Annotated in this window: 52 protein-coding genes and 1 other RNA gene (2 of these 53 cut by a window edge); 33 read left to right on the forward strand and 20 right to left on the reverse strand. The window is 65.6% G+C overall.

The window, feature by feature from the left end; translation table 11 throughout:
- Window positions 1-933, reverse strand: the 5' portion of a protein-coding gene (locus POF53_RS03695) for an aminotransferase (RefSeq protein WP_498966429.1). It extends 1,968 nt beyond the left edge of the window; the window shows 933 of its 2,901 coding nt (coding positions 1-933); the start codon lies at window positions 931-933; its stop codon lies beyond the left edge, outside the window.
- A gap of 187 nt (window positions 934-1,120) precedes the next feature.
- Here POF53_RS03695 and rfbB point away from each other — a divergent pair, with 187 nt between their 5' ends.
- The 7 genes from rfbB to POF53_RS03730 are packed head-to-tail and all read left to right on the forward strand — an operon-like array spanning window position 1,121 to window position 8,183.
- Entirely contained in the window at window positions 1,121-2,203 is a 1,083-nt protein-coding gene (gene rfbB, locus POF53_RS03700; protein WP_203648756.1) for a dTDP-glucose 4,6-dehydratase, read from the forward strand.
- Window positions 2,200-3,075, forward strand: coding sequence for a glucose-1-phosphate thymidylyltransferase RfbA (gene rfbA / locus POF53_RS03705; protein ID WP_203648764.1), 876 nt, complete (start codon window positions 2,200-2,202; stop codon window positions 3,073-3,075). The genes rfbB and rfbA overlap by 4 nt, the downstream gene beginning before the upstream one ends.
- Window positions 3,072-3,617, forward strand: a complete 546-nt coding sequence (rfbC, locus tag POF53_RS03710; protein ID WP_186712097.1) for a dTDP-4-dehydrorhamnose 3,5-epimerase — start codon at window positions 3,072-3,074, stop codon at window positions 3,615-3,617. Before rfbA ends, rfbC begins: the two co-directional genes overlap by 4 nt.
- Window positions 3,614-4,474, forward strand: a complete 861-nt coding sequence (rfbD, locus tag POF53_RS03715; protein ID WP_203648766.1) for a dTDP-4-dehydrorhamnose reductase — start codon at window positions 3,614-3,616, stop codon at window positions 4,472-4,474. The genes rfbC and rfbD overlap by 4 nt, the downstream gene beginning before the upstream one ends.
- Window positions 4,475-4,513: 39 nt before the next feature.
- Window positions 4,514-6,328, forward strand: coding sequence for a sensor histidine kinase (locus tag POF53_RS03720; protein ID WP_232854834.1), 1,815 nt, complete (start codon window positions 4,514-4,516; stop codon window positions 6,326-6,328).
- Window positions 6,325-7,731, forward strand: a complete 1,407-nt coding sequence (locus POF53_RS03725; protein WP_203648775.1) for a sigma-54-dependent transcriptional regulator — start codon at window positions 6,325-6,327, stop codon at window positions 7,729-7,731. The genes POF53_RS03720 and POF53_RS03725 overlap by 4 nt, the downstream gene beginning before the upstream one ends.
- Complete coding sequence (locus tag POF53_RS03730) at window positions 7,728-8,183, forward strand: thioesterase domain-containing protein (RefSeq protein WP_203648777.1); 456 nt, start codon at window positions 7,728-7,730, stop codon at window positions 8,181-8,183. Before POF53_RS03725 ends, POF53_RS03730 begins: the two co-directional genes overlap by 4 nt.
- Window positions 8,184-8,288: 105 nt before the next feature.
- Here the strand turns inward: POF53_RS03730 and cysQ are convergent, their stop codons facing one another.
- Window positions 8,289-9,122 (reverse strand): 3'(2'),5'-bisphosphate nucleotidase CysQ, encoded by an 834-nt coding sequence (gene cysQ / locus POF53_RS03735; RefSeq protein WP_498966434.1) that lies wholly within the window; start codon window positions 9,120-9,122, stop codon window positions 8,289-8,291.
- Complete coding sequence (gene nudE / locus POF53_RS03740) at window positions 9,119-9,685, reverse strand: ADP compounds hydrolase NudE (protein WP_028689194.1); 567 nt, start codon at window positions 9,683-9,685, stop codon at window positions 9,119-9,121. Before nudE ends, cysQ begins: the two co-directional genes overlap by 4 nt.
- A 64-nt stretch (window positions 9,686-9,749) precedes the next feature.
- Here nudE and yrfG point away from each other — a divergent pair, with 64 nt between their 5' ends.
- Window positions 9,750-10,412: a GMP/IMP nucleotidase gene (gene yrfG / locus POF53_RS03745; protein ID WP_498966437.1), complete on the forward strand. Its 663-nt coding sequence runs from the start codon at window positions 9,750-9,752 to the stop codon at window positions 10,410-10,412.
- Between the two features lie 112 nt (window positions 10,413-10,524).
- On the opposite strand, the gene lysM is transcribed toward yrfG, so the two are convergent.
- Entirely contained in the window at window positions 10,525-10,965 is a 441-nt protein-coding gene (lysM, locus tag POF53_RS03750; protein ID WP_028689196.1) for a peptidoglycan-binding protein LysM, read from the reverse strand.
- Between the two features lie 175 nt (window positions 10,966-11,140).
- Here lysM and fdhD point away from each other — a divergent pair, with 175 nt between their 5' ends.
- From fdhD to POF53_RS03775, 5 genes are all read left to right on the forward strand, one after another.
- Window positions 11,141-11,968 carry a formate dehydrogenase accessory sulfurtransferase FdhD gene (gene fdhD, locus POF53_RS03755; protein WP_254463901.1) on the forward strand — a complete coding sequence of 276 codons (828 nt, stop codon included), beginning with the start codon at window positions 11,141-11,143 and terminating at the stop codon, window positions 11,966-11,968.
- 8 nt (window positions 11,969-11,976) lie between these two features.
- Entirely contained in the window at window positions 11,977-14,322 is a 2,346-nt protein-coding gene (locus tag POF53_RS03760; RefSeq protein ID WP_203648800.1) for an FdhF/YdeP family oxidoreductase, read from the forward strand.
- 379 nt (window positions 14,323-14,701) lie between these two features.
- On the forward strand, window positions 14,702-15,184 hold the full coding sequence (locus POF53_RS03765) for a glycine zipper domain-containing protein (protein ID WP_234561233.1): 483 nt from the start codon (window positions 14,702-14,704) through the stop codon (window positions 15,182-15,184).
- A gap of 209 nt (window positions 15,185-15,393) precedes the next feature.
- Window positions 15,394-16,203: a CheR family methyltransferase gene (locus POF53_RS03770; protein WP_498966440.1), complete on the forward strand. Its 810-nt coding sequence runs from the start codon at window positions 15,394-15,396 to the stop codon at window positions 16,201-16,203.
- A gap of 117 nt (window positions 16,204-16,320) precedes the next feature.
- Complete coding sequence (locus tag POF53_RS03775) at window positions 16,321-16,977, forward strand: response regulator (RefSeq protein WP_232854827.1); 657 nt, start codon at window positions 16,321-16,323, stop codon at window positions 16,975-16,977.
- On the opposite strand, the gene POF53_RS03780 is transcribed toward POF53_RS03775, so the two are convergent.
- The 3 genes from POF53_RS03780 to hslO all read right to left on the reverse strand — a co-directional run bounded on the left by POF53_RS03780 (window position 16,967) and on the right by hslO (window position 20,241).
- A complete protein-coding gene (locus tag POF53_RS03780; RefSeq protein WP_186712110.1) occupies window positions 16,967-17,401 on the reverse strand; it encodes an acyl-CoA thioesterase in 435 nt (144 codons plus the stop codon). The two genes, POF53_RS03775 and POF53_RS03780, sit on opposite strands and share 11 nt — an antisense overlap.
- A 216-nt stretch (window positions 17,402-17,617) precedes the next feature.
- A complete protein-coding gene (locus POF53_RS03785; protein ID WP_498966443.1) occupies window positions 17,618-19,159 on the reverse strand; it encodes a phosphoenolpyruvate carboxykinase in 1,542 nt (513 codons plus the stop codon).
- 179 nt (window positions 19,160-19,338) lie between these two features.
- A complete protein-coding gene (gene hslO / locus POF53_RS03790; protein WP_475860339.1) occupies window positions 19,339-20,241 on the reverse strand; it encodes an Hsp33 family molecular chaperone HslO in 903 nt (300 codons plus the stop codon).
- Window positions 20,242-20,439: 198 nt separating this feature from the next.
- On the opposite strand from hslO, the gene POF53_RS03795 reads away from it, so the two are divergent.
- The gene (locus POF53_RS03795; protein WP_498966445.1) at window positions 20,440-21,150 is read left to right on the forward strand and encodes a phosphatase PAP2 family protein; all 711 of its coding nucleotides are present in this window, start codon (window positions 20,440-20,442) and stop codon (window positions 21,148-21,150) included.
- Between the two features lie 33 nt (window positions 21,151-21,183).
- On the opposite strand, the gene POF53_RS03800 is transcribed toward POF53_RS03795, so the two are convergent.
- Genes POF53_RS03800 through POF53_RS03820 form a run of 5 tightly spaced genes read right to left on the reverse strand, consistent with a single transcriptional unit; the run spans window position 21,184 to window position 25,996 of the window.
- Window positions 21,184-22,407, reverse strand: a complete 1,224-nt coding sequence (locus tag POF53_RS03800; protein ID WP_498966448.1) for a 2-octaprenyl-3-methyl-6-methoxy-1,4-benzoquinol hydroxylase — start codon at window positions 22,405-22,407, stop codon at window positions 21,184-21,186.
- A 3-nt stretch (window positions 22,408-22,410) separates the two neighbouring features.
- A complete protein-coding gene (locus tag POF53_RS03805; protein WP_203648827.1) occupies window positions 22,411-22,893 on the reverse strand; it encodes a DUF4442 domain-containing protein in 483 nt (160 codons plus the stop codon).
- Entirely contained in the window at window positions 22,890-24,089 is a 1,200-nt protein-coding gene (gene ubiH, locus POF53_RS03810) for a 2-octaprenyl-6-methoxyphenyl hydroxylase (RefSeq protein ID WP_186712116.1), read from the reverse strand. The genes POF53_RS03805 and ubiH overlap by 4 nt, the downstream gene beginning before the upstream one ends.
- Entirely contained in the window at window positions 24,086-25,420 is a 1,335-nt protein-coding gene (gene pepP, locus POF53_RS03815) for a Xaa-Pro aminopeptidase (protein ID WP_498966450.1), read from the reverse strand. Before pepP ends, ubiH begins: the two co-directional genes overlap by 4 nt.
- Before the next feature lie 21 nt (window positions 25,421-25,441).
- Window positions 25,442-25,996 (reverse strand): YecA/YgfB family protein, encoded by a 555-nt coding sequence (locus POF53_RS03820; protein ID WP_232854823.1) that lies wholly within the window; start codon window positions 25,994-25,996, stop codon window positions 25,442-25,444.
- 146 nt (window positions 25,997-26,142) lie between these two features.
- Here POF53_RS03820 and POF53_RS03825 point away from each other — a divergent pair, with 146 nt between their 5' ends.
- From POF53_RS03825 to POF53_RS03840, 4 genes are all read left to right on the forward strand, one after another.
- Window positions 26,143-26,352: a TIGR02449 family protein gene (locus tag POF53_RS03825; RefSeq protein ID WP_023631616.1), complete on the forward strand. Its 210-nt coding sequence runs from the start codon at window positions 26,143-26,145 to the stop codon at window positions 26,350-26,352.
- Complete coding sequence (locus POF53_RS03830; protein ID WP_203648834.1) at window positions 26,349-26,666, forward strand: cell division protein ZapA; 318 nt, start codon at window positions 26,349-26,351, stop codon at window positions 26,664-26,666. Before POF53_RS03825 ends, POF53_RS03830 begins: the two co-directional genes overlap by 4 nt.
- A 17-nt stretch (window positions 26,667-26,683) precedes the next feature.
- A non-coding RNA gene (ssrS, locus tag POF53_RS03835) (6S RNA) lies at window positions 26,684-26,863 on the forward strand.
- Window positions 26,864-26,924: 61 nt separating this feature from the next.
- The gene (locus POF53_RS03840; protein ID WP_232854822.1) at window positions 26,925-27,533 is read left to right on the forward strand and encodes a 5-formyltetrahydrofolate cyclo-ligase; all 609 of its coding nucleotides are present in this window, start codon (window positions 26,925-26,927) and stop codon (window positions 27,531-27,533) included.
- A gap of 7 nt (window positions 27,534-27,540) precedes the next feature.
- Here the strand turns inward: POF53_RS03840 and POF53_RS03845 are convergent, their stop codons facing one another.
- Window positions 27,541-27,696: a hypothetical protein gene (locus tag POF53_RS03845; protein WP_254463897.1), complete on the reverse strand. Its 156-nt coding sequence runs from the start codon at window positions 27,694-27,696 to the stop codon at window positions 27,541-27,543.
- Window positions 27,697-27,872: 176 nt separating this feature from the next.
- Here POF53_RS03845 and POF53_RS03850 point away from each other — a divergent pair, with 176 nt between their 5' ends.
- From POF53_RS03850 to POF53_RS03865, 4 genes are all read left to right on the forward strand, one after another.
- The gene (locus tag POF53_RS03850; protein WP_232854821.1) at window positions 27,873-28,322 is read left to right on the forward strand and encodes an EVE domain-containing protein; all 450 of its coding nucleotides are present in this window, start codon (window positions 27,873-27,875) and stop codon (window positions 28,320-28,322) included.
- Window positions 28,323-28,415: 93 nt separating this feature from the next.
- Window positions 28,416-29,375, forward strand: coding sequence for an HlyD family secretion protein (locus POF53_RS03855; RefSeq protein WP_050703321.1), 960 nt, complete (start codon window positions 28,416-28,418; stop codon window positions 29,373-29,375).
- Complete coding sequence (rbbA, locus tag POF53_RS03860; protein ID WP_498966455.1) at window positions 29,372-32,095, forward strand: ribosome-associated ATPase/putative transporter RbbA; 2,724 nt, start codon at window positions 29,372-29,374, stop codon at window positions 32,093-32,095. The genes POF53_RS03855 and rbbA overlap by 4 nt, the downstream gene beginning before the upstream one ends.
- A gap of 1 nt (window position 32,096) precedes the next feature.
- On the forward strand, window positions 32,097-33,206 hold the full coding sequence (locus POF53_RS03865; protein WP_254463895.1) for an ABC transporter permease: 1,110 nt from the start codon (window positions 32,097-32,099) through the stop codon (window positions 33,204-33,206).
- Here the strand turns inward: POF53_RS03865 and POF53_RS03870 are convergent, their stop codons facing one another.
- A complete protein-coding gene (locus tag POF53_RS03870) occupies window positions 33,207-33,608 on the reverse strand; it encodes a flagellar basal body-associated protein FliL (protein WP_110734175.1) in 402 nt (133 codons plus the stop codon). It abuts the gene before it with no gap.
- 157 nt (window positions 33,609-33,765) lie between these two features.
- Here POF53_RS03870 and POF53_RS03875 point away from each other — a divergent pair, with 157 nt between their 5' ends.
- The 7 genes from POF53_RS03875 to POF53_RS03905 all read left to right on the forward strand — a co-directional run bounded on the left by POF53_RS03875 (window position 33,766) and on the right by POF53_RS03905 (window position 41,623).
- A complete protein-coding gene (locus tag POF53_RS03875) occupies window positions 33,766-34,746 on the forward strand; it encodes an NADPH:quinone oxidoreductase family protein (RefSeq protein ID WP_232854818.1) in 981 nt (326 codons plus the stop codon).
- 375 nt (window positions 34,747-35,121) lie between these two features.
- Window positions 35,122-36,366, forward strand: a complete 1,245-nt coding sequence (locus tag POF53_RS03880) for an SfnB family sulfur acquisition oxidoreductase (protein ID WP_203648860.1) — start codon at window positions 35,122-35,124, stop codon at window positions 36,364-36,366.
- A 71-nt stretch (window positions 36,367-36,437) separates the two neighbouring features.
- Window positions 36,438-37,694, forward strand: coding sequence for an SfnB family sulfur acquisition oxidoreductase (locus POF53_RS03885; RefSeq protein WP_498966538.1), 1,257 nt, complete (start codon window positions 36,438-36,440; stop codon window positions 37,692-37,694).
- Window positions 37,691-39,085, forward strand: a complete 1,395-nt coding sequence (locus tag POF53_RS03890) for an LLM class flavin-dependent oxidoreductase (RefSeq protein ID WP_498966539.1) — start codon at window positions 37,691-37,693, stop codon at window positions 39,083-39,085. Before POF53_RS03885 ends, POF53_RS03890 begins: the two co-directional genes overlap by 4 nt.
- Window positions 39,078-39,878 carry a MetQ/NlpA family ABC transporter substrate-binding protein gene (locus POF53_RS03895; RefSeq protein ID WP_232854817.1) on the forward strand — a complete coding sequence of 267 codons (801 nt, stop codon included), beginning with the start codon at window positions 39,078-39,080 and terminating at the stop codon, window positions 39,876-39,878. Before POF53_RS03890 ends, POF53_RS03895 begins: the two co-directional genes overlap by 8 nt.
- Before the next feature lies 1 nt (window position 39,879).
- Complete coding sequence (locus POF53_RS03900) at window positions 39,880-40,989, forward strand: methionine ABC transporter ATP-binding protein (RefSeq protein WP_498966458.1); 1,110 nt, start codon at window positions 39,880-39,882, stop codon at window positions 40,987-40,989.
- Complete coding sequence (locus tag POF53_RS03905; RefSeq protein ID WP_125466000.1) at window positions 40,979-41,623, forward strand: methionine ABC transporter permease; 645 nt, start codon at window positions 40,979-40,981, stop codon at window positions 41,621-41,623. Before POF53_RS03900 ends, POF53_RS03905 begins: the two co-directional genes overlap by 11 nt.
- 158 nt (window positions 41,624-41,781) lie before the next feature.
- Here the strand turns inward: POF53_RS03905 and dibA are convergent, their stop codons facing one another.
- On the reverse strand, window positions 41,782-43,677 hold the full coding sequence (gene dibA, locus POF53_RS03910; RefSeq protein WP_232854815.1) for a phosphodiesterase DibA: 1,896 nt from the start codon (window positions 43,675-43,677) through the stop codon (window positions 41,782-41,784).
- Between the two features lie 151 nt (window positions 43,678-43,828).
- Here dibA and desA point away from each other — a divergent pair, with 151 nt between their 5' ends.
- From desA to POF53_RS03925, 3 genes are all read left to right on the forward strand, one after another.
- Window positions 43,829-45,013, forward strand: a complete 1,185-nt coding sequence (gene desA / locus POF53_RS03915) for a delta-9 fatty acid desaturase DesA (protein WP_498966461.1) — start codon at window positions 43,829-43,831, stop codon at window positions 45,011-45,013.
- Between the two features lie 140 nt (window positions 45,014-45,153).
- Entirely contained in the window at window positions 45,154-46,143 is a 990-nt protein-coding gene (locus POF53_RS03920; protein WP_198743396.1) for a GGDEF domain-containing protein, read from the forward strand.
- 151 nt (window positions 46,144-46,294) lie between these two features.
- Entirely contained in the window at window positions 46,295-46,747 is a 453-nt protein-coding gene (locus tag POF53_RS03925) for a type II toxin-antitoxin system PemK/MazF family toxin (RefSeq protein WP_232854813.1), read from the forward strand.
- Window positions 46,748-46,859: 112 nt separating this feature from the next.
- Here the strand turns inward: POF53_RS03925 and POF53_RS03930 are convergent, their stop codons facing one another.
- The 5 genes from POF53_RS03930 to POF53_RS03950 form a co-directional block, all read right to left on the reverse strand.
- Window positions 46,860-48,185 carry an HDOD domain-containing protein gene (locus POF53_RS03930; protein WP_498966464.1) on the reverse strand — a complete coding sequence of 442 codons (1,326 nt, stop codon included), beginning with the start codon at window positions 48,183-48,185 and terminating at the stop codon, window positions 46,860-46,862.
- 137 nt (window positions 48,186-48,322) lie between these two features.
- Window positions 48,323-49,600 (reverse strand): 4-aminobutyrate--2-oxoglutarate transaminase, encoded by a 1,278-nt coding sequence (gene gabT, locus POF53_RS03935; protein WP_203648896.1) that lies wholly within the window; start codon window positions 49,598-49,600, stop codon window positions 48,323-48,325.
- Window positions 49,601-49,783: 183 nt separating this feature from the next.
- On the reverse strand, window positions 49,784-51,226 hold the full coding sequence (gabD, locus tag POF53_RS03940) for an NADP-dependent succinate-semialdehyde dehydrogenase (protein WP_498966467.1): 1,443 nt from the start codon (window positions 51,224-51,226) through the stop codon (window positions 49,784-49,786).
- A 327-nt stretch (window positions 51,227-51,553) separates the two neighbouring features.
- Window positions 51,554-53,227: an aryl-sulfate sulfotransferase gene (locus POF53_RS03945; RefSeq protein ID WP_498966469.1), complete on the reverse strand. Its 1,674-nt coding sequence runs from the start codon at window positions 53,225-53,227 to the stop codon at window positions 51,554-51,556.
- 17 nt (window positions 53,228-53,244) lie between these two features.
- Window positions 53,245-55,578 (reverse strand): TonB-dependent receptor, encoded by a 2,334-nt coding sequence (locus POF53_RS03950; protein ID WP_498966471.1) that lies wholly within the window; start codon window positions 55,576-55,578, stop codon window positions 53,245-53,247.
- Between the two features lie 192 nt (window positions 55,579-55,770).
- Between POF53_RS03950 and POF53_RS03955 the strand changes: the two genes are divergently transcribed.
- Window positions 55,771-56,660 carry the 5' portion of a LysR family transcriptional regulator gene (locus tag POF53_RS03955; RefSeq protein WP_498966473.1) on the forward strand. The gene runs 16 nt beyond the window's last position, so 890 of the gene's 906 nt are visible here — the first part of the coding sequence; it begins with the start codon at window positions 55,771-55,773; its stop codon lies off the right edge, out of view.

Genomic DNA, 56,660 nt, shown 5'->3' on the forward strand with positions numbered 1-56,660 from the left:
GTCCGGGTCGATCGCCAGCTGCTGCTCGCTACTGAGCACCAGCACCGCGGCGCGGTTCAGCACCAGCGGCCACAAGGCGCGCAGCTCAACCTCCTGCAACGGGTTCGCCGCGTGATAGGCGCTGACCGCTGGCAGGATGCGCAACGGGTCGCCCTCGGCATGATGCAACAAGGCGGCGCAGGTTACCGACAGGTCGGCGATGCGCCAGGTGCGCAGCAGGTCGCCGAAGTCGATGACGCCCTGCACCTGCCACTGCCGCTGGTCATCACGGGCCCAGACCACGTTGTCGTCGGTGATGTCCAGGTGCACGGCCTGGACCGGTAACTGCTCGACCAGCGGTTGCAGGCGAGTGGCTGCGAGCTCGGCGACCTGTGCCACCTGCTCGCGACGTCGGGCATCCTGTAACACCGGCAACAGGTACTGGATCAGCGCTTGAGCGTGCCGCGGGTCCCACTGCAGGGTGCGCTCCAGCCCTGGGTGATCGAAATCGGCCAAGGCCCTGTCGACCTTGGCACAGAGCGCCCCCATCCCGGCCATCAACCGCGGGGCCATGTGCTTGAGGCGGGTCAGCGGCTGACCGTCGATAAAATCGAGCAAACGCACGCGTAGAGCCTGGCCATCGATATCCAGCGCCAGCAGATCCTCGCCGTCGATGGCCCGTCGGACCGCAGGTACCGGCAATGCGCGTTCGCGCAAATGACCCAACGCGGCATGCTGGGCTTCCAGTTCAACCTTGGCGTAGCTGCCGTGACAGACCTTGAGCACATAACGCGCATCGCGGCCATCGACCTGGAAGTTCAGGTCCTGCTGGCTGCCCAGCGACTGCAGGTCTCCCTCCAGATCGTAATGCGCCCGCAGCAAGGCATGGGCCCGGGCCTCGCTGAGCGAAGGAGCGGGCAAGCTGGAGCGCTGGATCAGGGTGGAAAGCGGCATGGCGAAAAACCTCGTTTTTCTTGTATGACGCCACCAGGCAGGCAAATTGGCAAGCTGGCAGCGTACAATTGGCGTTTCGTCGCGCTGGACATGCAACCCGGCGCATTCAACTTGCCTCCCGCCTTGTCAGCCGACAAGCTGTGAGCCCGTTAGCCACCGTCATTATTGGAAGGAAAGGGAATCCGACATGCGTATTCTCATTACCGGGGGAGCCGGTTTCATCGGATCGGCCCTGGTACGCCACCTCATCAGCAATACCGAGCATGAAGTCCTCAATCTCGACAAGCTGACCTATGCAGGCAACCTGGAATCACTGTCGAGCATCGCCAGCAATTCGCGCTATGAGTTCGCCCAGGTCGATATCGTCGACCAGGCCGCCGTCAGTGCTGTGCTCGCCCGGTTCCAGCCACACGCCATCATGCACCTGGCGGCGGAATCGCATGTGGATCGCTCCATCGACGGTCCTTCGGACTTCATCCAGACCAACATCGTCGGCACCTACAGCCTGCTGGAGGCTGCCCGGGGTTACTGGAACACGCTGGACGACGAGGAGCGCAAGGCTTTCCGCTTCCATCACATTTCCACCGACGAGGTCTACGGTGACCTTCACGGGGTCGACGACCTGTTCACCGAAACCACGCCCTACGCCCCCAGCTCGCCCTATTCGGCGAGCAAAGCGGCCTCCGACCACCTGGTCCGCGCCTGGCACCGTACCTACGGGTTGCCGGTGCTGCTGACCAACTGCTCCAACAACTATGGGCCGTTCCACTTCCCCGAGAAGCTCATTCCACTGGTCATTCTCAACGCCCTCGAAGGCAAGCCGCTGCCGGTCTATGGCGATGGCCTGCAAGTGCGTGACTGGTTGTTCGTCGAGGATCACGCCCGCGCACTGTTCAAGGTGGTGAGCGAAGGCGAGGTCGGCGAGACCTACAACATCGGTGGCCACAACGAGCAGAAGAACATCGATGTGGTGCGTGGCATCTGTGCCCTGCTCGAGGAGCTGGCTCCGCAACACCCTGCAGGAATTGCGAACTACGCTGACCTGATCACCTTCGTCAAGGATCGCCCGGGCCACGACCAGCGCTATGCCATCGACGCCAGCAAGATCGAGCGCGAACTGGGCTGGGTTCCCGAGGAAACCTTCGAGACAGGCCTGCGCAAGACCGTCCAGTGGTACCTGGACAACCTTGAATGGTGCCGCCATGTCCAGGATGGCAGCTATCAGCGTGAACGACTGGGCAACAACGATTACAAGGATTCGATCGCATGACCAAGGGCATCATCCTCGCCGGCGGCTCCGGCACTCGCCTGCACCCGATCACACTGGCCACCTCCAAGCAGCTGCTGCCCATCTACGACAAACCGATGATCTACTATCCGGTCTCTGTCCTGATGCTGGCGGGTATCCGCGATATCCTCCTGATCTCCACGCCCGCCGACCTTCCGCAGTACCGCCAGCTGTTCGGTGACGGCAGCCAGTTCGGCATCAACCTCAGCTATGCCGAGCAACCGTCACCCGACGGCCTGGCCCAGGCCTTCCTGATTGGCGAGGAGTTCATCGGCAACGACTCGGTATGCCTGATCCTGGGCGACAACATCTTCCATGGCCAGGGCTTCAGCGAACAGCTCCAGCGCGCGGTCAAGCACCAGGCCGGCGCCACGGTGTTCGGCTACTGGGTCAAGGACCCCGAGCGCTTCGGCGTGGTCGAGTTCGACGGCAATGGCCGGGCCTTGTCGATCGAAGAAAAGCCAGCCAAGCCAAGGTCCAGCTACGCCGTTACCGGCTTGTACTTCTACGACAACGATGTGGTGAAGATTGCCAAGGGAGTCAAGCCCTCCCCACGCGGCGAACTGGAGATCACCGACATCAACAACGCCTACCTGGAACGTGGCGACCTGCGCGTGGAGCGCCTGGGGCGCGGCCTTGCATGGCTCGACACCGGCACCCACGACAGTCTCCTGGAAGCTTCCCAGTATGTGCGGACCATCGAGCACCTGCAGGGATTGAAAATCGCGTGCCTGGAAGAGATCGCCTATCAGAAAGGCTGGATCAGCCGTCAAGAATTGCAGAAGAAGGCCGAAGAACTTAAGAAGACGGGGTACGGACAGTACCTCAGTAAATTGATAGAAGAGACCCCATGAATATCATCGCCACGGCCATCCCGGATGTTCTGATCATCGAACCGAAGATTTTTGGTGATAGCCGTGGCTTCTTCTTCGAAAGCTTCAACGCACGGGATTTTGCCGACAAGGCTGGCGTTGACGTGAACTTCGTGCAGGACAACCACTCACGCTCGCAAAAGGGCGTGTTGCGCGGCCTGCACTACCAGATCGACAATCCCCAGGGGAAACTGGTGCGGGTCATGCAGGGCGAGGTCCTCGACGTCGCCGTGGACCTGCGGCAAAGCTCACCTACCTGTGGAAAGTGGGTCGCGACGCGACTGAGCGCCGTGGAGCACCGTCAATTCTGGATACCACCAGGATTCGCCCATGGCTTCCTGGTGCTGAGCGAGTCGGCCGACTTCCTCTATAAAACCACCGATTACTACACCCCGAGCGCCGAACGCTGCATCCGCTGGGATGACCCTCAGCTGGCGATCGACTGGGGCCTGCTGGAAGCACCGATCCTGTCCGCCAAGGACCAGGCCGGCAAATTGTTCAAGGATGCGGAGCTGTTCCCGTGAAAATCCTTGTCTGCGGCCACAATGGCCAGGTTGCCCAGGCGTTGCAGGGCGCCCTGGCCGGACTGGGCGAGGTGTGCCTGGTTGGCCGCGACCAGTTCGACATGGCCCGACCGGAACAGCTGCGCGAACCACTGCGCCGACAGACCCCCGACCTGATCATCAATGCGGCGGCACACACTGCGGTGGATCAGGCAGAGAACGAGCCGGAACTGGCCTTCGCCATCAATGCCGAGGCGCCAGGAATAGTGGCCGAGGAAGCCGCACGCCTTGGCGTGCCACTGATCCACTACTCCACCGACTATGTCTTCGACGGCAGCAAGGCCACGCCATACGACGAGGACGACGCGCCCAACCCCCTGGGAATCTACGGACGCAGCAAGCTGGCCGGAGAACAGGCGATCCGCGCAGCAGGCGCAGAACACCTGATCCTGCGCACCAGCTGGGTCTATTCGCTGCATGGGCGCAATTTCCTGCTGACCATGCAGCGCCTGCTTCAGGAACGCGCTCAACTGAAAGTGGTGGACGACCAGATCGGCGCCCCGACCTGGGCAGCCACAATTGCAGCCAGTACGCGTGCATTGATCGAGCGCTGGCAGAACGGCCAGGCCGGCGCCTGGGGCACCTACCACCTGACCGCCCAGGGTGAAACCTCCTGGTTCGGCTTCGCCCAGGCCATCGGCGAACAGCTCAAGATCCGTGGCCTGCCCTGCGCCGAATTGCTGCCGATCCCTTCCAGCGAATACCCGACACCGGCAAAGCGACCGCTCAACTCGCGCCTGGACTGTTCGCGCCTGGCCCGCGAATGGCAGGTCAGCCAGCCACACTGGCACGATGCACTCATCGACTGCCTCAAGTAGCGCATAATTGCGCCAGATCCTACTGGCGCCATTATCGCAATGATCCCAAGACCCACGCCTCCCCGCCGCCCCCGCTGGCGCAGCCTGGCCCTGCTGGCGCTGTGCCTGGCCCCGCTGCTGTGGCCGCTGCACCACCTGGCCGAGCGCTACTATCAGGACGAACTGGCTTCGCAGAACCGCCAGACCCTCGACCTCTACGTCGCCAACCTGCTGGGCACCCTGCACCGCTATGAAACCCTGCCGCAGATCCTCGGCGACCTGCCGGCGCTGCGCAGCGTGCTGGCCGACCCGTTGCGCCTCGAGGCGGTGACCAACGCCAACCGCCTGCTCAAGCACATCACCCAGCAGACCGGCGCCGAGGTGATGTACCTGATGGATGTCAGCGGCAACACCCTGGCCGCCTCCAACTGGGACAAGCAGGACAGCTTCGTCGGCCGCAACTTCTCGTTCCGCCCCTACTTCATCGAAGCAATGGAGGGCCGCCTGGGGCGCTTCTTCGGCCAAGGCACCACCTCGGCCAAGCGCGGCTACTTCTTCGCCGCCGCCGTGCACGACCGCGACAAGGTGATCGGCGTGCTGGTGGTCAAGGTCGATCTCGATCACACCGAAACCCTCTGGGGCCGCACTCCGGAACAACTGCTGCTGACCGACCAGAACGGCGTGGTGGTGCTCACCTCGCGCCCGGACTGGCGCTTTCGCGCCACCCGCGAGCTGACCGCGGCCGAGCGCCAGGCCATCGTCGCCATCCAGCCCTACCCGACCCAGGCGCCGCAACCGCTGACCCTCGACCAGGCCGCCTGGCTGATCCAGACCCGCGACATCAAGGAAACCGGCTGGCAGGTGAGCATCCTCGCCCCGCGCCTGCTGGTCGACCGCTCGGTGCAGACGGTCATGGCCATCGGCGGCGGCGCGCTGCTGGTGACCATGCTCCTGGCCGGCCTGGTGATGCAGCGCCGTCGCCACTACATCGACCGTATCGATTTCGAGGCCCGTGCCCGCCAGGAGCTGGAAAACCGCGTGATCGAACGCACCGCCGACCTCGAAGGCCTCAACACCCGACTCAAGAGCGCGGTGCTCGAGCGCGAAAGCGCCCAGCAAGAGCTGGTGCGCGCCCAGGACGAACTGGTCCAGGCCGGCAAGCTGTCGGTGCTCGGCACCATGTCGGCCAGCATCAGCCACGAGCTGAACCAGCCGCTGGCGGCCATCCGCAGCTACGCCGAGAACGCCGAGATCCTGCTTGATCATCAGCGCACCGAGGACGTGCGCGGCAACCTCAAGCTGATCGGCGAGCTGACCGGGCGCATGGCCTCGATCATCGCCCACCTGCGCGCCTTCGCCCGCCGCGACCAGCACGCCCCGGAAAGCGTGGCCCTGCAACCGGCCCTGGACGACGCCCTCGCGCTGCTGGCCAAGCGCCGCCGGGCCATGGCCGTGGAACTGGTGCGCGACCTGCCCGAGGCTACCCTGTGGGTGCAGGCCGGCGAGACCCGCCTGCGCCAGGTGCTGGGCAACCTGCTGGCCAACGCCCTCGATGCCCTCACCGAGAAAGCCAACCCACGCAGGCTGTGGCTGAGTGCCGAACGCCAGGATGACTGCGTCTACCTGTACATCCGCGACAATGGCCCCGGCTTCAGCCGCCAGGCCCTGGAGCACGCCAAGGAACCGTTCTTCACCACCAAGACCCGCACCCAGGGCCTGGGCCTGGGCCTGGCCATCTGTGAAAGCCTGATGCATGCGCTGGGCGGCGAGCTGCTGCTGGGCAACCACCCGGAAGGCGGTGCCCTGCTGACGCTGAAACTGCGCGTGGCCAAGCCCGGCGCCAACCTGCAATCTTCGGAGGACACCTCGGCATGACCGAGACACTGATCGACAGCCACGCCCAGGTGCTCCTGGTCGACGACGACCCGCACCTGCGCCAGGCCCTGAGCCAGACCCTGGACCTGGCCGGGCTCAAGGTCGTGGCCCTGGCCGACGCCCAGGGCCTGGCCGGGCGCATCGAGGAAGACTGGCCAGGGGTGGTGGTCAGCGATATCCGCATGCCCGGCATCGATGGCCTGCAACTGCTGGAACAACTGCATGCCCGCGACAACGAGCTGCCGGTACTGCTGATCACCGGCCACGGCGATGTGCCGCTGGCGGTGCAGGCAATGCGCGCCGGCGCCTACGACTTCCTCGAAAAGCCCTTCGCCAGCGACGCCCTGCTCGACAGCGTGCGCCGTGCCCTGGCCCTGCGCCGCCTGGTGCTGGACAACCGCAGCCTGCGCCTGGCCCTGAGCGACCGCCAGCAGCTGGCCACGCGCCTGGTCGGCCAGTCGCCGGGCATGCAGCGCCTGCGCGAGCAGATCGGCGCCCTCGCCGGGACCCGCGCCGACGTGCTGATCCTCGGTGAGACCGGCGCCGGCAAGGAGGTGGTGGCCCGTGCCCTGCACGACCTGTCGAGCCGCCGCGACGGCCCGTTCGTGGCGATCAACGCCGGCGCCCTGGCCGAGTCCGTGGTCGAGAGCGAGCTGTTCGGCCACGAGCCCGGGGCTTTCACCGGGGCGCAGAAACGCCGGATCGGCAAGTTCGAGTTCGCCAACGGCGGCACACTGTTCCTCGACGAGATCGAGAGCATGAGCCTGGATGTACAGGTCAAGCTGCTGCGCCTGCTGCAGGAACGGGTTGTCGAACGCCTGGGCGGCAACCAGCTGATCCCGCTGGATATCCGCATCATTGCCGCGACCAAGGAAGACCTGCGCCAGTCTGCCGACCAGGGCCGCTTCCGCGCCGACCTGTACTACCGCCTCAACGTCGCGCCGCTGCGTATTCCCGCGTTGCGCGAGCGCGGCGATGACATCCTCGTGCTGTTCCAGCACTTCGCCGACGCCGCCAGCGAGCGCCACGGCCTGCCGCCCCACAGCCTGCAACCGGCGCAGCGCGCCGTGCTGCTGCGCCACGATTGGCCGGGCAACGTGCGCGAACTGCAGAACGCAGCCGAACGCTTCGCCCTGGGCCTTGAGCTGGCCCTCGATGGCCAGGCGCCCGCGGCGACCCATGACATCCAGGTGCCCGTGCCAACCGGCAACCTCAGCGAGCAGGTCGAGCAGTTCGAACGCTCGCTGATCGCCGCCGAGCTGGGCCAACCGCACAACTCGATGCGCAGCCTCGCCGAAGCCCTCGGCATCCCGCGCAAGACCCTGCACGACAAGCTGCGCAAGCATGGCCTGAGCTTCGACGGCGGCGGCGGGCACGACGACCAGGAGGACAACCGTCCATGAGCACCGACAGCCAGTACCTGCAATCCGTGTTGCACAGTGATATTCCCCTGACCCGCGAGATGGGGATGGAAGTCATCGATTGGCAGCGGCACTGTCTGCGCCTGAAGCTGCCGCTGGCCCCCAACGTCAACCACAAGAGCACCATGTTCGGCGGCAGCCTGTACTGCGGCGCGGTGTTGGTGGGCTGGGGCTGGCTGCACCTGCGCCTGCGCGAGCTGGGGATCGATGACGGGCATATCGTCATCCAGGAAGGGCAGATCAGTTATCCGCTGCCGGTTACCGGTACGGCGGTGGCACAGTGCCCGGCGCCGGACGAGAAGACCTGGGAGCGGTTCCTGACGATGTACCAGCGTCGCGGGCGGGCGCGGCTGACGTTGGAGACGGTGGTGAGCAACGAGGGTAGCGACGAGCCTGCGGTGAGGTTCAGCGGGCAGTACGTGTTGCATCGCTGAAAGCTTGGAGGCCCATCGCGGCACAAGGCCGCTCCTACAGGGAAACGTGATCCCCTGTAGGAGCGGCCTTGTGCCGCGATGGGCTGCAAAGCAGCCCCGGCTATCTCAAGCCCGGATAGCGCCCGCCAGCTCAATCAACGCCTTCCGCCAACCGGCAGCCTTGGGCAACGCCAGGAAAAACGGATTGAGCAACGACTCCCGCGCCGGATACCGGAACGCCAGCCCATCCAGCCCGATCACCTCACCCCCGGCCCCTTCCAGCACGCCCTGCGCAGCCGCCGTATCCCACTGCGAGGTCGGCGCCAACCGCGGATAACAGTCGGCACTGCCTTCGGCCAGCAGGCAGAATTTCAGCGAACTGCCGATATTGGCCAGCTCCAGCTCACCCACCGCACCACTCAACCCGGCCAGCAGGGCCTCCTGCTGCGGGCTGGAATGCCGACGGCTGGCGACGACGGTAAACTTCGCCCCCTGCGGTGGCGCGTTGCGTACCTGGATCGGCTGCGCACCGCCATCACGCTCCACACGCCAGGCCCCCAGGTTGCGCCCGCCGAAATAACAGCGGCCATTGGTCGGCATCGCCACCACCCCGAACACCACCTCGCCGTTCTCGATCAGCGCGATATTGACGGTGAACTCCTCGCTCCCGGCAATGAACTCCTTGGTGCCATCCAGCGGATCGACCAGCCACCAGCGCTGCCAGCCTTGGCGGGTGGCCAGCGGAATCTCGCAATCTTCCTCGGACAGCACCGGGATCTGCGGTGCCAGCGCCTGCAACCCATCCACGATCACCCGATGGGCCGCCAGGTCGGCAGCGGTCACCGGCGAATCATCAGCCTTGCTGGTCACGGCCACATCGGCGCGCCAGAACGGCAGGATCGCCTCGCCGGCCAAGCAGGCGAGCGCCACCACGTCCTGCATCAATTGCCGATCGTTCATACGCTCAGCACCCCACGCTGGATCAGCAGGTCACGGGCCAGGTACAACGCCGCCAGCGCCCGTCCTTCGGTAAACTGCGGGTGCATGGCCAACGCCGAAAGCTCGCGCAGGTTGACCTTGTCGACCCGCATCGGCTCGGGCTCGTCACCCTCCAGGCGTTCTTCGTACAGGTCCGAGGCCAGCACCACCTGGATCTTCTGGCTCATGTAGCCGGGCGACAGCGACAGCTCGGTCAGGTGCTCCAGCTGGCGTGCGCCGAACCCGGCCTCTTCCTTTAGCTCCCGGTCGGCGGCAGCCAGCACGTCCTCGCCCGGCTCGATCAGGCCCTTGGGCAGGGACAGCTCGTATTCATCGGTCCCGCCGCAATATTCCTCGACCAGCACCGCGTGCTCGGTATCGAGCATGGCCACGATCATCACCGCGCCATAACCGTTGCCACGACCGACCAATCGCTCGTAGGTGCGCTCGGTGCCGTTGGAAAAGCGCAACTGCACGGCCTCGACCCGGAACAGGCGGCTGCTGGCGACGATCTCGCGGCTGAGGACGGTGGGTTTCTGGCGCATGGGGCGGCTCCTTGGCGTGAACGGGTTACTATACCGTGGCTTGCCGACTGATCGAGAATTTCCCATGCCCGTTCTTCCCTGGTCCGCCATCGATACCGTCCTGCTGGACATGGACGGTACCCTGCTCGACCTGCACTACGACAACCGCTTCTGGCTGGAGCACCTGCCCCAGCGCTACGCCGAGTTGCATGGCGTCAGCCGGGCCATGGCCGAGCTTGAGCTGCGCCCGCTGTTCGAACAGCATGCCGGCACACTCAACTGGTACTGCCTGGACTTCTGGAGCCGCGAGCTGCGTCTGCCGATCCGCGAGCTGAAACAGGAGATCGCCGACCTTATTGCCCTCAAGCCGGATGCCGACACCTTTCTCGCGGCCGTGCGCAAGGCGGGCAAGCGGGTGGTGATGATCACCAATGCGCATCGCGATTCACTGTCGCTGAAACTGGAGCGGGTGGAACTGGCGCCGTACTTCGAACGGCTGATCAGTTCGCATGACTATGGGTATCCGAAGGAGAGTCCGCAGTTCTGGGATGCCTTGCAGGCGGACATCGGTTTTGAGCCGGCGCGCAGCCTGTTCATCGACGACACCCTGGCGATTCTGCGCAGTGCCCGGCGATTTGGTGTTGGCCACCTGCTGGCGGTGCGCCAGCCGGATAGCCGGGCGGAACCTCGGGATACCCAGGAGTTTGCGGCGGTCGAGGATTACCGGGAGTTACTGGTTGGCCTGTGACGGCCTCTTCGCGGGTAAACCCGCTCCCACAGAATCTGCACAGTCCTTGAATGTGGTGCAGTACCTGTGGGAGCGGGTTTACCCGCGAAAGAGCCGGATCAGGCGATGAAGATTAATCCGGAATACGCAGCACCTGCCCCGGATAGATCTTGTTGGGATCCTTCAGCATCGGCTTGTTCGCCTCGAAGATCTTCTGGTACTTGTTGGCATCGCCATAGACCCGTTTGGAGATGGCGCTCAGGGTGTCGCCTTTCTCGACCTCGACGAACCGCGCCGCCTGGGCCACCGGCCCGGTGACGGTGATCTGGTCATCCACCGAAGCCACCCCCGCGATATTGCCGGCGGCCAGTATGATCTTCTCCTTCTCTTCCTGGCTGGCCACCTCGCCCTTGAGAATGACCTTGTCACCCTCTACAGTGGCCGAAATGTTCGGGTTACCCAGGCCAACGTCCTGGACGTGCTTCTTCAACTGTTCCTCGGCATTGGCATTGCCCGGCGTCAGCAGGTCGATCAACTTCTCGCCGGCTTCCTTCACGAAACTGAACAGGCTCATGTGGCGCTCCTTTGATGGTGAATCCATGGAAGCAGGAGTCTAGGCCAGGATCCCTCATCCCGCCCCACTGCGACCAATCGACGCGCTCTATCACGGCATAGACGCTAGCGATTAGACGCCACCGGCACAGGGGCCTAGGCTTGTGGGGTCAAACTGCCAGCCGGTATTCGCCCCGATGAACAGCAAGCCACCGGTCTGCGCGGCGTCCACGTCTTTTGCGCTGCCCGCCGCCAGTAACACCTACGACTACGTCCAGCTCACCGACACAGCTCGCGAAAGCACGCCGTTGGCCGAGGAAGTGGCCCTGGCCATCGTCTACAACGGCCTGAACCAGGCGGTGATGCTGGTCAGCCCGACCGACCTGGAAGACTTCGCCGTCGGTTTCAGCGTGGGCAGTGGCATCGTCGCCGGTACCGAAGAAATCTACGACGTGAAGCTCTCCGGCAGCGGCTCGGCGCTGTATGCCGACCTGGAGATCTCCAGCCGCGCCTTCTGGAACCTGAAGAACCAGCGCCGTCAGCTGGCCGGCACCAGCGGCTGCGGCCTGTGCGGCGTCGAGGCCCTGGAGCAGGCATTGCCCGAGCTGGACGTGCTGCCTGGCGCGCCGCTGCCGCCCGCGCACTGGCTGAAGGACCTGCGCCAGCGCATCGACGCCTTCCAGCCCCTCGGCCAGCACTGCGGCGCGGTGCACGCGGCGCTGTTCATGGACCGCGACGGCCAGTTGCTGCTGGGCCGCGAAGACATCGGCCGGCACAACGCCCTGGACAAGCTGATCGGCGCCCTGCTGCGCCAGCGCATCGATACCGCGGGCGGCCTGGCCATCGTCACCAGCCGCTGCAGCCTGGAGCTGATCCAGAAAGTCCTGCGCGCCGGTATCCAGACCCTGGTCAGCCTCTCCGCACCTACGGGCCTGGCCCTGCAATGGGCGCGCAAGCACAACCTCAACCTTATCCATCTGCCCAAACACAGCGCACCGCGGGTGTTCAGCCCAGCGGCGGAGTAGCAACAGCCGTGACCTCCTACGAAAAACTGCCAGACAACGCCCCCGCCTCCACCCCTCGCTACAAGCCCTACCCCGGACCCGCCGGCGGTTGGGGCGCGCTGCGCAGCGTGGCCAAGGCCTGGGTAGGCAGCGACAACGCCCTGAAGAACATCCGCGCCCTGCTCAAGACCAACCAGAACGGCGGCTTCGACTGCCCCGGCTGCGCCTGGGGCGACTCGCCCGAAAGCGGCATGGTCAAGTTCTGCGAAAACGGCGCCAAGGCGGTCAACTGGGAGGCCACCAAGCGTCGCGTCGATGCGGCGTTCTTCGCCCGCTACAGCGTCAGCGCGCTGCTCGAGCAGAGCGACTACTGGCTCGAGTACCAGGGCCGCCTGACCGAGCCGATGATCTACGACCCGGTCACTGACCGCTACCAGCCGATCGACTGGGACGCGGCCTTCGCCCTGATCGCCCGTCACCTGAACAACCTGTCCAGCCCTGATCAGGCCGAGTTCTACACCTCCGGCCGGGCCAGCAACGAGGCGGCGTACCTGTACCAGCTGTTCGTGCGCGCCTACGGCACCAACAACTTCCCCGACTGCTCGAACATGTGCCACGAGGCCAGTGGCGTGGCGCTGGGTCAAAGCGTCGGCGTGGGCAAGGGCACGGTCACCTACGACGATTTCGAGCACGCCGACACGATCTTCGTCCTGGGTCAGAACCCCGGCACCAACCACCCACGCATGCTCGACCCACTGCGTGACGCGGTGAAGCGCGGTGCCCAGGTGGTCTGCGTCAACCCGCTCAAGGAGCGTGGCCTGGAGCGTTTCCAGCACCCTCAGAACCCGCTGGAGATGCTGACCAACACCGATCGCCCGACCAACACGGCGTTCTTGCGCCCGGCCCTGGGCGGCGACATGGCGCTGCTGCGCGGCATGGCCAAGTTCCTGCTGCAGTGGGAGCGTGAAGCCCAGGCCAAGGGCGAGCCGGCGATCTTCGACCATGCCTTCATCGCCGAGCACGGCCATGGCGTGGACGAGTACCTGGCTGCGGTCGATGCCACCCCGTGGGAGCAGATCCAGGCGCAATCGGGCCTGACCCTGGCCGACATCGAACTGTCGGCGCGCATGTACTGCAAAGGCAAGCGGGTGATCATGTGCTGGGCCATGGGCATCACCCAGCACCGCCATTCGGTGCCGACCATCCAGGAAATCGTCAACCTGATGCTGCTGCGCGGCAACCTCGGCGTGCCGGGCGCCGGCCTGTGCCCGGTGCGCGGCCACAGCAACGTGCAGGGCGACCGCACCATGGGCATCAACGAACGCCCGCCAGTCTTCCTGCTCGACGCCCTCGAAAAGCGCTTCGGCTTCCCGGTGCCGCGCCACAACGGCCACAACACCGTCGAGGCGATCCACGCCATGCTCGACGGCCGGGCCAAGGTGTTCATCGGCCTGGGCGGCAACTTCGCCCAGGCCACGCCGGACACCGAGCGCACCGCGCAGGCGCTGCGCAACTGCGAGCTGACCGTGCACATCAGCACCAAGCTCAACCGCAGCCACCTGGTTCACGGTAAGCAAGCGCTGATCCTGCCGTGCCTGGGCCGCACCGATATCGACCTGCAGGGCGAAGGCCCGCAGGCGGTGACGGTGGAGGACTCGTTCAGCATGGTCCATGCCTCCAACGGCCAGCTCAAGCCGCTGTCCCGGCAGATGCGCTCGGAGCCGGCCGTGGTCGCCGGCATCGCCGCCGCCACCTTGGGCAAGCAGCCGGTGGACTGGCACTGGCTGGTGGCCGACTACGCGCGCATCCGCGACCTGATCGCCGACACCATCCCCGGCTTTGCCGACTTCAATGAACGCCTGCGCCTGCCCGGCGGCTTCTATCTGGGCAACAGCGCCGGCAGCCGCCAGTGGAAGACCGCCAGCGGCCGTGCCAACTTCAAGGCCAACCTGCTGCCCGACAGCCTGCTCGACGAGCGCGTGCGCGCCAGCGGCCAGTTGCCGGACCTGATCATGCAGTCGATGCGTTCGCACGATCAGTACAACACCACCATCTATGGCATGGACGACCGCTACCGCGGCGTGCGCGGCCAGCGCGACGTGCTGTTCGTCAACGAAGCCGACATCGTCCGCCTGGGCTTCCAGCCAGGGCAGAAGGTCGACATCGTGTCGCTGTGGGGCGATGAGCATGTGCGCCGGGTGCATGGCTTCACCCTGCTGGCGTTCGACATTCCCGCCGGCCAGGCGGCGGCCTACTACCCGGAGGTGAACCCGCTGGTGCCGCTGGAAAGCATCGGCGATGGCAGCCATACGCCGACGTCGAAGTTCATCGCCATCAAGCTGGAGCGGGCGCGGGACGACGGGCGCATCATCTGAGCAAGATTGGGCTATGCGCGATCCCTGTAGGAGCGGCCTTGCCGAGGCGTCGGACCGGCCGGAAAGGGCCGCAAAGCGGCCCCGGCGATATCTGCTTGATGCACAAATCGTGGGGGCGCTTCGCACCCCTTTCGCGGCACAAGGCCGCTCCTACAAGGGCAAGCGCAGATTCCGAGCAATTGCCCACAAAAAAGCCCTGTTCCGCAACGGTTCAGGGCTTCGTCATAAATAGCTCAGACAACCGAAAATCGAGAAAGTTTCATACATAATTCAATAACTTAGAGAATTGTGTACAACTCGTGCTACTCGTCGGATTCCGATTGCCAGGCGCCTCGGCGAGCCTCAAATTCCGCTTCGTCATCCCTCTGAGGCTCTCTTGATGAAGAAGTACTCCTCGATTCTGTTGTTGTCTTTTGGTCTGCTCAGCGGCGTTGCCATGGCAGGCGGCACCACCGAAGCCGGCATTGGCGGCGCATTGGGTGGGGTACTCGGCTCCGTGGTGGGCAACTCCATCGGCGGTAGCACCGGCGGCGCCATCGGTGCCGGCCTGGGTGGCGCGGCCGGCGGCGCCCTGGGTGCCGACAAGCGCCAGCGTGGCGAAGCGGCCATCGGTGGCGCACTGGGCGCCGCAGGCGGCAACGTGGTGGGTCGCTCCGTGGGCGGCACCACCGGCAGCTACATCGGCGCGGCCGCCGGTGGTGGCGCCGGTGGCGCACTGGGCAACTACATGGGCAACAAGGCCGATGAGGATGAGCGCCGTGATTCGCGCCGCTACCGTCGCGACTACGACGATCGCCGCTACTACGACCGCGGTCACCACTATGGCCATCGCAAGCACAAGCGCCACTGGCGCCATGACTGATCGCCAGGCTTACGCCTGAGGCCTAAGGCCCTGCCCTCATCGGCAGGGCCTTTTCGTTTGCATACCCGCCAGAGGATTAGGGGCTGCCCCGATATGGAGGCCACTAGCCACTAGTTATCATCGCTGTTTCGATCAAGCACAGGACGCAGGGAATGCGCACGATCATCACCGACCCCGTCTGTCTGCCCCGGGCCAGGAGAGGCTGAAGGATGCCCGGTCGTCGCCCGCCACTGCTCGGCGAAGCCAGCTTTGCGTCGATTCGCCAGCGGGTCTTGCAGGCCACCGGCGTGCAACTGGCCGACGATCGCCGTGCCGTGGTCGCGGCGCGCCTGCACAAGCGCCTCAAGGCCCTGGGCCTGGCGGACTTCGAGCGCTACCTCGCCCTGCTCGACAGCCCCCGGGGCGCGGAGGAGCACGAGCACCTGCTGCGCCTGCTGGTCGCCCGTGACAGCTACTTCTTTCGCGAGCATCGCCACTTCGAATGCCTGGCCCGCTGGCTGGCCGACCTCGACCACCCCGCACGCCTGTGGAGCGCCGCCTGCGCCACCGGGGAGGAAGCCTGGAGCCTGGCCATGGTCGCCGCCGAAAACGCCCGCCATCCCGGCTGGCAGGTGCTGGCCAGCGACTTCGACCCACAACTGCTGGAGACCGCCGCTGCCGGCATCTACGACATCGCCCAGGCACGCTACTTCCCCGAAGGCTGGCTGGCCCGCCACTGCCTGTGCGGCGTCGACGAGATGGCTGGCCGGCTGCGGGTCACGGCGGCCCTGCGCGAGCAGGTGCGCTTCGAGGCGCACAACCTGATCCGACCCTTGCCTGAACAGCTCGGCAGCTTCGATGTCATCCTGCTGCGCAACCTGTTGTCGAACCTGGCGCCACGGTACAAGAACGAGGTACTCCAGCGCCTGCTGGCACACCTGCGCCCCGGTGGCCTGATGATCATCGGTCACAGCGAGAGCGTCCACGCCCTGGGCCTGCCCCTGCGTCCACTACTGCCGTCGGTGTTCGAACGCCTATGATAAGAGGCACTGCCGCGCCCATCGGCAGACAAGGACTGATCGCGCAACCGCGCGCAGTGCGCTTTCGGATCGAGCAGGCCTGCCGCCCCCCTTCCCTTGCGAAACAGGCCCTTATCCATGCCCTGCCGAATCCTGCTTGCCGATCACTCGCCGCTCTTCCGCGCCGGCCTGCGTGCCCTGCTTGAACAGAAGAAAGATTTCGTCGTGGTGGGCGACACCGGCGATGCCATGACGGCCGTGAGCCTTGCGGAAAAACTCAAACCGGACATCGTGGTGCTCGACATGAGCGGCGAGCTGGACAGCCAGCAGGCCCTGCAGGAGCTGTTCATCCGTGCCCCCGCCTGCCGGGTGCTGATGTTCTCGCCACGCTCGGAGCTCGAGCATGTGATGAGCTGCCTGCAGCTGGGCGCCCATGGTTTCCTGCTCAAGAGCGCCACGGTGAGCGAACTGGAGCAGGCCCTGCAGACCCTGCGTGGTGGCGGCCAGTACCTGTCGTCGGCGGTGCTGCCGATGGTCATCGGCCAGGCCCTGAAACACAGCCGCAAGCGCGTCGTCAGTCAGGTCCAGACACCGCCGCTGACCACCCGCCAGCTGGAGATCCTGCGCCTGATCGCCCGCGGCGAGACCACTCGCTCCATCGCCGACGGCCTGGGCCTGAGCATCAAGACCGTCGAGGCTCACCGCTCGCAGATCATGCACCGCCTGCAGATCCACGACGTGCCCGGCCTGGTGCTGTTCGCCGTGCGCGAGGGGATCATTCGCCTCAACGATTGAGCGACAGTCCGGCGAGGATCAGCTGCAGCGTCTCCGGTAGCGCCACAGGACGCCCCGAGGCCCGCTCGATGAACACCTGCACCACACTCCCCGCCGCGCAGGCCTCGGCCTCGCCCGGGCGGAACAGCGCCAGGCGGAACTCCACGGTACTGCCCGCCAGGCGCGTCACGCCCAGGCCCACCTCGAGCACGTCGGGAAAGCCCGGCAAGGCGAAGAAATCCGCCGCCGAGCTGACGACGAAGCCGGCCAGCTCACCGTCGCGCAGGTCCAGCTCGGCCTGTTCGACCAGGAAGGCCTGAATGGCGGTTTCGAAGAAGGCATGCACGGTGGCGCCGGCGAGGTGACCGTTATGGTCGTTGTCCTGCGGGCGCGTAAGGATGGGGTGAAAATGAGAGAAGGCGGAGCGTTGGGGGGATTCTGTCATGAGGCATCTGCTTTCTGGTGGGTGCCCTGCAAGTGAAACAGATTCTGGCCGTGCTGTATTGATGCGGCTATCCGACAAACCTTCAGGAACGGTGTGTAAATCCTGTAGGAGCTGGCCTTCCCTGCGATAGCCTCAGTAGACACAGCACTCAAAGCGGGCTTTCAGATACGAAAAAGCCGCCCCGAAGGGCGGCTTTTCTTCCGAACCGGCAGCCGCTTAGAGCTGCGGACCAGCGGCCTTGATGGCGTCGGAAACGTCGAACTTCTTGAAGTTCTCGGTGAACAGCGTGGCCAGGCCCTTGGCGGCTTCGTCGTAGGCAGCCTTGTCAGCCCAGGTGTTGCGTGGGTTGAGCAGTTCGGTCTCGACGCCTGGAACAGCCTTCGGCACGTCCAGGTTGATGATGTTCAGGTGCTCGGTTTCGGAACCGACCAGAGCGCCACTCTGGATGGCAGCGATCACGCCACGGGTGGTCGGGATGCTGAAACGCTTGCCGACGCCGTAGCCACCACCGGTCCAGCCGGTGTTGACCAGGTAGACCTTGGAACCGAACGCCTTGATACGCTTGATCAGCAGTTCGGCGTAAACGCCGGCCGGACGTGGGAAGAACGGTGCGCCGAAGCAGGTGGAGAAGGTCGACTTGATGCCGCCACCCGAACCCATTTCGGTGGAACCGACCAGCGCGGTGTAGCCGGACAGGAAGTGGTAAGCCGCCTGCTCGTTGTTCAGGATCGATACCGGAGGCAGTACGCCGGTCAGGTCGCAGGTCAGGAAGATGACCGCGTTCGGCTCGCCGCCCAGGTTCTCTGCCGAGACCTTCTCGACGTGTGCCAGCGGGTAGGCGGCACGGCTGTTCTGGGTCAGGCTCACGTCGGCGTAATCGGCGTGCTTGTTGGCGTCGATCACGACGTTTTCCAGCACCGCGCCGTGCTTGATGGCTTTCCAGATGACCGGCTCGTTCTTCTCGGAGAGGTCGATGCACTTGGCATAGCAACCGCCTTCGATGTTGAACACCACGCCCTCACCCCAGCCGTGCTCGTCGTCACCGATCAGGTAACGGCTTTCGTCGGCCGACAGGGTGGTCTTGCCGGTGCCGGACAGGCCGAAGAACAGGGTGACGTCACCCTCTTCGCCGATGTTGGCGGCGCAGTGCATCGGCAGCACGTCGGCGGCCGGCAGCAGGAAGTTCTGCACCGAGAACATCGCCTTCTTCATTTCACCGGCGTAACGCATGCCGGCGATCAGCACCTTCTTCTGGGCGAAGTTGATGATCACGCAGCCATCGGAGTTGGTGCCGTCACGCTCAGGCACGCACTCGAAGTTGGCGACGTTGAGGATCTGCCACTCACCACGGCCAGCCGGGTTGTACTGCTCGGGGTTGATGAACAGGCAACGGCCGAACAGGTTCTGCCAGGCGGTCTGGGTGGTCATCTTGACCGGCAGGTAGTGCTCGGCCGCAGCGCCTACGTGAACGTAGGAAACGAAGTGCTCCTGGGCGTTGTTGAACGCCTCGACGCGGTCCCACAGGGCATCGAACTTGTCGGCCGGGAACTTGCGGTTGATCGGGCCCCAGCCAATCTGGTCCTGGGTGGACGGTTCTTCGACGATGAAACGGTCAGCCGGCGAACGGCCGGTGCGGTGACCGGTTTCCACCACCAGCGCGCCAGTATCGGCCAGCACGCCTTCACCGCGGGACAGCGCTTCTTTTACCAGCTCATCGACGCTCAGGTCGGTGTACACGGTGTTGTTGGCTTGCGTCATGAGATACCCCATCCGGCCCGAGGCCGAGTGCTCCAAACGTTTTGTAGTCGTCTCGAAAAAACTACTACAGCGAAAAAAGTGGCCGGATTATGCCAGAAACGCCCAAAAAAAGTAGGCCCCTCCTGTCAGAACTGCGTTTTTGCGCAATTCGACAGGAGAATTTCCTGTAGTTAACCGTTTCAGTGCTGAGTTTCTGACGGCGCCTCGGTGCCGCCACCGGCAAACAATTGCGCGACATCGCTTGCATCGAAGAGATAGCGCTCGTTGCAGAACTGGCAATCGATCTCGACCTGTCCGCCGCATTCGGCCACCAGCGCCTTGGCATCCTGCTCGCCGAGGCTGACCAGGGCGTTGGCGGAACGCTCGCGCGAGCAGCTGCAACGGAAGCGTAGCGGCTGGATATCGAACAGGCGAACCGCGTCCTCGTGGTACAGGCGGTGCAGCACGGTTTCGTTGTCCAGGCCGAGCAGTTCCTCGGTCTTCACGGTGTTGGCCAGGGCCTTGACGTGGGCCCAGCTTTCCTCGCGCTCCTCGCTGTCCTTGTGGATCTCGGCCGGCAGCTGCTGCACCAGCAGGCCGCGGGCACGCGCGCCATCGGCGGCCAGGGAGATGCAGGTGTTCACCTGCTGCGACATGACGAAGTAGTTGGTGAAGCACTCCGACAGGTCCTTGCCGTCCAGTTCGACGGTGCCCTGGTAGCGCTGGCCATTGACCGGAATGATGGTCAGCACCAGGTGACCACCCGGCATCAGGTCGGCCAGATTGGCATCCGCCTTGATCTGCTCGGCTTCATAGCGTGCCAGGCCACGGATGTCGTGCTCGCTGGTGTACTCGATGGCCAGCAGCGGCACCGGGCCCTGGGACTGCGCCTGGAGCACCAGCAGCCCGTCGAACTTCAGGGTGCCGACCAGCAGCGCGGCGGCGGCCATCAGTTCACCGAGCAGATGCTTTACCGGCTGCGGGTAGGCGTGCTTGGCCAGCACCTCGGCGTAGCTGCGTTCCAGCGCGACCATCTCGCCGCGCACGTCGCGGTCGTCGAACAGGAAGCGTTGAGTGAAATCGGTATCTGGCAAGTCGCTCATGGTTGTCTGGCTTTCTAAAAATGATTACAAAATAATTACAGGAGACCGAAAGGTCCGTCGCAGAGCGCTCACGAGGCGCTCACTTCCTGCTGGATATCGAGGTATTTTATGGACAATCGACCACTGTTCCAAGCAAGGTGGTCCTGGGGACCGTTGGCAGCCTGCACCCTGCTACCCATCGCACTACTGTGTTTCTGGTTGTGGCCCGTTGGCCAGATCCTGTGCCTGACTTTCGACGAATGGCTGTTCCACAGCCTCAATGCGCCACTGGCCGACAACCTGGTCTGGCGGTCGATCTGGGCAGTCGGCAGCCTACGCCCCTTCGACATCCTGGTCGGCCTGATCATGCTGTCGCTGCTGATCCACGGCGATTGGGTATTCAAGGCTACCCAAGTGCGCCAGGCTTTTTTCGGCTTTTTGGTGACCCTACTCCTCTTAGTGGTGATTCGCGCGCTGTTTTCCAAGTGGGTCAGCGCAATGGGCTGGCAACACAACAGCCCGTCGATGGTGTTCGACGACGCCGTGCACCTGAGCGACTTCTATCCGCACATGGAAGCGAAGTGGGAACTGAAGGACCGCTCCAGCCAGAGTTTCCCGGGTGACCACGCCTCGGTGCTGCTGATCTGGGCGCTGTTCATGAGCCTGTTCAGCCGTCGCCTGGTGCAGCACCTGGTGATCTGGGCACTGGCCTTGCTGTTCATGCTGCCGCGCCTGGTGGCCGGCGCCCATTGGGGGCAGGACGACTACATCGGCGGCCTGTTGATGGCGGTGCTGGCACTGGGCTGGAGCTGCCACACGCCCCTGGCGGCCAAGGCCAGCGAGGCGTTGGTGCGCTGGACGGTGCCGCTGTTCGGCCTGCTCGGCAAGCTGCCGCTGGTCGGGCGCATGAGCGTGATGCGCACCGCCTGATCCATTGCCGGGGCCGCCAGGCGGCCCCGGCCCTCAAGCCCTGGCCAGCTCCGGCAAGTCCCCGGACAACCCCAGGGCCTGGCGCACGAACAGCGCCTTGGCCTCGGGCATCTGCTCTACCAGCTTCAAGCCGCTGTTGCGCAGCCAGCGCAGGGGCAGCGGATTGGCCTGGAACAAACGCTCGAAGCCCTCCATCGCCGCCATCAACGCCAGGTTGTGCGGCATCCGTCGCCGCTCGAAGCGGCTCAGCACCTTCACATCGGCCAGGCGCTCGCCACGCTCGCAGGCACGGACCAGTTCCTCGGCCAGCACCGCGGCGTCGAGAAAGCCCAGGTTGACCCCCTGCCCGGCCAATGGGTGGATGGTGTGAGCCGCATCGCCGATCAGCGCCAGCCCCTCCTCCACGTAGCGCTTGGCATGGCGCTGGCGCAGCGGCACGCAGACCCGCGGATCTGCCTCCAGCACATCGCCCAGACGCCCCTCGAAAGCCCGCTCAAGAGCCTGACGGAAGGCCGCGTCGTCCATCGCCATGGCCTGCTCGGCCTGCTCCGGGGTGGTCGACCAGACGATCGAGCACCAGTCCTGGCGACCATCGCGGCTGAGCGGCAGGAACGCCAGCGGGCCTTCGTCGGTGAAACGCTGCCAGGCCGTGGCCCTGTGTGCCTCGCTGCAGCGCACGCTGGTGACGATGGCGTGGTGCAGGTAATCCCACTCACGGGTTGCACAGCCGGCCAGGCGGCGTACCGCCGAGTTGGCGCCATCGGCGGCGATCACCAGCGGCGCGCGCAGCTTGCGGCCATCGGCCAGGGTCAGCAGCCACTCATCACCGGAGCGGCGCAGCTGCTCCAGGCGAGCGTTGGCCAGCAGCCCGACATCGCTGTCGTGCAGACGCTCCAGCAGGCCATCCTGGACCACGCGGTTCTCGACGATATGACCCAGCACCTCGGCATGCACGCTGGCCGCGGAGAAATGGATCTCGCCAGTGCCGCTGCCGTCCCAGACATGCATGTCCGAGTACGGCGAGACACGCCGCCGGGCGATGCCGTCCCAGGCCCCGAGGCGCTCGAGAATGCGCTGGCTGGCGGCCGACAGGGCGCTTACCCGCGGCTCGAAAGGTGCCTCGCCGTCAAACGGCTTGACCGTCATCGGCCCGCCGTCGAGCAGGAGAACCTCCAGGCCACTGTGGCGCAAGGCCAGGGCCAGGGCGCTGCCGACCATACCGGCACCGACAATCAACAGATCTGCGCGCATTTCCATGCCTTACGCCTGCCTCGCTTGCGGCTTGAGCCGCACGTATAGGGTTTTGTCGACCCGCGCCACCAGCTCACCGGCGCCGTCGCGAATCTCCACCTGCAACCGCGGCAGGTATTTCTTGCCGCTGGCGGTCTGCTGGCGGATCTCGTCCAGCAGCGCGTCGTCGACGTGGAATTGGGCATACACCGGGCCCTTGCCCGGCGAGATGAAATCGATGCTGGCGGCCTTGTCCCAGACGATGTATTCACGCCCCAACTGCTCGATCAGCAGCAGCATGTAGAACGGATCGACCATCGCGTACAGGCTGCCGCCGAACTGGGTGCCGACGTAGTTGCGATTCCACCGTGTCAGCTTCATGCGCACCTTGACGCTGCGCATGTCCGGGCTGATTTCCTGGATATGGATGCCGGCGCCCAGGTAGGGCGGGTAGAAGTTCAACAACCAGCGCAGCATCCGTGCCCGCCGTGCGAGCCGGCGAACATCGCTCATGGGCGGCCTCGCGGGTCGGGGCGGGTACCCAGGCCCATGGCCTGGCGGGCGAACCAGCTTTTTGCCGGTGGCAGCAGGTCCAGGCCAAGCAGGCCGAGGTTGCGCCCGGCAGCCAGCAGTGGCTGGCTGCTGCCGAACAGGCGGGTGACCTGGTCGGAGAAGCCGATGGTCAGGGCCTGGTCGAGGCGCTGGCGCTGGTGATAGGCCTGCAGCGTGGCCAGGTCGCCCGGCAGTGCCGGGCCGGCCAGCAGGGCGTCCGCCAGCGATTGCACGTCGCGCAGCGACAGGTTGAAGCCCTGGCCGGCGATCGGGTGCAGGCTGTGGGCGGCATTGCCCAGCACCACCAGGTGCGGGCGTACCTGCTCCTCGGCCTCGACCAGCGACAGTGGGTAGAGATGGCGGGCACCGACCTGGCGCAGGGCGCCGAGGCGATAGCCAAAGGCCTCCTGCAGCTCGCGCAGGAAGCTGCGCTCGTCGAGCTCGGCCAGGCGCCTGGCGTCCATCCCCTGGCGGGTCCAGACCAGCGCGCAGCGGTTGTCCGCCAGTGGCAGCAAGGCCATCGGGCCTTGCTCGGTGAAACGCTCGAAGGCCTGACCGGCGTGGGCTTCACCCGGGGTGATATTGGCGATCAGCGCGCTCTGGTCATAGGGCGTGTTGCGCACATGGATGCCCAGCTGCTCGCGCAGGCCCGAACGGCCGCCGTCGGCCAGCACCGCCAGGTCGCATTCCAGCGAAGTGTCGTCATCCAGCTGCAGGCGGTAGCCACCGGCGATGGCCTGCATCGCCTGCACCTGCGCAGGGCAGCGCCAGCTGATCACTTCGTTGTCGATCGCCTGCCACAGGCACTGGCCAAGCCAGGCGTTCTCGACCACGTAGCCGAGTGCCGGCACGCCCTCCTCCAGGGCGTCCAGGCGGGTGCCGCCAAAGCGGCCGCGGTCGGACACCTGGATCTGCCGGATCGGCTCGGCGCGGCGGCTGATGGTCTGCCACAGCCCCAGGCGCTCATAGATCTGCCGGGTGCCGTAGGACAGCGCCGAGGAGCGTGCGTCATAGCTGGGCTGGAAGCTGTCGCCGGGGGCGAACGGCTCGATCAGCAGGATCTTCCAGCCACGGGCCTTGGCCGCGGCCTGCAGCGTCAGGGCCAGGCTCGCGCCCACCAGGCCGCCACCGATGATCGCCAGGTTGACCCGGTTCATGCGGCGTCCTTGCGGGCGTCGTGCATCAGCGCCTCGATCTCGGCGACCGTGCGCGGCACGCCTGAAGTCAGGATTTCACAGCCTTGCCTGGTCACCACCACGTCGTCCTCGATCCTTACCCCGATGCCACGCCACTTCTTCGCCACCGTCTGGTTGTCGGCGGCGATGTAGATGCCGGGTTCGACGGTCAGCGCCATGCCCGGTTCGAGCACGCGCCACTGGCCACCGACCTTGTATTCGCCCACGTCGTGCACATCCATGCCCAGCCAGTGTCCGGCGCGGTGCATGTAGAAGGCACGGTAGGCCTCGCTGTCGATCAAGGCCTGCACCTCACCCTTGAGCAGCCCCAGCGTCACCAACCCTTCGGTGATCACCCGCACGGTCGCCTCGTGGGCGTGGTTCCAGTGCTTGCCCGGGGCAATCTCGGCGAACGCCGCGGCCTGGGCCGCCAGCACCAGCTCGTAGATGGCTTTCTGTTCCGGCGAGAACCGCCCGCTGACCGGGAAGGTGCGGGTGATGTCGCTGGCGTAGCAGTCGATCTCGCAACCGGCGTCGATCAGGACCAGGTCGCCGTCCTTGAGCGGCGCGTCGTTCTGCTGGTAGTGCAGGATGCAGCCATTGCGCCCGGCGGCGACGATCGAGCCGTAGGCCGGCATCTTCGCTCCGCCCTTGCGGAACTCGTAGTCCAGCTCGGCTTCCAGGCTGTACTCGTGCAGCCCGGCGCGGCAGGCCTGCATGGCACGCACGTGGGCTCGGGCGGAGATCGCCGCGGCCTCGCGCATGACCTTCACTTCCGCCGCCGATTTATACAGGCGCATGTCGTGCAGCAGATGATCCAGGGCAACGAACTCGTTCGGCGGCTGGGCGCCGAGGCGGGCCTTGGAGCGGATCACGTTGATCCACTCCATCAGCCGGCGGTCGAACTCGGCGTTGCTGCCCATGTTGCTGTAGACCCGCTCGCGGCCTTCGATCAGGCCCGGCAGGATCTCGTCGATATCACTGATGGGGAAGGCATCGTCGGCGCCGAAATCACGCACTGCGCCTTCCTGGCCAGCACGCAGGCCGTCCCACTGCTCGCGCTCGGGGTTGCGCTCGCGGCAGAACAATACGTACTCGCCATGCTCGCGCCCCGGAATCAGGGCAATCACCGCCTCGGGTTCGGGGAAGCCGCTCAGGTACTGGAAATCGCTGTCCTGGCGATAGACATGCTCGACGTCGCGGTTGCGGATAGCGACCGCCGCGGCCGGCAGGATGGCGATGCTGTTGGGGACCATCTGCGCCATCAGCGCCTTGCGCCGACGGGCGTACTCCGCCTTGGGTATGTGGCTCATGGGCAAACGACCCCGTTCAGATCAGTGCAGCGATGGCTTTGGCGCGGGCGCGGCGGGTGCGGCCAGCTCCGTGTACAGCAGCAGCGGGGCGACGCGCAGGTACTCCATGACCTCCATGTAGTCGCTCTCGCCGTCCTCGGACTCTTCCAGCGCTTCCTGGACCTGGGAGATGGCCACCAGGTCCTGGAGCACTTCCTTGGCATCGGTGGACAGGTCCTTGCCGCCGGCGTTCAGGCCGAAGCCGGTGATGAAGCCCTGGCACCACTGCCCCAGCGCGGTGGCGCGGTCGCTGAGTGCGGCATCATCGGAAGGCAGCAGCAGGACGATGGCGACGTCCTCGCCGGTCAGCTCGGCCTTGACCATCTCTTGCAGGCCGACCAGGGCATTGCGCACCGAGTCACCGGGCTCGGTCTCGAGCAACTGGGCGGCATCGGCCAGCCAGGCATCGGCATCGAAGCCGGCGCCGGCGCAACTGCGACCGATCAGCAGGCCATGCAGCTCGGCAGGGGTGACGGGGTGGCCATTGCTCGAAAGCAACATGGCGAAGGCGATGTAGGGCGATTGGGTATTGGGCATGGGCAGCTAGGCGCCAGACGGCGCAATGACTAGAATGGAGACCTTGTATCCTAGCACCGGCAGGCGCGCCAAGACCATCGGCACTGGCCGTCGCGCCCTTGGGGCAGGCATGATCGCCAGGCGAGTGAAGGAATCGAGTGCAACCCATGCAAGAGAACGACCTGCAAGCACTGATGAGCCGGTTCGAGTTGCTGATCGAACGGGTCGAGCAACTAAAGCGGCAAAACGCACTCTTAGTAGCTCAGGAACGATCCTGGCGCGAGGAACGCGCCCACCTGATCGAAAAGAACGAGATCGCCAAACGCAAGATCGAATCGATGATCCTGCGCCTCAAGGCCCTGGAGCAAGACTCATGAGTTCAAGCAATAGCGTCACCGTCCAGATCCTCGACAAGGAATACTCGATCATCTGCCCGCCCGAGGAGCGCAACAACCTGGTCGGCGCCGCTCGTTACCTGGACGGCAAGATGCGCGAGATCCGCAGCAGCGGCAAGGTGATCGGCGCTGACCGCATCGCCGTGATGGCCGCGCTGAACATCACCCACGAGCTGCTGCACCGCCAGGAACGCCCCGAAGCGACCAGCGGCGGCACCACCCGCGAGCAGGTGCGCGACCTGCTGGAACGGGTCGATCAGGCCCTGTCCGACGATCCGGTTAGCAAAAGCGACTGAGATTGGTATACTGGCGCCACTCCCTGGGGGATGCGCCAGTCGGTTATGTCCCTGAGCCGATACGCACAACCACGGGGGTTGCACGCTGGGGCCGGTGTGCATGTCCGCCCGACGGAAAGCCTTAACGCCCCCTGCAATCTCCACCTTGAACTTTCGGGTTCAAGGGCTACACCGATAGCGGTCTTGTCGGGGAGCCTGCATTCAGAACTGCCCGCCTCCAACGGCGGGCTTTTCGTTTCTTCTGGGATCGCCCGTGCCATGACCGACACCGCGCCGCTCACCCGCCCCCAGCTTCGCCGCTTCCTGCGCAATGCCCGCCGCGCACTCACACCCGCCCAGCAACGCCAGGCCGCCGAAGGTCTGTATCGCCAACTGGCGCAGGATCCGCTGTTCCGCCGCGCCCGGCATATCGCCCTGTACCTGCCCAATGACGGCGAGATCGACCCACGCCTGCTGCTGCGCGAGGCGCACAAGCGCGGCAAGCGCGTCTACTTGCCGGTGCTGCACGCCTGGCCGCGCACGCGCATGGTGTTCCAGCGCTTCGAGGCCGGCGAGGCACTGCGGCCCAACCGTTTTCGCATCCTGGAGCCGGTGATCGAACGCAAGCGGCAACGGCCGATCTGGGCGCTGGACCTGATCCTGCTGCCGCTGGTCGGTTTCGACGAGGTGGGGGGGCGCCTGGGCATGGGCGGTGGCTTCTATGACCGCAGCCTGGCCTACCAGGGCCGGCGCCAGACATGGAAAAAGCCCTTGCTGCTGGGGCTGGCGCACGAATGCCAGAAAGTGGAGCGGCTCAACCAGGCGAGCTGGGATGTACCGTTGCAAGGCACGGTCTCGGACCGAGGTTGGTACCTGGCGCCGAAGTGAGGTGCGATCAGCGGTGCTGTTGCTGCGTCGGATCAACAGGCGCCTGCTGGTAGGCGGCATCCAGCTTGCGCTCCCAGAAGCCTTGCGCGTAACCGGTGGTGACCACGCCCAGCCCGAAGACGAAGGCCAGAATCCAGAGCAGGTCCGGTTTACGTTGTTTCATTGATCGTCCCCCAAGAACAACTGTCCAGGCTCGGCGGCTTTCTTGATGGCGGCCGGAGCGTATAGCTTAAAATCGGCGCATTTTCCGACAACATGAGTCGCCAGGCAAACGTTGACGCCAACCGACTGTCGGTTTCATGCAACGAGTTATTTCAAACTCTTTCAGGAGCAGCATCCATGGCCTACTGGCTGATGAAATCCGAGCCCGACGAGCTCTCCATCGAAGCCTTGGCACGCTTGGGCAACGCCCGCTGGGACGGGGTGCGCAACTACCAGGCACGCAATTTCCTGCGGGCCATGAGCGTAGGCGACGAATTCTTCTTCTACCACTCCAGCTGCCCGCAACCGGGGATCGCCGGCATCGCCCGGATCAGCGCCGCCGCCTACCCGGATCCAACCGCCCTGGATCCGCACAGCCACTACCACGACGCCAAGGCCAGCGCCGAGAAGAACCCGTGGAGCGCGGTGGACGTCGAGCATGTGCGGACCTTCCGCCAGGTGCTTGGCCTGGGCCTGCTCAAGCAGCAGGCGGCGCTCGAGGAACTGCCACTGGTGCAAAAGGGCAGCCGCCTGTCGGTGATGCCGGTGACCGCAGAACAATGGGCGGCGATCCTCGCGCTGAGCTGATTGTGCGGCTATTGTCAGGGGTTTGATCAATATCAACGCGCAAGGAAGCGCGTCGCGCCAGGATAAGGCGTGCTAGCCGCAGGATGCAGACCGATGAATCGAAAAGCCCCCAGAATCTTCGCCTCCGCCTTGGTATTGCTGTTGCTGGCGGCAGGCGGGCTGGGCTACTGGAAGTCCCTTCACGATCGCCTGCCCGAAGGCCTGAGCATGGGTAACGGGCGCCTCGAATCCACCGAGGTGCAGATCGCCAGCAAGATCCCCGGGCGCCTGGCCGAGGTGCTGGTCGATGAAGGCGACAAGGTCACCCGCGGCCAGTTGCTGGCACGCATCGACACCCGCACGATGGAGGCCCAGCGCAGCCAGGCCGAGGCCGAAGTGCTGCGCGCCCGCGAGAATTATGCCGCCGCCCAGGCCAGCGTGCAGCTGCGCCAGAGCGAACTGTTGCTGGCCAGCCAGGAACTCAAGCGGGTGCGCGAGATCTACCAGCGCAAGTTCGCCAGCCAGCAGTTGCTCGACCAGCAGCAGGCCCGCTACGACACCGCCACCGCGGCCGTGGTCGCGGCCCGGGCCCAGTTGGCGGCGATCAAGGCCGCCATCGGCGCCGCCGAGGCCCAGGTCGCCCAGCTCACCAGCGAGATCGACGACAGCAGCCTGCGCGCGCCCATCGACGGCATCATCCAGCTGCGCCTGGCCGAACCCGGCGAAGTGCTCGGCGCCGGTGGCCGGGTGCTGATGCTGATCGACCCCAGCGACCAGTACATGAACCTCTACCTGCCCGCCGCCACCACCGGCCGGCTGACCGTCGGCGACCAGGCGCGGATCGTGCTCGACGCCCTGCCGGACAAGGCCCTGCCGGCCAAGGTGGCGTTCGTCGCGGCCAAGGCGCAGTTCACTCCGAAACAGGTCGAGACCCGCGATGAGCGGCAGAAGCTGGTGTTCCGGGTCAAGCTGCGCCTGACCGAACCAAGTGCCGTGCCCCAGGCCAAGCCAGGCATGCCCGGCGCCGGGTACGTGCGCACCGCCGATGTGGGCTGGCCGGCCAACCTGCAATGAACGCGGCGATCGCCCTGCGGGCCGAGGGTGTCAGCCATCGCTATGGCGACCTGCAGTCCTTGCACACCCTCGCGTTCAGCCTGCCGGCCGGGACCCGCTGCGGCCTGATCGGCCCGGACGGCGCCGGCAAGTCGACCCTGCTCGGACTGATCGCCGGGGTCAAGCGCCTGCAACAAGGCGAGTTGCAGGTGCTCGGTGGCTCGATCCGCCAGCGCCGCCACCGCACCGCGCTGTATCCCAAGGTTGCCTTCATGCCCCAGGGCCTGGGCAACAACCTGTACCCGGAGCTGTCGATCCGCGAGAACATCCGTTTCTTCGCCACCCTGTTCGGCCTGGGCCGCGCCGAATGCGAGCAACGCATGGCCAGCCTGCTGCGCGCCACCGACCTGGAGCGCTTCGCCGAGCGGCCGGCCGGCAAGCTCTCGGGCGGCATGAAGCAGAAGCTGGGGCTGTGCTGCGCGCTGATCCACGAGCCGGACCTGCTGATCCTCGACGAGCCGACCACCGGCGTCGACCCGCTGTCGCGACGGCGCTTCTGGGAGCTGATCGAGCAGGTGCGCGCCCAGCGCCCGCAGCTGACCCTGCTGGTGGCCACCGCCTACATGGAAGAGGCCGAGCAGTTCGAGCATTGCCTGATGCTCGACGCTGGCCGCCTGCTGGCCGCCGGCCTCAGCCGCGAACTGGCGGCGGTTACGCCCAGCGGCAAGCTGGACGACGCCTTCACCCACTTCCAGGGCGCCGGCCGCGCACAGCCCGAGCCCCTGCGCATTCCGCAAAGCCAGGCCGACGACGGGCCTATCGCCATCGAGGCCCACGACCTGACCCTGCGCTTCGGTGACTTCACTGCAGTGAACAAGGTCAGCTTCGCCATCGGCCGTGGCGAGATCTTCGGTTTCCTCGGCTCCAACGGCTGCGGCAAGACCACCACCATGAAGGTGCTCACCGGCCTGATGCCGGCCAGCGAGGGTAGCGCCAGCCTGCTCGGCCGCCCGGTGGATGCCGGCGACCTGGCCACGCGCAAGCGGGTCGGCTTCATGTCCCAGAGCTATTCGCTGTATGGCGAACTGAGCGCCCGACAGAACCTCGAACTGCACGCCCGCCTGTTCGACCTGGCCAAGGCCGACAGCGCGCCGCGCATCGCCGAGCTCATCGAACGCTTCGACTTAGGCGCCATTGCCGACCAGCCGTCCGGCGCCCTGCCCCTGGGCCTGCGCCAACGCCTGTCGCTGGCCGTGGCGGTATTGCACCGCCCGGAAGTGCTGATCCTCGACGAGCCGACCTCGGGGGTCGACCCGGCGGCCCGCGACGACTTCTGGCGCCTGCTGGTGGAGTTGTCCCGCGAGCAGGGCGTAACCATCTTCCTGTCCACCCATTTCATGAACGAGGCCCTGCGCTGCGACCGCATCTCGCTGATGCACGCCGGTCGGGTGCTGGCCTGCGACACCCCGCTGGCGCTGCAGCGCCAGTTCGGCGGCGAGACCCTGGAAGACGCCTTCGTGCGCTGCCTCGAACAGGCCCAGGACGCGCCCGTCCAGGCGCAGGCCGATGCTGGGCTGGAACAGGCCGCCGCCCCGGCGCCCGCCTTGCGCCAGGCCTTCAGCCTGCGCCGCCTACTGGCGGTGGCCAGCCGCGAAGGCAAGGAACTGCTGCGCGACAAGGTGCGCCTGGCCTTTGCCCTGCTTGGCGCGCTGTTCATGATGGTGATCTTCGGCTACGGCATCTCGCTGGACGTGGAGAACCTCGCCTTCGCCGTGTACGACCAGGACCAGAGCCCGCAGAGCCGCGCCTACCTCGAGGCCTTCCGGGGCTCGCGCTACTTCGCCGAGCAGGCGCCGATTCGCGATGCCCGCCAGTTGCACCAGCGCCTGCAACGCTCGGAGATCAAACTGGCCCTGGAGATCCCGCCGGGCTTTGGCCGTGACCTGCATGCCGGGCGCCAGCCGGTGGTGGCCGCCTGGCTCGATGGCGGCATGCCGTTTCGCGCCGAGACCAGCCGCAACTATGTGGAGGCCGTGCACCAGGCCAACCTGGAGCAGCTGGCCGCCCTCGGCCCGCACCCCGTGGCGCGCCAGCAGCCGGTACGCCTGGAAACACGCTTTCGCTACAACCAGGACGTGGTCAGCGTGAACGCCATCGGCCCCGGGGTCATGGCGCTGATCCTGGCCTTCATCCCGGCCATGCTCACCGCGCTGGGCATCGTGCGGGAAAAGGAACTGGGCTCGATCACCAATTTCTACGCCACCCCGCTGACCCGCCTGGAATTCCTGCTCGGCAAGCAGGCGCCCTACCTCGCGGTGAGCCTGGTCAACCTGGCGCTGCTGGTGGCGATGAACCGCTGGCTGTTCGGCGTGCCGCTCAAGGGCAGCCCGCTGGCCCTGGCCTGCGGCGGCCTGGCCTACCTGCTGGCGACCACCAGCCTGGGCCTACTGATCTCGGCCTTCACCCGCACGCAGATCGCGGCGATCCTCGGCACCATGATCATCACCAGCCTGCCAACCATCCAGTTCTCCGGCCTGATCGTGCCGCGCTCGTCGCTGGACGGCGCGGCGGCGCTGATGGGCCAGCTGTTCCCGGCCGGCTACTTCCTCGACATCGCCGTCGGCACCTTCACCAAGGCCCTGGGCCTGCGCGAGCTGTGGCCGCAGTGCCTGGCGCTGCTGGGCTTCTTCGCCGCCTTCACCGGGCTGAGCCTGGCCATGCTGAAAAAACAGGAGGCCTGAGATGAGCCGCCTCTCCCACACCCTGCGCCTGGGCCTGAAGGAACTCACCAGCCTGCGCCACGACAGCGTGTTGCTGCTGTTCCTGCTGTACGCCTTCAGCGTGGCGATCTACATGCCCGCCGCCGGCTCCGTGATCGGCGTGCACAACGCCAGTGTCGCGGTGGTCGACGAAGACCACGGCGCCGTCTCGCGCAAGCTCGCCGAATCGCTGCAGCCGCCGGAGTTCCAGCCCGCCGTGGCACTGCCGGCGGATCGCCTGGACCAGGCCATGGACAGCGGCCAGTACACCTTCGTGGTCAACGTGCCGGTGAACTTCCAGGCCGACCTGCTGGCCGGGCGCTCACCGGAGCTGCAGGTCAACGTCGATGCCACGGCCATGAGCCAGGCCTTCATGGGGGCCGGCTACATCGGCCGGATCTTCGAACGCGAACTGCTGGAGTATGCAGGCCGCAGCACCGGCAGCCCGGCCCTGCTCAACCCGAAAGCCCTGTTCAACCCCAACCTGGAAGGCGGCTGGTTCCTGGCGGTGATCCAGATCGTCAACAACATCACCATCCTGGCCATCGTCCTCACCGGCACCGCGCTGCTGCGCGAGCGTGAGCACGGCACCCTCGATCACCTGCTGGTGCTGCCGCTGACGGCGCTGGAAATCATGCTGGCGAAGATCGCCAGCAACGCCCTGGTGGTGGTGGCCTGTACCTGGATATCGCTTGAAGTGGTGGTCAAGGGCGCCCTGGGCGTGCCGCTGGCGGGCTCCATGGGGCTGTTCCTGGGGGTGACCGCGCTGTACCTGTTCGCCAGCACGGCGCTGGGTATCTTCCTCGCCACCCTGGCGCGCTCGACGCCGCAGTTCGGCCTGTTGGCGATCCCGGTGATCATCCCGATGCTGCTGCTCTCGGGGGGCAGCACGCCGCTGGACAGCATGCCGCAGTGGCTGCAGTGGGTCATGCAGGGCTCGCCCTCGACCCACTTCGTCAGCCTCGGCGCGGCGATCCTGTTCCGCGACGCCGGACTGAACGTGGTGTGGCCGGATGTGGCGGCCCTGGCCGCGATCGGCCTGGTGTTCTTCGGCGTGGCCCTGGCGCGCTTTCGCCGCAGCCTCGCCGCCTGATCACTGCACGATCAGGTTGTTGAACAGCAGGTCCTCGACGATCGGCTTGCCCTCTTCGGACTCCATCACCTGCTGCACCTGCTTCAGGGCTTCCTGGCGCAGTTTTTCCTTGGCCTCGACGTTGCTCATGTTATCCACGCCCTGCTGGGTGAACAGCGCCACCAGCTGGTTGCGGATCAGCGGCTCGTGGTGCTTGACCGCGGTGGCGGCGGCATCGCCAGTCACGCGCAGGGCGACGTCGGCCTTGAACACACGCAGCTTGGGGCTGCCGTCGAGGGCGTAGTTGCCGACGAAGGGCGGGCTGAGGCTGATGTAGGCGACCTTGGGCTCGCCTTCCTTTTCCTCGGCCATCGCCGCCACTGGCAGCATCAGGGCCAGCACCATCAAGATCCACGCTTTCACGAATTCGCTCCTCAATACAGTTGGCGCCAGCTTACCCAGCGCGCCGGCCAAACCCAAGCCCGGGCTTATGCCGGCTCATCAGGGCCGGCCATGCTCGTTGACCCTGGGGGTGGCCCTCCTACACTTATCGGCCACCACACGCAAAGGAATAGCCCTGATGAAAGCCTTGTTGTGCAAAGCCCTGGGCCCGGCGCGGGACCTGGTCCTGGAAGAGGTCGCCAGCCCCGCGCCCAAGAAGAACGAGATCCTCCTCGACGTGCACGCCGCCGGGGTCAACTTCCCCGACACCCTGATCATCGAAGGCAAGTACCAGTTCCAGCCGCCGCTGCCGTTCGCCCCGGGTGGTGAGGCGGCCGGCGTGGTGGCCGCGGTCGGCGAGAAGGCCGGCGCGTTCAAGGTCGGCGACCGGGTCATGGCCCTGACCGGCTGGGGCGCCTTCGCCGAGCGGGTGGCGGTGCCGTTCTACAACGTGCTGCCGATCCCGGCGGGCATGGACTTCACCACCGCCGCCGCGTTCGGCATGACCTACGGCACCTCGATGCACGCCCTGACCCAGCGCGGCCAGCTCAAGGCCGGCGAAACCCTGCTGGTGCTCGGCGCCTCGGGCGGCGTCGGGCTGGCGGCGGTGGAAATCGGCAAGGCCCTGGGCGCGCGGGTGATCGCCGCGGCCAGCAGCGCCGAGAAACTGGCAATCGCCCAGGCGGCCGGGGCCGACGAACTGATCGACTACAGCCAGGCCAACCTCAAGGACGAGATCAAGCGCCTGACCGGCGGCCAGGGCGTGGACGTGATCTACGACCCGGTCGGCGGCGCGCTGTTCGACCAGGCCGTGCGCGGGCTGGCGTGGAACGGGCGGTTGCTGGTGGTGGGCTTTGCCAGCGGCACGATCCCGCAACTACCGGTGAACCTGACCCTGCTCAAGGGCGCGGCGGTGCTCGGGGTGTTCTGGGGCGCCTTCGCCCAGCGCCAGCCGGAGGACAACGCGGCCAACTTCCGCCAGCTGTTCGCCTGGCACGCCGAAGGCAAGTTGAAGCCCCTGGTGTCGCAGACCTTTGCACTGGCCGAGGGTGGCGCGGCGATCGAACGCCTGGCGCAGCGCCAGGCGGTGGGCAAGCTGGTGGTGACGATCCCGCGCTGACCGCTCACGTAAACCATTGATTTGACTTAACCCTGTGGGAGCGGGTTTACCCGCGAAGAATCCAGCGCGGTGTATGGCACCGGCTTCGCCGGTGTTCGCGGCGGTGCGGCGGTCCGACAAGCCCGCTCCCACAGGGATAGCATTTCCCTGCACGACAGGGCCGACCCTGCAGTTCTTCTATCCATATTCCTAAACGGTAGTTCATAAACTTTTTCTAAACGAATAGGGTATATCGACCGGACCACCGGACCAGCAAACGTCTGTCGCCATCAGCTGAGGCGACGCTTTCAACTTTGTGAGGTTAGGAATGGTCAGGATCACAATCACCCCAGTGCATAACGCCAGGGCATTGAGTGCAGCCAAGGAGCGGTACTGATGTCCAGCCAACCAACTACTACCCGATTCCACAGCGATCTCGACAGCTCGCCGCTGCTGCTGCCGGCCACGGTGTTGCGCAACGACGAAGAGGCCCTGCAGGCCGCCCGCGAACTGGCCGAGGTGGCCCGCCAGCAGGCCGCCAAACGTGACCAGCAGCGCAAGCTGCCCTGGGCCGAGATCGAACAGTTCACCCGCAGCGGCCTGGGCAGCATCAGCGTGCCCAAGGCCTTCGGCGGCCCCGAGGTGTCCTTCGCCACCATCGCCGAAGTGTTCCGCCTGATCAGTGCCGCCGACCCGGCGCTGGGGCAGATTCCGCAGAACCAGTTCGGCATCCTGCAACTGGTCCGCCTGACCGCCACCCAGGCCCAGCAGGAACTGATCTTCCGCTCGGTGCTCGACGGCTGGCGCATCGGCAATGCCGGCCCCGAGCGCGGGACCAAGGACACCCTGACGCTCAAGGCGCGCCTTACCCGTGATGGCGATGGCTATCGCATCAGCGGCGAGAAGTTCTATTCCACCGGTGCCTTGTACGCCCACTGGGTGGCGGTCAAGGCGCTGGACGACGATGGTCGCCAGCGCCTGGCGTTCGTCCGTCGCGGCAGCCCTGGGCTGCGCATCGTCGACGACTGGTCCGGCTTCGGCCAGCGCACCACCGCCAGCGGCACCGTGCTGCTCGACCAGGTGCCGGTGGACGCCGACCTGGTGGTGGACAACTGGCGCCTGCGTGAGGAACCCAGCATCCAGGGCGCCGCCTCGCAGTTGATCCAGGCGGCGATCGACGCCGGCATCGCCGAAGCGGCGATCGAGGACACAATCCAGTTCGTTCGGGAGAAGTCCCGGCCGTGGATCGAGGCCAAGGTCGAACGCAACAGCGACGACCCCTATGTGATCGCCGACATCGGTCGCCTGAAGCTCGAACTGCATGCCGCCGAGGCCCTGCTGCGCAAGGCTGCCAAGGTGCTCGACGAGGTGAACGCCGGCGTGATCGATGCCGCCGCCGCGGCCCGTGCCTCGATTGCCGTGGCCGAAGCCAAGGTGCTCACCACCGAGATCTCGCTGCAGGCCAGCGAGAAGCTGTTCGAGCTGGCCGGCAGCCGCGCCAGCCTGGCCGAGTTCAACCTCGACCGGCACTGGCGCAACGCCCGGGTCCACACCCTGCATGACCCGGTGCGCTGGAAGTACCACGCCGTCGGCGCCTACCACCTCAACGGCACCCTGCCTGCCCGCCATTCCTGGATCTGATTTCGAGCCTTGGGGCTGCTGCGCAGCCCTTCGCGGGTAAACCCGCTCCCACAGGGATCGCACTGATTCCGATAACAGCGCTGTACCTGTGGGAGCGGGTTTACCCGCGAAGAGGCGCACGACGTCCCCAGGCTCCGGAGAGCAAAATGACTGCATCCATCATCACCACCGACGCCCAGGCCCTGGCCGTCGCCGACGAACTCGCCCAACACCTGCGCCAGGACAGCGCCCTGCGCGACCGCGAGCGCCGCCTGCCCCATGCCGAACTCGAACGCTTCGTGCAATCTGGCCTGTGGGGCATCAGCGTGCCCAAGGCCTTTGGCGGCGCCGGGGTGTCCAACGTCACCCTGGCCAAGGTCATCGCCCGCATCGCCCAGGCCGACGCCTCGCTCGGGCAGATCCCGCAGAACCACTTCTACGCCCTGGAAGTGCTGCGGGTGAACGGCAGCCCCGAACAGCAGAAACGCCTCTACGCCGAAGTCCTCGCTGGCCGCCGCTTCGGCAACGCCCTGGCCGAGCTAGGCACCAAGAACGCCCACGAGCGCACCACCCGCCTGAGCCGCGACGGCGACCACTATCGCATCGACGGCCGCAAGTTCTATTGCACCGGCGCGATCTACGCCCAGCGCATCCCGACCCTGGTGATCGACGAGCAGGATGTGTCGCACCTGGCCTTCGTGCCCGCCGACAGCCAAGGCATCGAGGTGATCGACGACTGGAGCGGCTTCGGCCAGCGCACCACCGGCAGCGGCTCGGTGGTGTTCAACCACGTGGCGGTCCGCGCCGAGGACGTGGTGCCGTTCCAGAGCGCCTTCGAACGCCCGACCACGGTCGGCCCGCTGGCGCAGATCCTCCATGCCGCCATCGACACCGGTATCGCCCGCGCCGCCTACGAGGACGCCCTGCACTTCGTGCGCACCCGCAGCCGCCCCTGGATCGACTCCGGCCTCGACAAGGCCAGCGACGACCCGCTGACCCTGAAGAGCTTCGGCCACCTGGCGATCCGCCTGCACGCCACCGAGGCGCTGCTCGAACGGGCCGGGGAAATCCTCGACATTGCCCAGGCCGACAGCAACGCCGAGACCCTGGCCGCCGCTTCCATCGCCGTGGCCGAGGCCCGGGCGATCAGCACCGAGATTTCCCTGGCCGCCGGTACCACGCTGTTCGAGCTGGCCGGCAGCCAGGCCACCCTGGCCGAGCACAACCTCGACCGCCACTGGCGCAACGCCCGGGTGCACACCCTGCACGACCCGGTGCGCTGGAAGTACCACGCCATCGGCAACTACTACCTCAACGACGAGAAGCCGCCGCGCCGGGGGACCATCTGATGGCCAAGGAGATCCTGCTCAATGCCTTCAACATGAACTGCATCGGGCACATCAACCACGGTTTGTGGACCCACCCACGGGACACCTCCACGCGCTACAAGACCCTCGACTACTGGACCGACCTGGCTCGCCTGCTGGAGCGGGGGCTGTTTGACGGGCTGTTCATCGCCGATATCGTCGGCACCTACGACGTCTATGGCCAGTCGCTGGACGTGACGCTAAAGGAGTCGATCCAGCTGCCAGTCAACGATCCGCTGCTGCTGGTTTCGGCCATGGCGGCGGTGACGAAGCACCTGGGCTTCGGCCTTACCGCCAACCTGACCTACGAGGCGCCCTACCTGTTCGCCCGCCGCCTTTCCACCCTCGACCACCTGAGCAATGGCCGGGTCGGCTGGAACATCGTCACCGGCTACCTCGACAGCGCCGCCCGGGCCATGGGCCTGGAGCAGCAACCCGAGCACGACCGCCGCTACGACCAGGCCGACGAGTACCTGCAGGTGCTGTACAAGCTGCTCGAAGGCAGCTGGGCCGACGATGCCGTGGTCGCCGACCGCGAGCAGCGGGTCTATGCCCGCCCCGACAGGGTGCGCAAGGTCGAGCACCACGGCGAGTTCTACAAGGTCGAGGGCTACCACCTGTGCGAGCCTTCGCCGCAGCGCACGCCCGTGCTGTTCCAGGCCGGCAGTTCGCCACGCGGGCTGGCCTTCGCCGGCAACCATGCCGAGTGCGTGTTCATCAGCGGCCAGAACAAGGTCGCCACCCGCGCCCAGGTCGACAAGGTGCGCGCCGCGGCCAAGGCGGCCGGGCGCGACCCACAGGCGGTCAAGGTGTTCATGGGCATCACCGTGATCGTCGCCTCGACCGAGGCCCAGGCACAGGCCAAGCACGCCGAGTACCTGCATTACGCCAGCGCCGAGGCCGGGGTCGCGCACTTTGCCAGCTCCACCGGTATCGACTTCTCGCGCTACGAACTGGACGAGCCCATCGGTTTCGCCAAGGGCAACGCCATCCAGTCCGCCACCCGCCAGTTGCAGGAAAGCGCCTGGACCCGCCGCCGCCTGCTCGAACAGCACGCCCTGGGCGGTCGCTACGTGACCCTGGTAGGCGACGCCGAGCAGGTGGCCGAGCAACTGATCGCCTGGATCGACGAAACCGGCCTGGACGGTTTCAACCTGACCCGCACCGTCACCCCGGAAAGCTACGAGGACTTCATCGAGCTGGTGGTCCCCGCCCTGCAACGCCGCGGGCGCTACAAGACCGCCTACGCCGAGGGCACCCTGCGCGAGAAGCTGTTCGCCAGCGGCGAGCCGCGCCTGCCCGGCGGACACCCCGGCGCCCGCTACCGCAACACCCCCGACCCTGCCCCGACTGGAGCCCTGCACCATGCTTGAGAAACTGTTCCGGCCCGTCGCGGCCATTGCCCTGGGCCTCGGCCTGTCCGCCGCCGCCTTTGCCGCCGAGCCGCTGAAGATCGGCACCACCGCCGCCTTTGCCATCCCCCTGGAGGCGGCGGTGGAGGAGGCCCATAAACAAGGCCTGGAAGTGAAACTGATCGAGTTCAGCGACTGGATCGCGCCCAACGTCAGCCTCAACAGCGGCGATATCGACGTGAACTACTTCCAGCACATCCCGTTCCTGGAAAACGCCAAGGCCGCCGCCGGCTTCGACCTGGTCCCGTACGCGCCGGGGATCATCAACAACGTCGGCCTGTACTCGAAAAAATACAAGAGTCTCCAGGAACTGCCCGAGGGCGCCAGCGTGGCCATCGCCAACGACCCGATCAACAGTGGCCGTGGCCTGCAGTTGCTGGCCAAGGCCGGGCTGATCACCCTCAAGCCGGGCGTGGGCTACAAAGCCACCGAGGACGACATCGTCGCCAACCCGAAGCAGATCCGGATTCTCCAGGTCGAAGCCGTGCAGCTGGTACGCGCCTACGATGACGCCGACCTGGTCCAGGGCTACCCGGCCTACATCCGCCTGGCCAACAGCTTCGACGCCACCTCGGCGCTGCTGTTCGACGGCCTGGAGAACAAGGAATACGTGATCCAGTTCGTCATCCGCCCGCAGGAGAAGAACGACCCGCGCCTGGCCAAGTTCGTCGATATCTACCAACACTCGCCGGTCGTGCGCGCCGCCCTGGACAAGGCCCATGGCAAGCTCTACCAGGCCGGGTGGGAAGGCTGACATGGCCCAGGCCAGCGCCCTCAGGGCGCCCATCCCGCCCGCCGAACCGCTCAAGGCCGAGGAAACGGCCCTGCGCCCGGAGGTGAACCAGGCGCACATACGTTTCCTCGGCCTGGGAAAGACTTATCCGGGCCAGGGCCAGCCGGCACTGCAAGGCATCGACCTGAACATCCGCCGGGGCGAGATCTTCGGCATCATCGGCCGCAGCGGCGCCGGCAAGTCCTCGCTGCTGCGCACCATCAACCGCCTGGAGCAACCCAGCCAGGGCCGGGTGCTGATCGACCAGGTGGATATCGCGCCGTTCGACGAGGACCGCCTGGTGGCCTTGCGCCGGCGCATCGGCATGATCTTCCAGCACTTCAACCTGATGTCGGCCAAGACCGTGTGGCAGAACGTCGAGCTGCCGCTGAAGGTGGCCGGCGTGGCCAAGGCCGAGCGCCAGCGCAAAGTGCGCGAGCTGCTGGAGCTGGTTGGCCTGGCGGAAAAACATCACGTCTACCCGGCGCAGCTGTCCGGTGGGCAGAAACAGCGCGTCGGCATCGCCCGGGCGCTGGTGCATGACCCCGAGATCCTGCTGTGCGACGAGGCCACCTCGGCGCTGGACCCGGAAACCACTGCCTCGATCCTCGAACTGCTGCGCGACATCAACCGGCGCCTGGGCCTGACCGTGGTGCTGATCACCCATGAGATGGCGGTGATCCGCGACATTTGCCAGCGTGTGGTGGTGCTCGAACGTGGCGAGATCGTCGAGCAGGGCGAGGTCTGGCAGGTATTCGGTACGCCGCGCCACGACGTCACCCGCACCCTGCTCGCACCGCTGCAGACCAAGCTGCCGGCAGCCTTGCAGGCCAGCCTGCGCGCCCAGCCGGTCAGCCGCGACGCGGCCGTGGTGCTCAAGCTCGACCTGGTCGGCGAGCCGGAGCTGAGCGCCCTGTTCAACGACCTGGGCGGGCGCGTGCGGCTGCTCCAGGGCGGCGTCGAGACCATCGGCGAGCATGCCCTGGGGCAGTTGATCCTGTCCGTGCGCGGCTCGCCGCTGGACACTCACCAATTGCTCGAACGCGCCCGTCGCTGGGCCGCGGATGTGGAGGTACTCGGCCATGTGGATTGATCGCCTGCTGCAAGGCCTGCTCGACACCCTGCTGATGGTCGGCGTGTCCTCGCTGGTCGCACTGCTCGTCGGGGTGCCGATGGCGGTGCTGCTGGTCACCAGCGACAAGGGCGGGATCTTCGAGGCCCCGGCGCTGAACCGGGTGCTGGGCGCCATCGTCAACCTGTTCCGCTCGATCCCGTTCCTGATCCTGATGGTCGCGCTGATCCCCTTCACCCGCCTGGTGGTCGGCACCACCTATGGCGTGTGGGCGGCCGTGGTGCCGCTGACCATCGCCGCCACGCCGTTCTTCGCGCGGATCGCCGAAGTCAGCCTGCGCGAGGTCGACCATGGTTTGATCGAAGCCGCCCAGGCCATGGGCTGCCGGCGCTGGCACATCGTCTGGCACGTGTTGTTGCCCGAGGCCCTGCCGGGCATCGTCGGCGGCTTCACCATCACCCTGGTGACACTGATCAACTCGTCGGCCATGGCCGGCGCGATCGGCGCCGGAGGCCTGGGGGATATAGCCTACCGGTATGGATACCAGCGCTTCGACAGCCAGATCATGCTGACCGTGATCGTGATGCTGGTGGCATTGGTGGCGGTGATCCAGCTGGGCGGGGACCGTTTGGCCAAAGGTTTGAACAAGCGTTGATGTATTTCGGGTGTAGGAGCGGCCTTGCCGAGGCGTCGGACCGGCCGGAAAGGGCCGCAAAGCGGCCCCGGCAATTTTTGTATCAACGCTGAAATCCTGGGGCCGCCTCGCAGCCCTTTCGCGGCACAAGGCCGCTCCTACAACGGTATGCACAAGGCTTAGCCCCAGTGCAGCTCCGCCGCCGGCACCGGCCGCCCGAACCAGTAGCCCTGCCCCAGCTGGCATTGCTGTTCCAGCAGGAACCGCGCCTGCTCCGCCTGCTCGACCCCTTCGGCGTGCACCTGCATGCCCATGCTCCGGGCCAGGGCGATGATCACCCGCACGATGGCGATATCGTCCTCGTCATGGGGCAGGCCCGCGACGAAGCCCTGGTCGATCTTGAGCTTCTGCACGGGCATCCGCTTAAGCCGCAGCAATGACGAATAGCCCGTGCCGAAGTCATCGATGGCCAATGTCACGCCCAGTTCGCGCAGGCGGTGCAACTGCTCCAGAGCGACTTCAGGGTCTTCCATCACCGCGCTCTCGGTCACTTCGAGTTCGAGCAGCGCAGGATCCAGCCCGGTGTCGTGCAATGCATCGGCCACCTGCCGGTACAGGTCACGCTGGCTGAACAGGCGGCTGGAGATGTTCACCGCGACGAACGCCAGCTGTCGCCCCTCGGTCTGCCATTGCACCATCTGCCGGCAGGCCTGGTGCAGGACCCAGGCGTCGATCTCGGCGATCAGCCCAGTGCGCTCGGCGATGGGGATGAATTCCCCGGGCGGGACCAGGCCCCGCTGGGGATGCTGCCAACGCACCAGCGCCTCGACGCCGATCATCCGAGCGGTGAACAGGTCGTGTACCGGCTGGAAGAACACCCGCAACTCCTGCTGCTCCAGGGCACGGCGCAACTCGCCGGCGGTCTCGACCCGCTGCTGGGCATGGGCGGTGAGCTCCTCGGTGTACAGCGCGTAACAGGCGCGGCCGTTGCTCTTGGCCTTGAACAGCGCCGAGTCGGCGTTGCGCAGCAACTGCTCGGCGCTCAGTGCATCGCTGGGGAACAGGCTGATGCCGATGCTGACACTGATGAACAGGCGGTTGCCTTCGAAGCAGAACGGTTCCTTCAAACGCTCGATGATCGATTGCGCCAGCTTGCCGGCCTGGCCGACCTGCTGGCAGTTCTCGGCCAGCACGCCGAACTCGTCGCCGCCCAGCCGGGCCAGGGTCACGCCACTGCCCAGCACCTCGCGCAGACGCTCGCCGACCAGCTTGAGCAGTTGGTCGCCGATGGTGTGGCCGAGGCCGTCATTGATGCTCTGGAAATGGTCGAGGTCCAGAAGCAGCAGGGCGCAGCCGCGCTTGTTGGCCTGGGCCGCGGCCATCGCCTGCATGGCGCGGTCGTTGAACAGCAGGCGGTTGGGCAGGCCGGTCAGCGGGTCGTGATGGACGAGATAGGCCAGCTCTTCCTCGGTGTGCTTGATCGCGCTGATGTCGCTGAAGACCGCGACGTAATGGCTGAGCGCGCCACTGTCATCGCGAATGGCGCAGATCGTCTGCCACTGCGGGTAGATCTCGCCACTCTTGCGGCGGTTCCAGATTTCTCCGCTCCACTCGCCCTTCTCGGCCAGGGCGGCATAGATCTGCTGGTAGAACGGCGCGCCATGGCGGCCGGACTTGAACTTGCTCGGGCGTTGGCCGATGACCTCTTCCAGCTGATAGCCGGTGATGCGCATGAATGCGCGATTGACATGCACGATCAGGCCATTGCGGTCGGTCACCAGCACACCCTCCAGGGTGCTGTCGAACACCGCCGCGGCCATGCGCAGGCGCTCGCGGTCTTCACTGCGCAGGCGCGCGCCGATGCCGATGAAGTTCAGCAGCCGGGCGCGCGAGACGAAGATCAGCAGGGCGCTGAGCAGCACCCACACCACGACGTTGATCTGACGCCCCACGGTCAGTGCCAGCGGGTCCTCGGTCATGCTGTGCAGAACCCCCTCGGACGCTGCCAGCCAGAGGATCGAGAACACCACGTAGAGCCCGGCCATGCGCAAGGCGTCGCGAACGGAAACAGACATGTCGGGTGGATGAGCCCATGAAAAAGGAAGGGGCATTATAAGGGCTGAAACACCCTGTGACCTCCTATCTAAAAGAGCGACTGGTTTTATTTACCCACCCGGGGATAATGCGAGCGCTGTTCCCCCTGAGTTTTCGAGGGTCTTTCCCGTTATGTGGTACTACGGTCTACTCGACTTGTCGGCCTGGCAACTGGTCGCCGTCACCCTGCTGATGACCCATTTGACCATCGTCAGCGTCACCATCTACCTGCACCGCTACTCGGCGCACCGCGCCCTGGAGCTGAACGCGGGGCTCAAGCATTTCTTCCGTTTCTGGCTGTGGCTCACCACCGCGCAGAACACCCGCGAGTGGACCGCCATCCACCGCAAGCACCACGCCAAGTGCGAAACCCCGGACGACCCGCACAGCCCGGTGCACAAGGGCCTGGGCACCGTGCTGCGCAAGGGCGCCGAGCTGTACCGTGAAGAGGCGCGCAACGAGGAAACGCTGCGCATCTACGGCAAGAACTGCCCGGACGACTGGATCGAGCGCAACCTCTACAGCCGCTACAAGCTCGGCGGCATCGCCCTGATGGCGGTGATCGACCTGCTGCTGTTCGGCACCATCGGCATCACCATCTGGGCGATCCAGATGATGTGGATTCCGTTCTGGGCCGCCGGCGTGGTCAACGGTCTGGGCCATGCCGTGGGCTACCGCAACTTCGAGTGCCGCGACGCCGCCACCAACCTGGTGCCGTGGGGCATCATCATCGGCGGCGAGGAGCTGCACAACAACCACCACACCTACCCCAACTCGGCAAAGCTCTCGGTGCGCCGCTGGGAATTCGACATGGGCTGGATGTGGATCCGCCTGCTGAGCCTGCTGCGCCTGGCCAAGGTGCAGCGCGTCGCGCCCATCGCCCATCGCGTGGAGGGCAAGGCGTCGCTGGACATGGACACCGCCATGGCGATCCTCAACAACCGCTTCCAGATCATGGCCCAGTACCGCAAGCTGGTGATCGGCCCGCTGGTCAAGCAGGAGCTGGACAAGGTCGACGCCTCGGTGCGCCACCGTTTCCGCCGCGCCAAGCGCCTGCTCTCGCGGGAGACCAGCCTGCTGCAGGACCGCCACCACGTGCGCATCGAGTCGATGCTGGCCCACAGCCAGGCACTCAAGACCATCTACGAAAAGCGCCTGGCGCTGCAGCAGATCTGGGCGCGCACCAGCGCCAACGGCCACGACATGCTCGCCGCAATGAAGGATTGGGTGCACGAGGCCGAGGCCAGTGGCATCCACTCGCTGCGTGACTTCGCCGCCCAGCTCAAGACTTACTCGCTGCGCCCCAACGGCGCCTGAGCACCGTTGATCGGCATGCCCCGCAACGGGGCGTGCCGGCCGGAACTTCCCCCCCGAAAACCGACTCAAACCCGGCATATCGCCCGCGTGGCGGGCCGGACCGTGGCCGCACGCCCATCGTCGAGAAACGTTCCGTGCTCATGGCCAAAGACCTCCCACCTACACCTGCCGGCACTCCCCGCCCAGAAGCCGCCCAGACCCTGCTGGCCTTGCTCCATGCCCAAGGTGAAGTGGCCCGCCTGAGCGAACGCGAGCAGCTGTACAGCTCGCTGCTCGACAGCGTCAACGCCGTGCTCTGGGCCTTCGACTGGGAAACCCGCCAGGTGCTCTACGTCAGCCCCGCCTACGAGCGCATCTTCGGCCGCCCGGCCAGCCTGGTACTGGCCGACTACAACGAATGGCGCGACGCCATCTACCCGGACGACCTGGAGTACGCCGAGCGCAGCCTGGCCCAGGTGCTGGTCAAGGGCACCGTCGAGGACCGCGAGTACCGCATCCTCAATGCCGCCGGCGAGGTGCGCTGGCTCAGCGACAAGTGCTACATCAACCAGCAGCGCGAGGGCGACCAGCGGGTGATCATCGTCGGCATCGCCGAGGACATCACCGAGAAGAAACAGCTCGAAGGCGAGCTGCAACGCCTGGCCACCACCGATGTGCTCACCCAGAGCAGCAACCGTCGGCACTTCTTCGAATGCGCCCAGCAGGCCTTCGACAGCGCCCGCGAGGACGGCACGCCGATGGCTTTCCTGCTGCTGGACATCGACGATTTCAAGCACATCAACGACACCTACGGCCACCAGGAAGGCGACCAGGTACTACAGCGCATCGCCGACAGCGGCAAGGCCGTGCTGCGCCGTGGCGATCAGTTCGGGCGAATCGGTGGCGAGGAGTTTGCCGCCGTGTTCCCCGGCTGCACCGCGCAGGTGGCCGAGCAGATTGCCGAGCGTCTGCAGCGGGAAATCCAGCGGTTGAGCTTCAGCCATGGGCAGCAGACCTACGGTGTGACGGTTAGCCAGGGGCTGACCGGGCTGACCGACGAAGACGACACCCTCGACAGCCTGTTCGCCCGGGCCGATGCGGCGATGTACAGAGCCAAGCGTCAGGGCAAAAACCAGATTGTCCGCGGATGATCCTCTTACCTGCCGAACGGTGAATAGCCTGACAGAGGCTCTCTTCTACCGCGCAGGACCCAGGTACGAACTTTCTCTTTTGCCTGTGCGGCCACGTTTCTAGAATCTGAGGATGTCATCCTGAACCCCTGGAACTGTACCAGGGTGGTGTATGGCAATCAGATTCGAGCCTAGAATCGGGCAGTTGCTGGAATGCAACTTCGGTGATTATCGTCTCGAGCAGGGCGGTACCTGCTCAAGCCGCTTTGACTTCCGATTGCGACCGGAGATGGTCAAGCACCGCCTTGTCGTGGTGATCAACAGCAAGATCAATTCGAACGCCTGCATTGTCGTGCCACTGTCCACCACGAAAGATATGCACAAGGCTGGTCGAGGTTGGCATGTCCACCTTCCTGCCGACCTGATTCAAGACCTTCCATACTTCAAGCAGCAAGAGCGCTGGGCCAAAGCGGATCTGGTCGCACAGGTAAGTCGTGAGCGCCTGTTCAAACCGCGCGCCCTGAACCGAGGGTACCTGGATCAGGTTCTGGACCGTGAGTTAATCGAGCGGATTCAGCGCGCCATGGTGAAAGTCATAAACGCTGGAAGTCTGCTCAAAAATTGACAGATTCCACCGTTTTACCTATCGTGAGTCGCGTAGCCCTTAGAGGCACTCTGCGTCTTATCCCCCTTGAGGGACCTGCAAAAACCCAGCCCATGCTGGGTTTTTTGCCCTCTCAAATCTGTTTTTCCTCTCCAGCGCCTTCAGCTGCGCTCGCCATTGGCACGACCTCCAATTCGCTTTCGGCAGCCTGTGCTTCCTGACGCTCGGCCTCCTCCCGCGCCAGCGCCTCAGGGTCCACCTTGCGCAGCCGCGACAGCTCCGGCAACCCAAGCTTGAGCAAGCGCGCCGTCTTGCTGCTGGCGACCTTCTCCAGCCCTTCGCTGGGCTTGAGCCGCGACAGCTGCCCGGCCAGGTTCATCGCCAGGATCTCCCGGGAGTAGACGCCGCCGCCCAGCTGGTACACCGCGGCGATCAGCTCGCGCAGGTCCAGCGGCAGGCGCCAGCGGGTGCGCAGCGCCGAGCCGAACGGCGCGCCGAATTCGTTGAGCGACAGCTCCACCTGGTCCTCGTCCAGCTCGCCACCGGCCAGGCGCCACTCCTGCAAGGTGCGCAGCACCGCCAGGTCACCCAGGCAGTGCAGCAGCCCCGCACAGTAACAGCGTGCTTCGTCCACCTCGAGCATGCGCGCCAGGGTGCGGCCGTACTCGGCGGTGTGCAGCGACAGGTTCCAGTAATGGGTGGCGTGCCGCGCCAGCAGCGGGTCGGTCAAACGGGCGCTGCGCTTGAGCGTGAGGCCGAGGATGAGGTTCATGCTCTGGGTGCTGCCGAGCTTGTTCAGCGCCTGCAGCAGGGTCTGTACCGGCGCTTCGCGGTGCAGGGCGGCACTGTTGGCGGCGGCAATGAGCACGCCGGTGATCTGCGGGTCGTTGCGCACCTCTTCCTCAAGCACCTTGAGGTTGAGGCCGTGAGGGTTGAGGGCACGCTTGACCGCCAATTGCACATCGGCGAACAGCGGGCCGCCATCGGCGCTGGCCCGGCGCTGTTCCAGGTAGGCCGGCAGTTGCGCGCCCGGCTGCAACGGCGGTACCGGGCAGGCGATCTGCTCACCCACCGCCAGCAGCAGGTTTTCCAGGCGCTTGCGCAGGTTATCCAGGTCGAGTGGCTTGCTCAGGTAGGCGGTCGGGTGCAACGGCAGCGCCTCGCGCACACTGGCGCTATCGGTGCGGTCACTCATCAGGATGAACGGCAAGCCGGGCTTGTCGCCCTTGGCGCGCACCTTGCGCAGCAGATCGAGGCCGTCGAACCCTGAGAGTTCGCGGGCGGCGATGATCAGGTCAGGCTTGGCCGCCAACGCGCTCAGCGCCTCGGAACCATCGGCGCAGACCTGCAGGCGGGCGTCGCAGCGCACGCTGAGCAGCATTTCGCTGAGCATGTCACGCACCCAGGGATCGCCTTCGGCAATCAGCACGCAGGGGGGGACGGGGTCGACAGCGCTCATGGGCTATTCTCCAGGCTATGACGCGCGATCCATCGCAGCTTCCACGGAATCCTCGTACAACCTTAGCGCCTGATGCCGGCCAACGGCACAAAAAAAACCCGCCGAGGCGGGTTTTTTTCTGAAGCGTGTCACATTTTTCAGGCCAGTTCGGCGAAGCACTCTTCGATGATGGCCAGGCCTTTGTCCAGCAGCGCGTCTTCGGCGGTCAGCGGAACCAGGATCCGCAGGACGTTGCCGTAGGTGCCGCAAGACAGCAGAATCAGGCCCTTGTCGCGAGCCTTGGCGACCACCTGGGCAACGGCGGCGGCGTTCGGGGTGTGGGTGCCTTTCTCGAAGACTTCCACGGCGATCATCGAGCCCAGACCACGGACATCGCCGATGATCGAATGCTTCTTCTGGATTTCACGCAGGCCGGCGGTCAGGCGCTCGCCGACAGCCTTGCTGCGGTCCAGCAGTTTCTCTTCCTCGAACACTTCGATCACGGCCAGGGCCGCGGCGCAGGCGATCGGCGAACCGGCATAGGTGCCGCCCAGGCCGCCCGGGGCGATGGCGTCCATGTACTCGGCCTTGCCGCACACACCGGCCAGCGGGAAGCCGCCGGCGATCGACTTGGCGAAGGTGGTCAGGTCAGGCGCGACGCCCATCTGTTCCATGGCGAAGAAGGTACCGGTACGGCCGGCGCCGGTCTGCACTTCGTCGGCGATCAGCAGGATGCCGTGCTGGTCGCACAGCGCGCGCAGGCGCTGCATCAGCTCTTTCGGCGCTGGCAGGAAACCGCCTTCGCCTTGTACCGGCTCGAGGATGATCGCGGCGATATCACGCGGCTCGGCGTCGTTCTTGAAGATGCGCTCGACCGAGGCGATGGCGTCGTCGACGCTGATACCGTGCAGTTCGCTCGGGAACAGGGCGCGGAAGATGCCGCCTGGCATCAGGCCCATGCCAGCGGAGTACGGCACAACCTTGCCGGTCAGGCCCAGGGTCATCATGGTGCGGCCGTGGTAGCCGCCGGTGAAGGCGATCACGCCGGCACGGCCGGTGGCGGCACGGGCGATCTTCACGGCGTTTTCAACGGCTTCGGAGCCGGTGGTGACCAGCAGGGTCTTCTTGTCGAAGTTGCCTGGGACCAGCTTGTTGATCTTCTCGCACAGCTCGACGTAGGGCTCGTAGGCCAGCACCTGGAAGCAGGTGTGGCTGACCTTGGTCAGCTGCTCTTGCACGGCGGCTACCACTTTCGGGTGCAGGTGGCCGGTGTTCAGTACCGCGATGCCGCCGGCGAAGTCGATCAGTTCGCGGCCTTCGACGTCGATCACCGTCGAGTTCTTCGCGGTATCGACGAAGATCGGGTGGATCTGGCCGACGCCACGTGGGACGGCGGCGACACGGCGTTGCATCAGGGATTCGTTGGTCTTGCTCATAGTGCCCTCAATTGCGCCGGTTCTGCGGCGCTTTTATTCGGGGGTGGCTGGATGCAGGCGTGCACAGTATTCGTTGATCGACTGCCACACATGCCCTGGCCACCAGGTACCGCTATGTCAAAAAGGCCAGCGAGACGTCGCTCTCGCGCCCCGCTGGCAGAGGTAAAAGCGTTTACCTGGCGATCAGACGCTGATGCACAGGTATTTGATTTCGAGGTAGTCCTCGATACCGTACTTGGAGCCTTCACGGCCCAGGCCCGAAGCCTTGATGCCGCCGAACGGCGCCACTTCATTGGAGATCAGGCCGGTGTTGATACCCACCATGCCGTATTCCAGGGCCTCGGCGACGCGGAACACGCGGCTCATGTCGCGGGCGTAGAAGTACGAGGCCAGGCCGAATTCGGTGTCGTTGGACATGGCGATGACTTCGGCCTCGTCCTTGAAGCGGAACAGCGGCGCCAGCGGGCCGAAGGTCTCTTCCTTGGCGACGGCGGCGGTTTTCGGCACGTCGACCAGGATGGTCGGCTCGAAGAAGTTGCCTTCGATGATCTTGCCACCGGACAGCACCTTGGCGCCCTTGGCGACGGCGTCCTCGATGTGCTCCTGGACCTTGGCGACAGCCTTGCCGTCGATCAGCGGACCAGTGGTGGTGCCTTCTTCCAGGCCGTTGCCGATCTTCAGCTTGGCCACGGCGGCTTTCAGCTTCTCGGCAAACGCGTCGTAGACACCGTCCTGCACGTAGATGCGGTTGGCACAGACGCAGGTCTGGCCGTTGTTACGGTACTTGGAGATGATCGCGCCTTCGACCGCCTTGTCCAGGTCGGCGTCGTCGAACACGATGAACGGAGCGTTGCCGCCCAGCTCCAGGGAAACCTTCTTGATGTCCTTGGCGCATTCTTCCATCAGCTGGCGGCCGATTTCGGTGGAGCCGGTGAAGGACAGCTTGCGCACCAGGGAGTTGCCGGTCAGCTCGGAGCCGACTTCGCCGGCGCTGCCGGTGATCACGCTCAGCACACCGGCCGGGATGCCGGCACGGGTAGCCAGCTCGACCAGGGCCAGGGCGGAGTACGGGGTCTGCGAAGCGGGCTTGAGCACCATGGTGCAACCGGCGGCCAGGGCCGGGCCGGCTTTACGGGTGATCATCGCGGCCGGGAAGTTCCACGGGGTGATGGCGGCGGTGACACCGATCGGCTGCTTGATGACGATCAGGCGCTTGTCCGGCTGGTGGCCAGGGATGACGTCGCCGTACACGCGCTTGGCTTCCTCGGCGAACCACTCGATGAACGAGGCGGCATAGGCGATCTCGCCCTTGGCTTCAGCCAGTGGCTTGCCCTGCTCGGTGGTCATCAGGCGGGCCAGGTCGTCCTGGTGCTCGATCATCAGCTCGAACCAGCGACGCAGCTTACCAGCACGCTCCTTGGCAGTCAGTGCGCGCCAGGCCGGCAGCGCCTTGTCGGCGGCCTCGATGGCACGGCGGGTCTCGGCGGCGCCCATCTTCGGCACGGTACCGATCACGTCACCGGTGGCCGGGTTGGTCACCTTGATGGTCTGACCGCTGTCCGCATCCAGCCATTCACCGTTGATGAAGGCCTGCTGGCGGAACAACTGAGCGTCTTTGAGCTGCATGTCGGCTTCCCTTTACTGCGAATTATTGATTGTTGAAAAGGCGCCCCCGAGAAGGGGGCGGCCGTCACAAATTCGTGCACCAGGGTGTTCGACGCCTGGGTGCCGAGCGTTTGAAATCTCAAACGGAATGCTAAGCGGGGGTTGGGGTGTTGGACAATAGGCTGTTCGAAAAAAAGAACGAATGGTTAAACACCCTGTCTGAAATTCGCGTCGCCCATTCGCGGGTAAACCCGCTCCCACAGGATCGGCGGTGAACCTGTGGGAGCGGGTTTACCCGCGAAGAGGCCAGCACAGGTTAGTCGATAACCTGCCGGGGGAAGGATTGGATCAGAACGCCTTGTCGAGATCGATCACCAGCGCCCGGTAGCCCACGCTGCCCGGCTGGCGACTGTGCACTTTCAGCTCCACCGCCACCTCCTGGGTGCCGCGACGCACTTCATTGAGCACGCTGGTCGTCAGCTTCTCGGGCGTCAGGAAATTCACCGAAGCCGAGTAGATGAACTGGGTATCAGTCTCCGCCCGGTACGCCACCACCGAGGTGATCGGGCTGTACCACTCGTCACCGCGCTCCTTGCCGTACTGCCACACCTGCTCGACCGTGCCCTTGGCCTCGTCGATGCGGTACTCCACCGCCCGGCTGTAGTTTCCGCTCAGTTTCGTCGGCCCGAAGTCGCGGCCCCAGCCGTTGTCGAACACGGTCAGCGTGCCGCGCCCGGTCAGCCAGGCAGTGTGCTGGGTCCAGGACCATTCGAAACCCTCGCCCACCGGATTGAGAACTTTGCCCTGCAAACGTGCCGGCCAGCCTTGCGGCGCGGCGAGAATCCACTTCACCTGCTTGTCGCGGCCGATCTTCACCACGCCCTGGTGCCGTGCTGAAACGATGATGCTGTCGTCATCGGCATCGTAGTCGATGGCATTGACGTGGGCCCAGTTGCGCCCGGTACCGACGCCGGGAGTGTCGCCGAACGGCAGGTCGCCTTCGGCCAATTCGTTGGCCAGCCGGTCGTCCTGTTTCTGCACACCGTCCGGCAGCTGGATCGCGGCCTTGCCCAGGGTTTCCAGCAGCTCGCCGCGGTACGGGTCGAGGATCTGGTTCAGGTCCCAGAAGTCCAGCACGTCGCCGGCCTCGTTGACCTCGATGATATGGTCGCGGATCGAGCGCACGCGCTTGCCGTCCGGGCGACGGTAGTCACTGGTGCCGACCCGCAGCAGGTAGCTGCCGTTCACCGTCTCGCGGATCTCGTGGGAGAAGTCGGCGAACTTGTCCGGCAGGTTGCGCTGCCACACCTTGCGCCCCAGCAGGTCGTATTTGGAGTAGGTCTGGCCTTGGCCCCAGATCAACTTGCCGTCGCGGGTCTGGTGGAAGCCCATGGTGCCGCCCAGGCCGTCGCGGTGGTTGGAATCATGGATCTGCTCGATGTCCAGGTACCAGCGCACGTCACCGTTGCTGTCGGCGATCCAGTTGTTGCCCACCGAGTCCCACTCGGCGGCGCCGCCCAGGCCGTTCCACTTGAAGGCGCGCCCGCCGGGGATCTCGGCCAGCAGGTGGTTGAACAGGTACAGGCGCTGCTCGAAACCGGGCGCGACCTTGACCGGCTCCACCTCGGGCAGCGCGGCGGTCTGCTTCGCCACCACCGGCAGGCGCACCGCCGGGGCGTAGATTTCGTAACGCTCGCGGATGCGTTCGCCATCGAGCTTGTAGCTCACCTCGACCTGGTTGACGTGGTCGGGGTACAGGCCGAACACCGGGATGCCGCCGTAGGTCCACAGCGAGCGGTCGGACACGTCGTAGACGATATCGACACCGCCCTCGCCGCGGCCCAGCACCCGCACATGAGCGGCGCTCAGGGTGCGCCCGCCGTCACGGATGATCGCGGTCAACGGCGCCAGGCGGTACGGGTTGACCACCACGTCGCCGAGCAGGGCTTGGTCGCGGTCGGGTACCTTGGCGGTGAGGCAGGCGCCTTCGGGCAGGTCGTGCGGTTGGGTCTTGGCATTCATGGCAAAGCTCCTTGTGCTCAGAAGTCGTAACGGGCGGTGGCGCCCACGGTGCGCGGAGTGCCCAGCACGCCGGCATAGCCGCCGTTGGCGGAGTTCCACAGGCTGGTGAAGTAGGTCTTGTCGCCGGCGTTCTTCACCCACAGCGACAGGTCGAGCACGCCGTCGCCCTGGTCCAGGCGCACGCCGGTGGACAGGTTGACGATGGCGTAGCTGGGGATCTGGCCGTAGTCGGAGTCATCGATGGTGCCGACGGCCTTGGAGCGGAACGCGTAGCTGGCGGTGACGTAGGGCTCGATGCGTTCGCCGAGCTGCCACTTGTACTGGCCGTTGAGGTTGGCGATGTACTTGGAAGCACCAACCACCTGGTGACCGGACAGGTCGCAGGTGGCCGCAGGGTTGGCCAGGCTCACCTCGGGCGGGCACGGCGCATCCTTGTAGTCGGTGTAGCGCACGTCGTTCCATGAACCGTTGAAGTTCAGCGTCAGGCCTCGGATCGGCAGGGCTGTGGCTTCGAACTCCAGGCCGCGAGAACGCACGCTACCGGCGTTGGCCAGGTACTGCACACGGTTGGCTTCGTCGTAGACGTTGGCCTGGTAGCCGTGTACTTCGGTCCAGAACAGGTTGGTGTTCAGCTGCAGGCGGTTGTCGAACAGGGTGCTCTTGAGCCCGAGTTCGGCATTGTTGGCCCGCTCGGTACCCACCAGCAGCGAATCGGTGCCCAAGCGTGGGGCGGCACCGACGGTCAGGTTGACACCCCCGGACTTCTCGCCGTGGGACAGGCTGGCATAACCCAACAGGTCATCAGTGAAGCGGTAGCTCAGGCTGAGCAGCCCGGACGGGGCGAAGCTGTACTGGTTGAGGTCACCTGAATCGTAGGCGCCCACCCGGCCCTGACGGGCGGCGGCCGCCGCACCGGTGACGGGCGCGCCACCGGACGGCGCATCGCGGGTAACCCAGGCGCTTTTCTCCTCGTAGGTGCCACGCACCCCGGCGGTGAAGTCCAGGCGCTCGGTCAGGTGCCAGGTGCCCTGGGCGAACAGCGCGTAGCTGTCGGTATCGATATGGCCATTGCCGATGGTGTTCACGTTGGCCAGGGCGCCGGCCGGGGTCAGGTTCCAGACGTCGGCCTGCGGCCCGTAGTAAGTGAACGATTTATTGTCCAGGTCCTGCTTGAAGTAGTACGCGCCCAGTACGTAGTCGAAGAAGCCGCCGGTGGGTGAGGCCAGCCGAATTTCTTGCGAGTACTGCTTGTCCCGCACCGAGACCCCGGCACTGTAGAACACCGGCACGTTGAGGCCGTCGTCGTTGCGCGGGGTGAAGTCCCACCAGCGGTAGGCGCTGATCGAGGTGAGGGTGAAGTCGTTGGGCAGGGTCCAGTTGGCTTCCACCGAGGTGCCGCCCTGGAACACCTTGACCATCTGGTCGGCGTCGAAGTTGACCTTGCGGTCCTTGCCCGACACCAGGGTGGCGCCGGCCTGCGCAGCCAGGCTTTCATAACGGTTCACGCCATTGATGGTCGGGCCGGTGCTGTACAGGCTGAGGATGCCATTATCGGAGTCTTCTTCGTTGTACTCGCCGATCCAGCGCAGGTTGAAGGTTTCGCTGGGCTTGAACAGCAACTGGGTACGAAAGCCCTGGCGCTTGCCGCCATTGAGGTCGTGGCCGTTGTAGACGTTCTTCACATAGCCGTCATCCTCGGTGTGGTAGGCGCTGATGCGCCCGGCGAGGGTGTCGGTCAGGGGGCCGGAGAAACTGCCCTGGGTCTGCCAGTAGCCATCCTCGCCCAGTGACGACTGCACGCTGCCTTCCTGGTGGAAGGTCGGCTTGCGGGTGGTGATGTTGAGCACCCCGGCGGTGGTGTTCTTGCCGAACAGTGTGCCTTGCGGCCCGCGCAGCACCTCCAGCTGCTCGACATCGAGCAGGTCGAACACCGCCATGCCCGGGCGCCCCAGGTAGACGTTATCCAGGTACACGCCGACGCTGCCTTCCAGGCCATCACTGGCCGGGTTGTTGCCCAGGCCGCGAATGGAAATGCTCGACTGTCGGGCGTGGACATAGGCGACGTTGGTACTCGGCACCAGCTGTTGCAGGTCCTGCACGCGGTAGATGCGCTGGGTCTCCAGGGTTTCGCTGCCCAGCACGCTGATCGGCGTGGGCACGCTCTGGGCGGTCTCCTCACGGCGCCGGGCATTGACGGTGACGGTGCCGAGCTTGGCTTCCTGCTCCACGGCCGGTGCGGGGCTGGGCTCGTCGGCGAAGCTGCCGCCGGCGGCGCCCAGCAGCATCCCGGCAGCCAGGGGTTGTAGGACGAACAACGAGGCGCGCGCGGGCCAACGGGAAAGTCGGGACATGCAGATGCTCCTTGAGGCAAGGGCCCAGGCGAGCATTTCCGTTGGCGGAACCGAATCGCGGTCAGGCTGGCTTATATTCTTTTAGGAAATATAAATATTTGTATTTCATATTTTGTGGAATAAGTGACTCCCTTTATAAGGTTCCCAACCCTTCCCAGCAATTGCATTCCACCGAAAGTTTCCATGTAGAAAATGCATATCGACCTGCGCCAGCTCCGCCACTTCATCGCCCTTGTCGAGCACCGCAGCTTCGTCGCCGCGGCGGCGGCGGTGAACCTCTCGCAATCGGCCTTCAGCCGCAGCATCCAGACGCTGGAACACAACGTCGGCTGCCGCCTGGTCGACCGCGCCAGCAAGGAGCTGGCGCCGACCCGCCAGGGCCTGCTGGTGCTGGAGCATTCGCGGCGGCTGGTGCATGGGGCGCACAACCTGGTCAACGAGATCAACCAGTTCAATGGCGCCACCACCGGCGTGGTGCGCTTCGGCTCGGGGCCGGCGCCCGCCGGCGGGCTGGTGCCGCGGGCGGTGGCGCGGTTCGTTGCCGAATACCCGGCGGCGCGTACCTGCTTCCAGGTGGACAACTGGCAGGCGCTGAACCGGCGGCTGATCGCCGAGGAGATCGAATTCTTCGTCGCCGATACCCGCCAGTTCGAGGCCGACCCGGACTACCAGGTGCACAAGCTCAAGCCACAGCGCTGGCACTTCTGCTGCCGCCGGGGTCATCCATTGACCGAGCTGGACGAGGTCAGGGCGCGGGACCTGTTCGATTACCCGCTGGCCACCACCTTTCGCCCGCCGAACATCCGCAAGATCCTCAGCGACCTGAGCGGGCGGCAGGATTTTCTGCCCAGCGTGGAGTGCGAGCATGGCTATGCGCTGCTCAATGTTGTGCTGCATTCGGACACCATCGGCATCGCCTGCAGTGCGAACCTGCGGCCCTATGACGGCCTGGTGGCCCTCAAGCTGGTGAACCTGGCGCCGGAGCAGGAAGAGGCGTTCTACACCCGTTATGGGGTGGTGAGCCGGGTGGGGTATGGGTTGTCGGCACTGGCGCAGGGGTTGGTGAGGCAGTTGGTGGCCTG

The organism is Mitsuaria sp. RG (assembly GCF_028369275.1).
Taxonomy (GTDB): domain Bacteria; phylum Pseudomonadota; class Gammaproteobacteria; order Pseudomonadales; family Pseudomonadaceae; genus Aquipseudomonas; species Aquipseudomonas peradeniyensis.

Coding starts and splice junctions, on each gene's coding strand:
- rfbB (WP_203648756.1), top strand. CDS start 1,121: ATGCGTATTCTCATTACCGGGGGAGCCGGTTTCATCGGATCGGCCCTG.
- rfbA (WP_203648764.1), top strand. CDS start 2,200: ATGACCAAGGGCATCATCCTCGCCGGCGGCTCCGGCACTCGCCTGCAC.
- rfbC (WP_186712097.1), top strand. CDS start 3,072: ATGAATATCATCGCCACGGCCATCCCGGATGTTCTGATCATCGAACCG.
- POF53_RS03720 (WP_232854834.1), top strand. CDS start 4,514: ATGATCCCAAGACCCACGCCTCCCCGCCGCCCCCGCTGGCGCAGCCTG.
- POF53_RS03725 (WP_203648775.1), top strand. CDS start 6,325: ATGACCGAGACACTGATCGACAGCCACGCCCAGGTGCTCCTGGTCGAC.
- POF53_RS03730 (WP_203648777.1), top strand. CDS start 7,728: ATGAGCACCGACAGCCAGTACCTGCAATCCGTGTTGCACAGTGATATT.
- cysQ (WP_498966434.1), bottom strand. CDS start 9,122: ATGAACGATCGGCAATTGATGCAGGACGTGGTGGCGCTCGCCTGCTTG.
- nudE (WP_028689194.1), bottom strand. CDS start 9,685: ATGCGCCAGAAACCCACCGTCCTCAGCCGCGAGATCGTCGCCAGCAGC.
- yrfG (WP_498966437.1), top strand. CDS start 9,750: ATGCCCGTTCTTCCCTGGTCCGCCATCGATACCGTCCTGCTGGACATG.
- lysM (WP_028689196.1), bottom strand. CDS start 10,965: ATGAGCCTGTTCAGTTTCGTGAAGGAAGCCGGCGAGAAGTTGATCGAC.
- fdhD (WP_254463901.1), top strand. CDS start 11,141: ATGAACAGCAAGCCACCGGTCTGCGCGGCGTCCACGTCTTTTGCGCTG.
- POF53_RS03765 (WP_234561233.1), top strand. CDS start 14,702: ATGAAGAAGTACTCCTCGATTCTGTTGTTGTCTTTTGGTCTGCTCAGC.
- POF53_RS03770 (WP_498966440.1), top strand. CDS start 15,394: ATGCCCGGTCGTCGCCCGCCACTGCTCGGCGAAGCCAGCTTTGCGTCG.
- POF53_RS03775 (WP_232854827.1), top strand. CDS start 16,321: ATGCCCTGCCGAATCCTGCTTGCCGATCACTCGCCGCTCTTCCGCGCC.
- POF53_RS03780 (WP_186712110.1), bottom strand. CDS start 17,401: ATGACAGAATCCCCCCAACGCTCCGCCTTCTCTCATTTTCACCCCATC.
- POF53_RS03785 (WP_498966443.1), bottom strand. CDS start 19,159: ATGACGCAAGCCAACAACACCGTGTACACCGACCTGAGCGTCGATGAG.
- hslO (WP_475860339.1), bottom strand. CDS start 20,241: ATGAGCGACTTGCCAGATACCGATTTCACTCAACGCTTCCTGTTCGAC.
- POF53_RS03800 (WP_498966448.1), bottom strand. CDS start 22,407: ATGGAAATGCGCGCAGATCTGTTGATTGTCGGTGCCGGTATGGTCGGC.
- POF53_RS03805 (WP_203648827.1), bottom strand. CDS start 22,893: ATGAGCGATGTTCGCCGGCTCGCACGGCGGGCACGGATGCTGCGCTGG.
- ubiH (WP_186712116.1), bottom strand. CDS start 24,089: ATGAACCGGGTCAACCTGGCGATCATCGGTGGCGGCCTGGTGGGCGCG.
- pepP (WP_498966450.1), bottom strand. CDS start 25,420: ATGAGCCACATACCCAAGGCGGAGTACGCCCGTCGGCGCAAGGCGCTG.
- POF53_RS03820 (WP_232854823.1), bottom strand. CDS start 25,996: ATGCCCAATACCCAATCGCCCTACATCGCCTTCGCCATGTTGCTTTCG.
- POF53_RS03825 (WP_023631616.1), top strand. CDS start 26,143: ATGCAAGAGAACGACCTGCAAGCACTGATGAGCCGGTTCGAGTTGCTG.
- POF53_RS03830 (WP_203648834.1), top strand. CDS start 26,349: ATGAGTTCAAGCAATAGCGTCACCGTCCAGATCCTCGACAAGGAATAC.
- POF53_RS03840 (WP_232854822.1), top strand. CDS start 26,925: ATGACCGACACCGCGCCGCTCACCCGCCCCCAGCTTCGCCGCTTCCTG.
- POF53_RS03845 (WP_254463897.1), bottom strand. CDS start 27,696: ATGAAACAACGTAAACCGGACCTGCTCTGGATTCTGGCCTTCGTCTTC.
- POF53_RS03850 (WP_232854821.1), top strand. CDS start 27,873: ATGGCCTACTGGCTGATGAAATCCGAGCCCGACGAGCTCTCCATCGAA.
- POF53_RS03855 (WP_050703321.1), top strand. CDS start 28,416: ATGAATCGAAAAGCCCCCAGAATCTTCGCCTCCGCCTTGGTATTGCTG.
- rbbA (WP_498966455.1), top strand. CDS start 29,372: ATGAACGCGGCGATCGCCCTGCGGGCCGAGGGTGTCAGCCATCGCTAT.
- POF53_RS03865 (WP_254463895.1), top strand. CDS start 32,097: ATGAGCCGCCTCTCCCACACCCTGCGCCTGGGCCTGAAGGAACTCACC.
- POF53_RS03875 (WP_232854818.1), top strand. CDS start 33,766: ATGAAAGCCTTGTTGTGCAAAGCCCTGGGCCCGGCGCGGGACCTGGTC.
- POF53_RS03880 (WP_203648860.1), top strand. CDS start 35,122: ATGTCCAGCCAACCAACTACTACCCGATTCCACAGCGATCTCGACAGC.
- POF53_RS03895 (WP_232854817.1), top strand. CDS start 39,078: ATGCTTGAGAAACTGTTCCGGCCCGTCGCGGCCATTGCCCTGGGCCTC.
- POF53_RS03900 (WP_498966458.1), top strand. CDS start 39,880: ATGGCCCAGGCCAGCGCCCTCAGGGCGCCCATCCCGCCCGCCGAACCG.
- POF53_RS03905 (WP_125466000.1), top strand. CDS start 40,979: ATGTGGATTGATCGCCTGCTGCAAGGCCTGCTCGACACCCTGCTGATG.
- dibA (WP_232854815.1), bottom strand. CDS start 43,677: ATGTCTGTTTCCGTTCGCGACGCCTTGCGCATGGCCGGGCTCTACGTG.
- desA (WP_498966461.1), top strand. CDS start 43,829: ATGTGGTACTACGGTCTACTCGACTTGTCGGCCTGGCAACTGGTCGCC.
- POF53_RS03920 (WP_198743396.1), top strand. CDS start 45,154: ATGGCCAAAGACCTCCCACCTACACCTGCCGGCACTCCCCGCCCAGAA.
- POF53_RS03925 (WP_232854813.1), top strand. CDS start 46,295: ATGGCAATCAGATTCGAGCCTAGAATCGGGCAGTTGCTGGAATGCAAC.
- POF53_RS03930 (WP_498966464.1), bottom strand. CDS start 48,185: ATGAGCGCTGTCGACCCCGTCCCCCCCTGCGTGCTGATTGCCGAAGGC.
- gabT (WP_203648896.1), bottom strand. CDS start 49,600: ATGAGCAAGACCAACGAATCCCTGATGCAACGCCGTGTCGCCGCCGTC.
- gabD (WP_498966467.1), bottom strand. CDS start 51,226: ATGCAGCTCAAAGACGCTCAGTTGTTCCGCCAGCAGGCCTTCATCAAC.
- POF53_RS03945 (WP_498966469.1), bottom strand. CDS start 53,227: ATGAATGCCAAGACCCAACCGCACGACCTGCCCGAAGGCGCCTGCCTC.
- POF53_RS03950 (WP_498966471.1), bottom strand. CDS start 55,578: ATGTCCCGACTTTCCCGTTGGCCCGCGCGCGCCTCGTTGTTCGTCCTA.